The organism is Acinetobacter suaedae, from assembly GCF_008630915.1.
Classification (GTDB): Bacteria; Pseudomonadota; Gammaproteobacteria; order Pseudomonadales; family Moraxellaceae; genus Acinetobacter; species Acinetobacter suaedae.
The window spans coordinates 3,286,094-3,343,764 of sequence record NZ_CP043909.1 but is presented as its reverse complement, the minus strand read 5'-3'; the positions used below and the strand labels follow the sequence as shown (position 1 = coordinate 3,343,764).

Genomic DNA, 57,671 nt, shown 5'->3' with positions numbered 1-57,671 from the left:
AAACGAATTGTACCGCTATGTTGTTCAGGGGCGGCTAAACCTTCTAAAAGCTGTTGCTGTTGCAAAATATTTTCACAATAGACCAATGCTTTTTCGCCCGCTGGTGTAAGTGAAACTTTACGTGTATTACGTTGAAACAGTCGCGTTGAAAATGTGGCTTCAAGGTGCTCTAAATAGCGAGAGACCATGGCTTTTGAGTAGTTCAAATGTTCTGCTGCTTTACTCAGATTACCTTGATGAGCAATACACACAAAGACTTGGATGGCTTTTAATGTATCCATGTTTATTATCATTGTTGCAAGATATGCAACATTTTATCTTAATTTAGGGTGTTTATTTGGCAATAATTGCAACTTAAAGTGCTTCTTATCAGATAGGAGACATATAAATGAATTTTAAACCTTATGTATTAACACTGACAGCGTTGGCTGTAACCTCAACGAGCTTTGCGCAAGATTTAAAAATCCAAAATTTCTTAGCAAAACCTGAACACTTTGGCGTAACTTCAACCTTGATTGAAGGTGATAAAGAAATGTTATTGGTCAATGCGCAATTTTCTAAATCAGAAGCTTTACGAATTGCTGCAGATATTCTGGATAGTGGTAAAACCTTAAAAACGATTTTTGTGAGTTATGGTGATCCAGATTTTTACTTTGGTTTAGATGTCTTTAAGCAATATTTCCCAAATGTTCAGATTATTGCAACACCTGAAACCGTTAAGCATATCCAAGATACGCAAGCACTAAAAGTAGCGTATTGGGGACCAAAGATGGGAGCCAATGCGCCGAGCAAAATTATTGTTCCGCAGCCTTATACGGCTAAAACTTTAAAAATCGAAAACGAGAACATCGAAATTAAGGGTAAAAAAGAGCTGACCTATTTATGGATTCCAAGTGCTAAAGCTGTTGTTGGTGGGATTCCTGTATCTTCTGGTATTCATTTATGGATGGCAGATACACCAACTACAAAAGATCGTAATGAAGTCGTACAAGTTTTGGAAAATATTAAAGCGTTAAATCCTCAAGTGGTTGTGCCTGCACATATGAAGGCAGGTGCAGCTGAAGGTTTAGATGCGGTTAATTTTTCAATCGATTATCTAAAACAATATGAGAAGGCGGTTAAGGTGACGAAGAACTCGGCTGAGTTAATCCAAATGATGCAAAAACAGTATCCGCTCTTAGGTGAGTCAAGTAGTCTTGAGTTGGGTGCTAAAGTGGTTAAAAGTGAAATGCAGTGGCCATAATCCAGCAGCAAATATAAGTAAAAACCGTGGCTTCCCACGGTTTTTTATTTGTTCTACATTTATTTTTAATCAAAATTACGCAATTGTAATCTTATAAGATGATTGTGCAGTGTTTATATGAATTATAAAAATATAAGTTGATGAGATTATTAGTCTTTAAAAAATGAAGAGGATTACATTAAGTTGTTAAATTAATAGTTATTTGTCTCTTTAGTTTGAGTCGAGAGGAGCGTGAATTATAAAGTGAATTGATTTAATAAAAATTGCAAAAATCTCCTGTATAAATAACAAACTGCAACTAATCCTCATCACGTCCAAGGAAAAAATTGTGAATCATAGGCAACGCAAAGACAACTTTGCTTTTTGTCATAATGAAAGGAAATACGCAATGAAAAAGTTAGCATTGATCTCTATGGTTGTATCAGGTGTTGCATTAACAGCAGTAGGTTGTTCAACTCAAGGTGGTTTAGAAGCATCAGGTTCAGCACAAACAAGTGCAAGTCCAGCTGGTGTTCAAGGCGGCGTTGATATTCAAGCGAATACATCTATGGGTGTTGATCATAGCGGTGCATCAGCAGATGTATCTGGCGCAGTAGATGCTGAAGCTTCAGCTCAGTAATTTATAGGCTACACCTTAACACAATCGATTATCATATTGATGCCAATAGATTTATTGAACCATATACTGCTATATATGAAGTGTTAAGTGAGCTGAATGAATTGAAAAAACTAGAATCATTGGATTGATTCTAGTTTTTTTATTTTTGATCTAGATTTTTTGTTGCGATAAGAAATTTGCCAAACTGACATTAAAAAAAATCAATCCTGCCTATACATTCATTCTTAAAATCGTAATGATGATATGACACAAATAAAAGTGTATATCGAAATTTTGAAGGAAAATGTATGAAGCAATTTGTTCTGATCTCAGTACTAGGTCTTACTATCAGCACAATGGTCGGGTGTGTTTCAGTAGAAGCAACGGGCTCTACAAATGTTGGTGTTGGTTCTCATGGTGTTCAAACCGGTGGCGGGGTCAAGGCACAGGTTCAACCTGGACAAGTTGGTGTCAATATTTCGGGTTCAGCTGCAGCAGGCCGTAAATAAATTTGTGTCTATAAAACTCAAAAGTAATTATCCAATACTTTTGAGTTTTTGTTATATACAGAGAAAAGTGGTCAATTGACCTAAATAATGATCATCGGTAAGCATAATGGTTAATGACTTTTAAAAACCAAGGCTATAGCGTACAAAATATTTTTAAATTCTTGATCTGTCGCTTTGGATAAGCATATAGTCGAGAGGAAAAGAACGATGGATAGCGTAAAAGGGGACTCAAAGTGACGGCATTACCTCAAAAAATACAAACCATTTTAGATCATGGGCAAGGTCCTGCTGCACGAGCACTTGATAAATTACCTACATTTGTACAAGAGTCTTTAGCTAAGATTCTAGGTTACCCACATCAATATCCAGATTTAGATGCATTTACTAAATGTTTGATGGCGGTCCAAATTAAACAAGGACGCATTGGTTTTCTGGGTGATGATCCAATTGAATCTCGACGCCAATTTGATGCGCAGATGCTTGCCATACTCAATAAGTCAACATTTATTGAGTCTGTTGAGGATATTCGTTTGCCTTTACAAAGCGGTACAGTATTCGCAAGACATTATCATCCGGCACCTAATAAGAAACTGCCAATGATCGTGTTCTATCATGGTGGTGGTTTTGTAGTTGGTGGTTTAGATACACATGATGAAGCATGTCGCCTCATTGCCAAGTATGCAAAGGTTCAAGTCATGAGTATTGATTATCCTCTTGCACCTGAGGCCTCACCTAAACTACTTATTCAATCATGTGAAGATGCTTTGGCATGGGTGTATCAAAATCGTCGTCAGTTAAAAATCTATAAAAATCGTATCGCAGTTGCGGGGGATAGTGCCGGCGGAAATATCAGTACCGTTGTTTCACAGCATTCAGTAGGTAAGGCCTATGCGCCTCAAGCACAGTTACTTATTTATCCAACGGTCGATTTTAAAAGTAGACATCCATCATTTTATGCTTATGGTGAAGGTTTGGTACTGACCAGTAAAGATGTGGACTATGTGACAGCGTATTATGCCACCCAACATAATATTGCTTTAGATAACCCATTAATTTCTCCAACCTATGGTGGTCTAAGAAAGCTTGCACCTGCTTATGTGATTACCGCAGGACATGATTTACTCCATGATGAAGGTGAAATTTATAGCCATAAGCTTAGACAAAATGGCGTTAAAGTGAAGTACATTGATTATCCAGACCAAACACATGGCTTTATCAACTTAACGCCTATTTCATCGAAAGCAAGACGTAATACCATCGAAATTGCACGGAACTTTAGAAAGTTCTGGGATAAGCACAGTTAAGTTACCACTTAAAATAGTGCTATGTTTCACGTGGAACATGGCACTTAACAAATAAAAATAGTAAAGATCAGTGTGCAAAACTAAAATTACGCTTCACGGTTAAATCTATTCTTAGACTGAGAATGTAGAGATGAAAAAGTTATTTATTACGGCAAGTTTATTACTCGCAAGCAGCCATCTATTTGCAAATACCATGGTTGAAATGAAAACGAGCATGGGGAATATCGAAATTGAACTTTTTGATGATAAGGCACCTGTTTCGGCAAAAAACTTTGAAAGTTATGTGAAAAGCAACTTTTACACAGGTACGATCTTTCATCGCGTGATTCCTGGCTTTATGGTTCAGGGCGGTGGGTTAGATGCCAATATGGTAGAAAAGACAACCAAAGCACCAATTGTAAATGAAGCAAGCAATGGTCTGAAAAATACACGTGGTACTTTAGCTATGGCACGTACGCGAGATCCTAATTCTGCAACGAGTCAATTTTTTATTAATGTTGCAGATAATAATTTTCTAAACCGATCAGCAATGGATGCTGGTTATGCAGTTTTTGGCAAGGTGACTAAAGGCATGGAGGTCGTTGATAAAATCGTAAATGTGCCTACAGGCAATCAAGGATTACATCAAAATGTACCTAAACAACCTGTTAAAATTATCAGTGTTCAAATAAAGAGCAAAAAGTAAAAAGCCAAAGTAGAAATGTAAATATAATTTTTCTAATTATATTTCATGTATTTATACTTATTTTTGTGCGATAGCCAATGTTTTTTCGCACAAAAAAAGAACACTTGGTGGGGTTGGGTTTTAAAAAAGCTTGCACGCCTTAAAAAAACTCCTATAATGCACCACATCCTGACGCGATACACGAAAATATCTTAGCTTACAGGGTTAAGATGATAGGTAGTGTTTTGCGTTAATTTCTTGCTGACGAAGTAAGAAGTTAATCATTAAGAGAATAGAAGAACAACTTGTGTGGATTTTTACTGGTTGATCGATCGAATATATTTTCATTGATTAATTGGTTTAAATTTCTCGAAGTTTATTTGAGCGAATATTAAGTCAGTAATTGATGAGCCAGAATTGGCACCTTGTCTTAACTAAGGTGCAAATGATTTTAACTGAAGAGTTTGATCATGGCTCAGATTGAACGCTGGCGGCAGGCTTAACACATGCAAGTCGAGCGGGGGAAGGTGCTTCGGTACTGGACCTAGCGGCGGACGGGTGAGTAATGCTTAGGAATCTGCCTATTAGTGGGGGACAACATTCCGAAAGGAATGCTAATACCGCATACGTCCTACGGGAGAAAGCAGGGGATCTTCGGACCTTGCGCTAATAGATGAGCCTAAGTCGGATTAGCTAGTTGGTGGGGTAAAGGCCTACCAAGGCGACGATCTGTAGCGGGTCTGAGAGGATGATCCGCCACACTGGGACTGAGACACGGCCCAGACTCCTACGGGAGGCAGCAGTGGGGAATATTGGACAATGGGGGGAACCCTGATCCAGCCATGCCGCGTGTGTGAAGAAGGCCTTATGGTTGTAAAGCACTTTAAGCGAGGAGGAGGCTTACCAAGCTAATATCTTGGATAAGTGGACGTTACTCGCAGAATAAGCACCGGCTAACTCTGTGCCAGCAGCCGCGGTAATACAGAGGGTGCGAGCGTTAATCGGATTTACTGGGCGTAAAGCGTGCGTAGGCGGCCATTTAAGTCAAATGTGAAATCCCCGAGCTTAACTTGGGAATTGCATTCGATACTGGATGGCTAGAGTATGGGAGAGGATGGTAGAATTCCAGGTGTAGCGGTGAAATGCGTAGAGATCTGGAGGAATACCGATGGCGAAGGCAGCCATCTGGCCTAATACTGACGCTGAGGTACGAAAGCATGGGGAGCAAACAGGATTAGATACCCTGGTAGTCCATGCCGTAAACGATGTCTACTAGCCGTTGGGGCCTTTGAGGCTTTAGTGGCGCAGCTAACGCGATAAGTAGACCGCCTGGGGAGTACGGTCGCAAGACTAAAACTCAAATGAATTGACGGGGGCCCGCACAAGCGGTGGAGCATGTGGTTTAATTCGATGCAACGCGAAGAACCTTACCTGGCCTTGACATACTAGAAACTTTCCAGAGATGGATTGGTGCCTTCGGGAATCTAGATACAGGTGCTGCATGGCTGTCGTCAGCTCGTGTCGTGAGATGTTGGGTTAAGTCCCGCAACGAGCGCAACCCTTTTCCTTACTTGCCAGCATTTCGGATGGGAACTTTAAGGATACTGCCAGTGACAAACTGGAGGAAGGCGGGGACGACGTCAAGTCATCATGGCCCTTACGGCCAGGGCTACACACGTGCTACAATGGTCGGTACAAAGGGTTGCTACCTAGCGATAGGATGCTAATCTCAAAAAGCCGATCGTAGTCCGGATTGGAGTCTGCAACTCGACTCCATGAAGTCGGAATCGCTAGTAATCGCGGATCAGAATGCCGCGGTGAATACGTTCCCGGGCCTTGTACACACCGCCCGTCACACCATGGGAGTTTGTTGCACCAGAAGTAGCTAGCCTAACTGCAAAGAGGGCGGTTACCACGGTGTGGCCGATGACTGGGGTGAAGTCGTAACAAGGTAGCCGTAGGGGAACCTGCGGCTGGATCACCTCCTTAACGAAAGATTGGTGACTGGTAAGAATCCACAACAAGTTGTTCTTCGAAGATGTATCTGAGGGTCTGTAGCTCAGTTGGTTAGAGCACACGCTTGATAAGCGTGGGGTCACAAGTTCAAGTCTTGTCAGACCCACCACTACTGACGAAGTGATGAATAATCACAAGCTGCTAGATAAAAAGATATATCGTTCATGATGATTGTAAGCTGGGGACTTAGCTTAGTTGGTAGAGCGCCTGCTTTGCACGCAGGAGGTCAGGAGTTCGACTCTCCTAGTCTCCACCACGTACTTTACGAAGTACGAGCTAAAGATTACAGAACTTAGTAAGTTAAACGCTTATTAACTTCTGTGATTTATCACAGTTTACTGCAAGCTGACGAGGCTGTAGTTAATCATTAACAGATTAGTAGAATTGAGTCTGAAATAAATTGTTCACTCAATTCATTCGAAAGAATGAAATTGAGAACTAGCAAAAACACTGAATCAAGCGTTTTGGTATATGAATTTAGATTGAAGCTGTATGGTGATTAAGTTCACAGACAACAAACCAGTAGCAATTAAGTTTGCAACGATAACACTCACTTGTATGTGTTAACGACTGTTTGGGGTTGTATAGTCAAGTAATTAAGTGCATGTGGTGGATGCCTTGGCAGTCAGAGGCGATGAAAGACGTGATAGCCTGCGAAAAGCTCCGGGGAGGCGGCAAATATCCTTTGATCCGGAGATATCTGAATGGGGGAACCCACCCGCTAAAAGGCGGGTATCAATAACTGAATACATAGGTTATTGAAGCGAACGAGGGGAAGTGAAACATCTCAGTACCCTTAGGAAAAGAAATCAATTGAGATTCCCTTAGTAGCGGCGAGCGAACGGGGATCAGCCCATTAAGTTGTGTGTGTTCTAGTGGAACGCTCTGGGAAGTGCGAACGTAGAGGGTGATATTCCCGTACACGAAAGGGCACACACAATGATGACGAGTAGGGCGAGGCACGTGAAACCTTGTCTGAATATGGGGGGACCATCCTCCAAGGCTAAATACTCCTGACTGACCGATAGTGAACCAGTACCGTGAGGGAAAGGCGAAAAGAACCCCTGTGAGGGGAGTGAAATAGATCCTGAAACCGCATGCATACAAGCAGTGGGAGCACCTTCGTGGTGTGACTGCGTACCTTTTGTATAATGGGTCAGCGACTTATATTCAGTAGCGAGGTTAACCGCATAGGGGAGCCGTAGAGAAATCGAGTCTTAATAGGGCGTATAGTTGCTGGGTATAGACCCGAAACCAGGCGATCTATCCATGAGCAGGTTGAAGGTTGGGTAACACTAACTGGAGGACCGAACCCACTGTCGTTGAAAAGCCAGGGGATGACTTGTGGATAGGGGTGAAAGGCTAATCAAGCCTGGTGATAGCTGGTTCTCCCCGAAAGCTATTTAGGTAGCGCCTCGGACGAATACCATTGGGGGTAGAGCACTGTTTCGGCTAGGGGGTCATCCCGACTTACCAAACCGATGCAAACTCCGAATACCGATGAGTACTATCCGGGAGACAGACTGCGGGTGCTAACGTCCGTAGTCAAGAGGAAAACAATCCAGACCGCCAGCTAAGGCCCCAAAATCATAGTTAAGTGGGAAACGATGTGGGAAGGCATAGACAGCTAGGAGGTTGGCTTAGAAGCAGCCACCCTTTAAAGAAAGCGTAATAGCTCACTAGTCGAGTCGGCCTGCGCGGAAGATGTAACGGGGCTAAAACTATGTGCCGAAGCTGCGGATTTGACTTTTAGTCAAGTGGTAGGGGAGCGTTCTGTAAGCCGATGAAGGTGTATTGAGAAGTATGCTGGAGGTATCAGAAGTGCGAATGCTGACGTGAGTAACGACAAAACGGGTGAAAAACCCGTTCGCTGAAAGACCAAGGGTTCCAGTCCAACGTTAATCGGGGCTGGGTGAGTCGACCCCTAAGGCGAGGCCGAGAGGCGTAGTCGATGGGAAATTGGTTAATATTCCAATACTTCTGTGTAATGCGATGAGAGGACGGAGAAGGTTAAGTCAGCCTGGCGTTGGTTGTCCAGGTGGAAGGTTGTAGGCATGTATCTTAGGCAAATCCGGGGTACTCTATGCTGAGAACTGATAGCAAGCTGTACTTGTACAGTGAAGTGGCTGATACCATGCTTCCAGGAAAAGTCTCTAAGCTTCAGTTACACAGGAATCGTACCCGAAACCGACACAGGTGGTCAGGTCGAGTAGACCAAAGCGCTTGAGAGAACTCTGCTGAAGGAACTAGGCAAAATGGTACCGTAACTTCGGGAGAAGGTACGCTGCTGACGGTGATGGGACTTGCTCCCTGAGCTATTGGCAGCCACAGAAACCAGGCCGCTGCAACTGTTTATTAAAAACATAGCACTCTGCAAACACGAAAGTGGACGTATAGGGTGTGATGCCTGCCCGGTGCTGGAAGGTTAATTGATGGGGTTAGCGTAAGCGAAGCTCTTGATCGAAGCCCCAGTAAACGGCGGCCGTAACTATAACGGTCCTAAGGTAGCGAAATTCCTTGTCGGGTAAGTTCCGACCTGCACGAATGGCATAATGATGGCGGCGCTGTCTCCAGCAGAGGCTCAGTGAAATCGAAATCGCTGTGAAGATGCAGTGTACCCGCGGCTAGACGGAAAGACCCCGTGAACCTTTACTGCAGCTTGACATTGAACTTTGACCTTACTTGTGTAGGATAGGTGGGAGGCTTTGAAGTTGGAACGCTAGTTCCAATGGAGCCGTCCTTGAAATACCACCCTGGTAATGTTGAGGTTCTAACTCTGTCCCGTAATCCGGGACGAGGACCATGTCTGGTGGGTAGTTTGACTGGGGCGGTCTCCTCCTAAAGAGTAACGGAGGAGTACGAAGGTGCGCTCAGCGTGGTCGGAAATCACGCGTAGAGTATAAAGGCAAAAGCGCGCTTAACTGCGAGACCCACAAGTCGAGCAGGTACGAAAGTAGGTCTTAGTGATCCGGTGGTTCTGTATGGAAGGGCCATCGCTCAACGGATAAAAGGTACTCTGGGGATAACAGGCTGATACCGCCCAAGAGTTCATATCGACGGCGGTGTTTGGCACCTCGATGTCGGCTCATCTCATCCTGGGGCTGAAGCAGGTCCCAAGGGTATGGCTGTTCGCCATTTAAAGAGGTACGCGAGCTGGGTTTAGAACGTCGTGAGACAGTTCGGTCCCTATCTACCGTGGGCGCTGGAAATTTGAGAGGATCTGCTCCTAGTACGAGAGGACCAGAGTGGACGAACCTCTGGTGTACCGGTTGTGACGCCAGTCGCATCGCCGGGTAGCTATGTTCGGAAGGGATAACCGCTGAAAGCATCTAAGCGGGAAGCCTACCTCAAGATAAGATTTCCCTAGGAATTTATTCCTCTAAAGAGCCGTTCGAGACTAGGACGTTGATAGGTTGGGTGTGGAAGCACGGTGACGTGTGAAGCTGACCAATACTAATTGCTCGTGAGGCTTGACTATACAACACCCAAACAGTTGTTGTATTCAAGATAAATTCAATACATAACTTGATTTAGTGTTAAAACTAGTTACAATACAGACTCATGAGCGAGGATAAGCAAAGATTAATAATCTTTGCCCGAGCGCAAGACATAAAGCTATGCTTTATGTTCTACTAATCCGTTAATAACTCTTTCGGTACTAAGTGGCATGAACTTAATAATAAGTTTAAAAGTAAGACCACCCAAAGCCAAAACAGTTTGCTGGCGACAATAGCAAGAGTGAACCACCTGATCCCTTCCCGAACTCAGAAGTGAAACCTCTTCGCGCTGATGGTAGTGTGGCACTTGCCATGTGAGAGTAAGTCATCGCCAGCTTTTAAATCTAAACACCCCCAACCTAATGGCTGGGGGTGTTTTTTATTTTGATTAAAAAATAACTAAAAGATAATAGAAATTGAAAAGGCTTATGTGGCATCTTGTTTAAATAATTTGAAGCGTATAGAGATTTTGCATGTCTAATGAATATAATGGAAAAAAACTGTATACATACATGAGTGCTAGTCAGGCCATTTATGAAGTACGAGGCAATAAAATTTATAAATGCATAAATTTATTTCAGCCAGTTTATGAAATAAAGGGTAATGAAATCTATCCATATATGGATTTAGTACAGGCAGAGTTTGAAATAAGAGGCAATAAAATTCATCAATATAAGGATATGTATCAACCAATTTATGAGATTCGATAAATTGAGATTCGATACATATTATTGATATCACGTACTATTTGTAATTAACTTTTCTCTATTCCTAGAAGGTAATGATAAGGAAGGTCTGATTTAATAGTAAATATTGATGATTTTAAAGCTTTAATGTCGCTATATAAAAAGAAGCCCCATCATCCTGACGGGGCTTCTTCGTATTTAGTTTATTGTCGTTTATTTCCTATAAACAACCACTTCCTGTGGGTCTTGTTATTTTCAATGAGACTTCCTGTCTCTGTATGATTTATATATTAAGGTGAATCAGAGGCGTTGTATATTCGTCAATCTCCCCGATTAATGTAGGTTTAGGCTTACATGATTATTTGAGGTGGTATTTCTGCAGTTTTTCAATGAGTGGTTGAAGTGCTTTTATTTCAAACTCATTAGCCTCAAATTTTTCATCTTTATTGCGTTTAAAGATATCTCGGATTTCCATAACTGCATTTGGGTCAACTACTCCTAGGCCGGAAGCAACCTGACGAATTTGGCTGATTGAACGTGAGCCATTAGTTGCGCCATAACCAATATAAGCAGCAGGTTTACCTTGCCATTCTTTGCCAAGATAGTCTAAGGCATTCTTCAGTGCAGGGCTGTAGCCATGATTATATTCTGGGCTGATGAAGATGAATGCATCAGCAGTTGCAATTTTATCCGCCCACGCTTGTTGCTTTGGTTGATCATAGATACCAGAAGCTGGCGGATGAGCGCCCGCAAAAATAGGCAGATCCCATTCTTTTAAGTCTACGATTTCTGTTTGAATATTATTTAACGCGAGTTCAGAAGTTGCTTGCTGTACCCAGTTTGCGACTTTAATTGCAGTTCGTCCTTCACGTACACTACCGACAATAATATAAATGAGCATTTTTAATCCTATATTGTTTGAATTGAATGATTGAAGTTTTGAAAATGGGTTGTTGAATATGATCTTATACTTTTCTTTAGGGATAAAAAAAGCTCTCATTTGAGAGCTTTTATGTTACATCAGTTTAATGCCTTGCTGACCCGCAGGGGTAACTTTGAAAATTTCCACTTCAAAGGTAATATTTTTACCAGCAAGTGGATGATTGAAATCGATCTCGGTAATGTCATCATTGACTGATTTTACGATGCCAAACAAGGTTGCTTTAGCTTTATCTTCAAATTCAATCATATGCCCGATGATAGGACGTTGTTCAAACTTCACGGTATCAAAAGTTTGAATATTTTCAGGATTCCATGGACCAAAAGCATCTTCTGGTGGCAAATGTACGGTACGGCGATCACCTGCACGTAAACCAAATAAAGCCTTTTCAAAGCCTGGAAGTAAATTGCCATCACCAATCACTAAAGAGACAGGTTCTTCACGACCGCGGGTGTTATCGATTTCAACACCATTTTCGATCGATACTGAAAAATGCAAATCAACTTTTGAGCCGTCTTCAATCCGGATTTCTTCGTTTGGTTGGATAATGTCAGTCATTATACATCCGCCTTTTGGTTACGTTTCTTCTCTAAGAAGAAGGTGTCAATGAGAAGCAAAATCGTACCTAGGGTAATGGCACTGTCTGCGAGGTTGAAGGCAGGGAAATGGCTGTTTTGATAATAGACATGGATAAAATCCACGACATAGCCAAGACTGACGCGATCAATCAAATTACCAACTGCACCGCCTAAAATCAAAGCAATTGACATAGGTAAAATAATCATTTTCTTAGGCATACGCATGAGCCAAAATACAAAAATGATTGAAACAATTGCCGCAAGTGAGGTGAAGAAGTAGCGTTGCCATCCGCCTGCATCAGATAAAAAGCTAAATGCTGCACCGTAATTATGCAGCAATGTCCAATTGAGAAAAGGCAATACGGGTACAGGATCCGCATAGTTTAAATGCGAGCTTGCGATCCATTTTGTCCATTGATCCAACACAATGGCAAGGACTGAAAGTCCAAGCCACAGCAAGTTATGAGGATAGAATTGGAACAAGCCTTGTTTTGCTTGTGAATTAGGCATACTTTCTCACTTCGCCACTGCCAGTGACGTTGACAATACAACGCGCGCATAAACCCGTATGACCTTCATGTGTATTTACATCTGGCAATACATGCCAGCAACGTACACATTTTTCACCATCCGCAGCTGAGACTTTCACACGTAAACCTTCAAGGTCAGTGCTTTCGCCTTGTTCTGCATAAGGGTGGACGATGACTTGAGAGGTAATCAAGACAAAACGTAATTCGTCAGCCAGTTGGTTTAGCAGTTTTTGTAACGCTTCATCCGCCCAAAGTTCAACTTTGGCAGATAAGTTACTGCCGATCAGTTTAGCGTTACGTGCTGCTTCGATCTGTTTATTTACTGCTGATTTTACGCTAATCAATGTTTGCCAATCTGCTTCAGAAAGCAAGTTTGCTGTTGATGCAGTTGGGATATCGTACCATTCAGCCGTAAATACATATTTATCTGTTTGTTCAGGAATCAATGGCCAAGCTTCTTGAGCGGTAAAGCTTAGAATTGGTGCCATCCAACGAACGAACGCTTGTACCAAATGATACAGCGCAGTTTGTGCTGAACGACGCGCTTGTGAGTCCGCTTTTGTTGTGTATTGACGATCTTTGATGATGTCGAGATAGAAACCACCTAAGTCATTGATACAGAAATTGGTCAATGCGTTAGTGACAATGTGGAAGTTCATCTCTTCATAGGCTTGCTGAATGGTTTTTTGTACTTCAGCCGCACGTTGTAAAATGTACTGATCCAATGCAATCAGTTCATCTACAGGTAATGCATCGGTTGATGGTTTAAAACCATTTAAATTCGCCAATAAGAAACGTAGGGTATTACGGATACGACGATAACCATCAGATGCACGGCTAAAGATCTCTTTACCTGCGGTCATTTCATAGCGATAGTCAGCCGAAGCGATCCAGAAGCGTAAGCCATCTGCACCCATATCTTTGATGATATCTTGTGGCGTGATGATGTTGCCTAATGATTTAGACATTTTACGACCTTTCTCATCTACGACGAAGCCGTGTGTGAGTAAGCCTTTATAAGGTGCACGTTCATTGATTGCAATTGAAGTTAACAAAGACGATTGGAACCAGCCACGGTGTTGGTCTGAACCCTCAAGGTATAGATCAGCAGGGTCTTGCAACTCTTCACGTTCACGCAATACTGCGTAGTGTGTGGTTCCTGAGTCGAACCAAACGTCTAAGGTATCGCGAACAGCATTGTATTGTTCGGCATCAGCACCAATGAAGTCGCTGGCATCACGGTTATACCAAGCATCAATCCCTTCTTGCTCAATCAGTTGGGCAACTTCTTCGATCAATTCAGGTGTACGTGGGTGTAACGCATTGGTATCTTTGTGTACAAAGAACGGAATTGGCACGCCCCAAGTACGTTGACGAGAAATACACCAATCTGGACGGCCTTCAATCATCGATTGGATACGGTTTTTACCCCAATCTGGGACAAATTCGATGTCATTTTCAATCGCATTTAATGCAGTTTGACGCAAGCCTTTGGCATCCATGCTGATAAACCATTGCGGTGTCGCACGGAAGATGATTGGCGTTTTATGACGCCAGCAATGTGGGTAGCTGTGTTTGATCGGTTGATGCGCCCACAAACGACCTGTTGCTCCCAATGCTTCTATAATTTTTGGATTGGCTTTATAGATGTGCTCGCCAGCAAAAATCGGTGCTGTTGGTAAATATACACCATTGCCACCGACTGGATTATCCACTTTTAGGTTGTACTGTAGGCCAACCTTATAGTCGTCCACACCATGGCCCGGTGCGGTATGTACGGCACCTGTACCACTGGTTGCGATGACATGTTCACCGACGATCACAGGGACTTGGCGATCTGTAATCAACGGATGTTGTAATAATAGGTTTTCGATGACAGCGCCTTTAAAATCAGCCAGTACGACTGGATTTTCAAGCTTGTAACGTTCGATGGCAGATTCCACTAGATCTTTAGCAAGAATGAAGTTTTGCGTACCACGATCGTTCTGAATTTGAACAAGTTGATAGTCGATGTCGGCATGTACCGCAACTGCTTGGTTGGCAGGTAGTGTCCATGGCGTGGTCGTCCAGATCACGATATCCGTTACATCTTGTACATCAACACTTAGGCGTGCGCTTAAATCTTTGAGATCAACAACGGTGAAGCCAACGTCAATAGCATCTGATTTTTTATCTTCGTATTCAACTTCGGCTTCAGCCAGTGCAGAACCACAGTCCAAACACCAGTTCACAGGTTTTAAGCCCGGTTCAATATGACCAGCTTTAGCAATCGCACCAAGCGAGCGAACGATGTCCGCCTCTTGTTTAAAGTTCATAGTCAGATACGGATTGTCCCAGTCACCAAACACACCCATACGCACGAAGTCTTTCTTTTGTAATTCAACTTGTGTGTAAGCGTATTCACGGCAGGCTTTACGGAACGTTGATGCGTCTACTTTCACGCCAACTTTACCGACTTTTTCTTCCACTTTAAGTTCGATTGGCAGACCATGACAGTCCCAACCTGGTACATAAGGCGCATCGAAGCCATCCAATACACGGCTTTTAATAATAATGTCCTTGAGGACTTTATTGACCGCATGACCTAAATGGATTTGTCCATTGGCATATGGAGGACCGTCATGTAGCACGTATTTCTTCTTGCCAATACGCGATGCGCGAATCTGCTGATAAATGTTGTCGGCATACCACTCTTCTAACCATTTGGCTTCACGCACAGCCAAATTTGCTTTCATCGCAAATTCAGTATGAGGTAAATTGAGTGTGGCTTTATAATCCACTGCATTTTCAGGAGTTTGCTTATCGCTCATGCAAGTTTTCTTCCAGTTTGATCAGTGTATAAACTGACATGTATTACAAATGAAAATTAAATTTAAAAAGGAAATTCTGAAGTACGATTACGATAGTCTCGTAGTTTTTGCACATCATCATCTATTCCAGCTTTGAGTGCTTCAAGCGAAGGGTAATTCAGTTCACCATGTAAATAGTGAAGAAAGGTTACCCGCATTAATAAGCCATACAGATTAGCAGAAACATCAGGGAAATGTACTTCTAATCGCCACTCAGGCTGAACTTGTTCGATCGCAGGACGAGTCCCCACATGGCCAGCACCGAATAAGCTATCACTTTGATACCCTGCAATGCCGTTCAGGGCAGGGTTTGTATGTTTTACTTTTGCTGTCAGTGAGGCATTTTCACACACCACATCGACTGCATAGATGCCACTTAGACAAGGCTTATGACGATTTAGACGAACATTAATTGTTGGAAAATCCAGTGTACGTCCGATTTGATCGCCATATTGCACACGACCCGTGATGCTGTAAGGACGACCCAGCAGTTTAGCTGCTAATGCCAGATCACCTTCTTGTAGAACCTGACGAATACGGGTTGAACTGACACGTTCATCATTCAGTGCAATCGTATCTAAATTGGTGACATTAAAACCATAATCTCTTAAGAATTCACTGTTTCCTTGGCGGTCTTTGCCAAAATGAAAGTCATCTCCCAAAACAAGGGTTTGGGCATTGAGCTTAAATTTGAGTAAATCCGCAAATTCAGTCGCATTCAGGCTTCTAAAGTATTGATCAAACTTTGCTACCGCAATGTAATCCACACCTAGTTCAGTTAAATATTCTACTTTTTCTCGTAAGGAGCTAATGCGGGGTGGGGCATCATAACCTTTAAAAAATTCAAGCGGTTGTGGCTCAAAAATCATCACTAAAGTTTTTAAGCCTTGAGCAGATGCTAACGATTTAAGCTGGGCAATCATCGCTTGATGACCAAGATGGACACCATCAAAATTGCCAATCGTTACCGCAGTCGGAGGTAACTGAAAATTTGGCGATAATGCGTTGAGACGAAGCAACTTCATGGGCGTTAAATACAGTGATTTTTACAAAGGCTATATATTGCCATATTCTCAGCGTTTCGTCTTGTTGTTGTGTTTTTACACAGAGAAATTTCAATATTTAAGCATTTTTATATAAATAAATCTGATGAATTAAATAAAAATAAATCAATTTTTCTTATTTTAAAGCTGAACTAAAATCAATCCATGTTGCTGAATATTGAGATAGAGATGAAAAAGCCATTTTATCAGCTAGAACAAAGTCGAGATGTCATTCGCCATTTTACCCCAAACTGGTTTACAGCCACTATGGGAACTGGTGTTGTGGCAATGATTTTAGCACAGTTACCTTTTGCTTCTGCTCTATTATTCAAGTTGGCGACACAATTATGGCAATTGAATATTTTGCTCTTCATGAGTTTTAGTGTGCTTTATATGTTGCGCTGGATTTTATTTCCAACGGAAGCAAAACAGATTTTTAGTCATCCAAATATGAGCCTGTTTTTAGGGGCTATTCCGATGGGGCTGGCGACGATCATCAATGGTTTTCTCAGCTTTGGAACGCATTTATATGGTGATATTGCGGTACAAATTGCCGAGTATCTTTGGTATTTCGATGTATTTCTCGCTGTAGTGATCGCATGGATCGTGCCATTTTGTATGTTTAGCTGCCAAGATCATTTATTACAACGGATGACCGCAGTATGGTTGTTACCGATTGTGGCTTGTGAAGTGGCTGCGAGCTCAGCGGGAGTATTATTACAACATTTAACTGCCGATCAGCACGCATTCAATATTTTAGTCACAGGCTATGTGCTATGGGGGATTTCTGTATTGCCGGCTTTTGCAATTCTGACCATCTTAATGCTACGTTTGGCTTTACATCAACTGCCTGAGAAAGAGGTGGCAATTTCTAGCTGGCTTTGTTTAGGACCAATTGGCACAGGGGCTTTGGCGTTATTATTATTGGGGGAACAAGCACCACGTATCATGCAGGCGATGGGCTTTGAAAATTTAGCAAACTTACTGCCTACATTAGGCATTGTGGCGAGTTTGGTATTATTGGGCTTTGGATTATGGTGGTTTGGAATCGCGATCTTGACCACATTGCGTCATATTCGTACTGGGATTCCATTTAATTTGGGTTGGTGGGGACTGACTTTCCCATTCGGTGTATTTATTTTGGCGATCTTTAACTTAGCGCATCAACTGCAAGTTGCTTTTTTACAATCTATCGCTGTGGTTCTAAGTTTATTGCTAATAGGGCTGTGGGCTTTGGTAATGAAAAAAACTGTAGCTGGAGCGTATAGCGGTCAACTCTTTTTCTCGCCTTGTCTGGCTGCGTTGCAACAGAAGATGCGGTAATATCCAGGTGTGCTTTAGCACACCTTTTTTGTGTCTCTATTTTTATTTGAACGAGTCTTTTATGAATGCTGATATTGCCCTGATTATGGCGTTGCCGAATGAATCTAAAGGTTTGTTTGAGCAAGCTGGTATTGACGTTCATTACAGTGGAATCGGCAAAGTAAATGCGGCATTCAAAGCCTTTGAAGTGATTCAGAAAACAGGCTGCAAGACGCTGATTAATTTAGGTAGTGCGGGTAGTTCGCATTTTGATGCGCATAGCTTGGTAGAAGTGACGACATTTGTGCAACGTGATATGGATGTATCGCCTTTGGGTTTTGCTGTAGGTGTAACTCCAATGGATGATGACATCCCCGCAGAGATTTATACTCAACCACACTTTGAACACTTACCCAAAGGCATTTGTGGTACAGGTGATTCTTTTGAAACAGGTTTACCAAAGGTCAGCTGTAATTTGGTGGATATGGAGGCGTATGCTTTAGCCAAAGTTTGTCAAAAACTTGGTGTGCGGTTGATCTCAGTTAAATATATAACGGATGGCGCCAATGATACTGCGCATCTTGATTGGGAAGAGAACTTACTCTTGGGCGCTCAAAAATTATTGGCGTTGTATCAAGATCATTTTTAAATGCAAAGGTTTAGCCTTGTAGTTTGTATGAGTGGACTTTTGCGTATCGGTAGATTGTTGAAATTAAAAATTACTTTAGCTTGCAAGCTGGTTATGCATAAGAGATTTTATGTTAAATATTAAGTTTGTATGATAAAAACAATCATTATTACTTTTTTAATTTTATTAAATCATTATGTCAAAGATCCCTTTAAATCTTATAGCTATTCTTTCAGAAGTGCTTCCAGAACATGAAAGCCATGCAACCTTAGATAATTTATTCTTGTATGCTGAAATTAATTCTGAAATTCCTGATGTAAGTAAGCCTGCAAAAGTTCAACAAGTACTGATGAATGTGAATAAATCTGATCCTGACCCACTAAAAGTTCTAGGAAAAGTTCTAGAAAAATATTTAGATGGAGGAATTCTTTACCCTAGAGATCAAGATAGGTTTGATCAACAAATAGAAAGTATAAAGAAAATTTTATCTGATAATTCTTTGCTTTATATAAGAGGGGGAATTATTAGCGGTTCACTGACAACTCCTACCAAAAGCTTAGAGAGCGTTATAAAAGGACTAGAAATACCTGCATTAGATCAGGAATTCATGAGAGCTCTTACACATGTAGATGCTAGTCCAAGAGAAGCAGTGTCAGCAGCAAGTAATATTCTAGAATCGATTTGCAAGGTTTATATAGCAGAAAATAACTTAACGATGCCTAATAAAAAAGATTTAAAAAACCTATTTGATGTTGTCAGAAAATCTTTAAATATTCAAAGAGATTCAGTCGAAGATGAAGATCTTTTGAGAATTATTTCTGGAATTATTTCTGTTGTAGATGGCATAGCCTCTTTAAGAACACATGCTAGTTCGGCACATGGTGCTGGAGTAAAACAGTATAACTTAAAACCAAGACATGCCCGACTTGCTATTCACGCTGCTCATACAATAGGGTTATATGTCTTAGAAAGCTGGAAAGAATCCAAAAAATAAAGCTTTCTTTCTAGAAAACAGGAGCCATGAGATCCTGTTTTCTAGATAAGAGATTTTATATTAAATAACACAATAGTTAATGAAGTTTAGTTATTTGTGGGACTGTTCTAAATTTTAAGTATTTTACTTGTTTGATCTCTAAATTTTTGCCCAAATAATCTAAAATTATTAGCTTCGAATCTAATTCTACCGGCAACGATACAAGGTGAAATTCGTAAATGGCTTGCCATCTCAGAAACGCCTTTATCAGTGTGTGGATAGCTATAAAATATGTTATTTGGAATCAAAACTTCTCTAGCTAAAGCATTGGCTTCATCTTCTCTTGGATCATCACAGGTTTGCTCTAAATCATCTAGAAACCATTCTTCATTTTGATCAAAGTGAAGAGATATATGGGCTAACTCATGCATGAGAGTAAACCAAAAATTATCTATAGTATCTCGTCGTAATGTCAAAGCTATTATAGGTTTACCATTATGGAAACATACAGCACCATCTAAATAGGTTTTTGGTAAATGTTTTTCGAGAACAACTGTTATTCCAAATTTTTTTAAATGCTCTATTGCTAGTTGAGGACCTGATTGATACCAAGAAAGTTTTGCAACTTCTTGCATCCATTCTTTTGTTACTGTTCCAACGGCATATTCATCACTTATATTCAAACCGTTAGCTTTATGTATAATTTGTGCTTGCCATATTAATCTTGCATAAGCATCACATTCTTTCGAATTTCCGCTTAAATTAGCACTGCTTCGAGCTAACATAGGTTGGAAACTAGAATTAAAACCTGCTTTCTTTAAAAAATCACTTATATGCTCAGAAGCATATTCTTTTAGATCATTTAGGTTTCCTGCGAAGCTAGTTAAATAACCTCTATTAAAAATTTCAACTAAAGGAAACTGTCTATAATCCAAATGGTCATGGTAAGTTTCAAGTTTATCGCAGTCTTGAATTAATATATCTACAGGGATACCCAAACCTTCATTTAATTTTCTAATCATAGATAAACTAAGTGAACGTTTATTGTTTAGAACTTCTGAAACTTTCGGGGCTGAACCAATGTAAGGCACAAGGTCTTTAGCTTTTAAACCTTGTTGATCCATACGAAATTTAATTGCTTCAATAGGTGTTGGTTTATCAATAGGAAATTTTTCCATTTCATATTGCTCAATTAGCAGAGCTAAAACATCTAGTTCATTACTTTCTTTAGATCCTTCAATAGGATCTAAATCAAATAATTCATCTAATCTTTTAAGAGCATCTGCATGATCATTAGCATTTTTTATAATTTTTAGATTCATAGCCAATTCCTAAAACTTCTTTTTACTATATTCAGCATGAGTACCTAACCACTCAATTTTAACGATACCGTTTTGATATCTAACTTGAACTACAAGGCGGTAGTCATTTCCCTTGATGTTAAAAATTACTCTGTTATCAGATAAAAAATCTGCAGAGCTATATCTTTGCTTAATATCATGAGTCGTCTTCCAATCAGCTTGTTTAGCTTCGGCATACCAAGCATCTAATTGCGATTTTGAATTAGCATGCTTTTTAGAGAAATCAGTTAATAAATCTAAACCTAATACTTTCATGACTTCCCTAGAGATAATTTTATACTAAAGGTTACCTTTTTGGTATCTTTTTTACATATTCCCTTAATTGGGAATTTTTAGCGGTGATGCTATTATAACGAATTTTTAAATCGTAGATTTTGAATTTTCATGTTTTTATAAGGAAAATTAAAGTGATGAAGGTATTTAGTCTTACACTTGAAAATACATTTTTCACCTTCATTCTATTAAATGAATATTAAAAAGGATCAAAAAATGTCAGTTGAAAATATTGGAAACCCTTTAGCATTAAATCGTCTATCAGCTTTAGAACAATCAACTCAAATGAAAAAATAGTGAAACATATAGAACACTTATTAAAGCCATAGGTAGGGTTGATCGTATTTCTTGATTTAATAATTTCTAGTATAAAAAGCTCGGTATGTAAGAGTTTTTTGTCGTTGATAAATTTTAAGATTTCCTAAAATTAACATAATACGCCTTATGCGTAATTTTTTAACTTTTCCTTTTATCTCAACGTAAGCCGTTCCAAGTTTAAGCACACTTGAACGGCTTTTTCGTGACTATTCATGTTCCACGTATGTTTCTTAATCAACGTTCCACATTTTTTGATTAGTTCAGTTGAATAATCGCCTTAACCATTTGGCAAGAAAAAGCGACTATCGAAGTCACTTTTTTCGTGTATTTTAATCACTAAAATAAGGCTTGTGAAGAAAACTTAACGAGGAATTACGCCATACAGCATCAAATGCACAGTGTGTTCAATAGTGCGTTGGTACATACTGCGGTTGCGTAGTGTTTTACCCGTCACCATCTCCATTTGCGTTGCAAAATCAGCATAGTTCTGAGTAATTGCCCAAATATTGATAATCAATAATTCTGGATCAATATCCTGAGACAATTTGCCTTGTTCTTGCCACGTTTGAATCACTTTGGTTTTACGCTTGAAGAGCTTTTTCAAAGGGCCTTTTAAGATGGGCAAAATATGTGGCGCACCTTGAATGATTTCCAAGGCAAATAAACGAGAAGCTTTAGGCTGGTCACGCGAGCTTTCAAGCTTTTGAATCAGATAGTGGGTCAGTGCTTCTGTTGGTTCAAGCTCTGACTCTAAAGTTTGTAAGGGAGCAAGCCACTTTTGTAATACGGTGGTCAAGACTTCCACATAGAGGGATTCTTTATTTTCATAATAATAGAAAATATTCGACTTATGCATATTCGCAAGCTGAGCAATCTCATCGAGACTAGCACCACTGAACCCATAGACAGAGAAAACATCGAGGGCAGCATTCAGCAGTTGATTGCGCTTTTGTGTACTTTTTTTCTGTTCCATCTGCGAGCTTGATTCAAAAAATGTCTTTGACATTGTAAGATAAATTGTCGGATTTGTGCACAACAACACAGTTTTTTTATTTAAAAAGTTGTGATTCTACGATCAGTGGTAAGGATCTATTTGATAATTATTAGAATCTAAACTCTAAAATACATATTTTGTTAATAATTCGATCATGATCGCGGCAGCATCTGCATGATGCTTGAGATATTTTAGTGCAATTTTGAAGAGGTACACGGTTTTAGCTAGCTAAAACCGCATCAAGGACTTGTTGTTCGAGTTGCGCAAAAGCAATGCTCTTTTTACGAGGGCGGGGGAGATTAACTTTGAAATCCTGTGCAATATGACCCTGATCAAGCAGGATAATTCGATCAGCCAATTGCACGGCCTCACTGACATCATGGGTAACTAAAACTGCGGTAAAGCCTTGCTCTTTCCACAGTTGTTCAATCAGATTTTGCATTTCCAAACGCGTTAATGCATCCAGCGCTCCAAGTGGTTCATCTAGCAGCAAAATGCGTGGAGAATGGGACAATGCTCGTGCTAAAGCAACACGTTGACGTTGTCCACCCGAAAGTTGTGCAGGCCATTGTGAGGCTTTGTCTTTTAAGCCAACTTTTTCTAGTAGCGTACTTGCCAGCGCATGCTGATGTTTGGATAAGCCAAGTTGCACATTTGCTAAAACACTTTTCCATGGCAATAATCTTGGGTCTTGGAACATGACTCGAATATCCGCACTGCTGATGCCTTCACGAAAATTTCGAGCAGATTGAAATTTGATTTCACCATAGCTGGGTTTTTCTAATTGAGCGATGAGACGCAATAAGGTGCTTTTCCCACACCCACTCCGACCAACGATTGCAACAAATTCACCGGCTTTGATCTGGAGGTCTAAATCTTCAAGCACCTTGACCTCTGCATAGAATTTATACAGCTGCTCGATCAGAATCTCTGCCCCATTGGCAGCTGAGGGTGCTGTTTTTACTTCAGTAAGTGTTTTAATTTCATGATTATCATGAAAATTTAGGTTTAAATTACTCATTTTAGTCCCCCTTTTTATTTTTGATAACCTGCATGCCAGCGTAATAAATAACGTTCCAATGCTTGTGCCAGTACATCTGCTAATTTACCGAGTAAGGCGTACAGTAAAATACCGACCAAGACGATATCTGTTTGCAAAAACTCACGTGCATTCATGGTCATATAGCCGATACCTGCTTGTGCTGAAATCGTCTCTGCAACAATGAGTAAGACCCATACCAAGCCTAGGGAGAAACGTAGTCCCACCAGAATCGAAGGCATGGCACCGGGGAGAATAATCTCTTTATAGAGTTGCCAGCGATTGAGTCCGTAACTTTTACCCATTTCAATCAGTTGAGGATCAACGGAACGAATACCGTGATAGGTGTTGATATACATCGGGAAAAACACCCCAACAGCCACCAAAAACAGTTTGGCGGTTTCATCAATGCCGAACCATAAAATCACCAATGGAATCAGAGCAAGTGCAGGGATATTGCGGATCATTTGTAAGGTGGTATCAAGTAAGGTTGATGCGATGCGAGATGAACCATTTAATAAGCCTAAAATGAGGCCTAAACCACCTCCAATCAATAAACCGAGTAAGGCACGACCAGCACTGACTTGGACGTGCTGCCAAAGTTCACCACTGACCAATAGTTGCCAAAATGCACTCACCACTGCGCTTGGAGCGGGTAAAACACGATTTTGTAAAATGCCTGAGCTTGACGCAATTTGCCAAATGGTCAAAAGTAGAATTGGAAATAGCCAAGGGAGCAAACCTTTAGTGATATGTTTTGTTCCACGTGAAACATTGCTCAAATAAAGTTGTTTGGTCATGCGCTTTCCTTGCTTGGAAGTCTGGATTGCTTTTCTTCAGGTACATAGTTGTTGGCAATGATTTCTCCAAAAGGACCAGTCAAATGCGGTTGTGCCAGTTTTTGTCGTGTCTGTAAGGGAAGTAAAGGAAAGACTAACTCGGCAAATCGAATGGATTCCTCTAGATGCGGATATCCAGAGAAGATAAAGGTATCAATGCCTAAATCCGCATATTCTTGAATGCGTGCAGCCACAGTTTCTGGGTCACCAACTAAAGCTGTACCAGCACCACCACGGACCAAACCAATACCTGCCCATAAATTTGGCGAGACTTCGAGTTGGTCTTTACGTCCGCCGTGCAAAGCGGCCATTCGTTGTTGACCAACAGAGTCCATTTGTGCAAATTTTTTCTGTGCAGCTGCAATCGTGTCATCATCTAAATATTGGATCAGTTCATCAGCGGCTGCCCATGCCTGTTCATTGGTTTCGCGAACAATCACATGTAAGCGAATGCCATAAGTGAGTGTGCGACCTTTAGCTGCAGCTTTGGCGCGGAGATATTCAATTTTCTCTTTTACTGCAGCAGGAGGCTCACCCCAAGTTAAATAGGTATCGACCTGTTCCGCCGCTAACTCAGTAGCAGCTTCTGATGAACCGCCAAACCATAACGGTGGATAAGGACGTTGTACGGGCGGGTAGAGCAGTTTGGCATCATCGACACTTAACCGCTCACCATGAAAAGTGAAGGATTCACCTGTATGTGAGCGGGTCAAGATTTCACGCCAGATTTTGACATATTCGGATGCGGTTTGATAACGCGTGTTATGGTCTTCATACAGGCCATCACCTTTAAGCTCTTGTTCATCACCACCTGTCACTAGGTTCAATAAAATACGACCATTAGACAGGCGATCAAAGGTTGCTGCCATTCGTGCGGCCAATGCGGGTGTGGTAATGCCTGGGCGCAGTGCCACCAAAAATTTAAGTTGTTTGGTGGCATCAATTAAGCTGGCGGCTGTGATCCAAGGGTCTTCACAAGAACGTCCCGTTGGAATTAATACACCTGCATAGCCGAGATTATCCACCGCTACAGCAATCTGTTTCATATAAGCATGATCAACTTGACGTGCACCCTTGCTGGTACCTAAATAACGACTGTCACCGTGAGTGGGGATAAACCAGAAAATATTCATGTTGATATTCCTTATAAAATCAATCTTTATTGAGTTGTCCAAACACTGTGCTGGATATCAATGTGCACAGGAATCAATTGCTCTTGTTTAAATAAATCGGCAATTTGTTGCTGATGCTGAATTACTTCAGTGGTCAGTGGTTGAACAGGAGAGGGTTTCGGTCTTTTATCGAGTACACGTTGTGCTACAGGAGTGCTTAACCCAGTACTATTTACATAGATCTGTAAGGCTTGGTCTTGGTGTTGCACAATCCACTGATCTGCAAGATTGATGGTCTTTATTAACTTGAGGGCAGACTCTGGATGCTTTTGAATGAAGCTTGGATTGCCAATATAAAAAGAATAAGTGGTAGGAAAAGCTGAGCCATCGATCAAGGTTTTGGTATGACCTTGTAGCTCGGCAGTACCTAGGTAGGGTTCCCAAATCGCCCATGCATCTACGGCTTGTTTATCAAATGCTGCACGGGCATCGGCAGGCGGTAACCAAATTGGTTGAATGTCATGCCATGATAAGCCTGCTTTTTGCAATGTTTTTGCAAGTAGCTCATGAGCACTTGACCCTTTTTGTACAGCGATACGCTTGCCTTTCAAATCTTGAAGGGTATCAATTTGATCCTCAGCATGAACCAATACCGCTTGACCAGTGGCTGGAACGACTTCATAGGCAATGTAACGTAACGGTTTTGCTGCGGCTTGTGCAAAAATGGGAGGTGTATTCCCGACATAGCCAAAGTCAACCGCACCAACGGCAAGCGCTTCTAACATTTGTGGCCCTGCTGGAAATTCACGCCATTCAATTTTGGTCTTGGGAAATTCTTGTTCAAAGAGTTTTTGTTGTTTTGCAACCAATAAAGCGAGTGATGATTTCTGGAAGCCAATTGTCAGTGTTTTGATCGCCGTGTGTTGATTGCTTGAAGCCGCTTTATCCGTATTTTGAGATTCGGTCTTTTGGCAGCCACTGATTGAAAATGCAGAGATCAGTAAGCCGAGAATAGAAACTTTCGCTAATAACGTCATGATGATCCCCTATTATCGAATGTTGTTCTTTAATACGGCATCTTGAATCACAAGTTGCTTTGGAATCAGTTGTTGCGCGAAGAACGCGTTAGCAACATCTTGTTGTTCTGTCACAACCTTTTCTGAAATAGGTTGAACGCCAAAACCCATACGAGATATCGAGGTCTTTAACACATCAAACCCAAGACCAGTCGGCTTTTCGAGTAGTTTTGCTGCATCTTCAGGATGTGCTTTGACCCAGTCTGTGGTTTGATTCAGTGTGGTAATCACTGTTTGTAAGACTGCTGGATTGTTCTCCGCATATTGGCGATCTGCCAAATAAAATTGGTGGTTGTTCACCAGATTTTCGCCGTTGGCAATCACTCGGGCTTGGATTTGATGCTCGGCTGCAGCAAGGAACGGATCCCAAATAACCCAAGCGTCAACCACGCCTTTTTCAAAGGCCGCACGTGCATCTGAAGGCGGTAAATAAACAGGTTGAATATCACTGAGCTTGAGATTGTGAGCTTCAAGTAGTTTAAGGAGGAGGTAATGCACATTCGAGCCTTTATTGAGTGCGATGCGTTTACCTTTTAGGTCTTGGATCGATTGTATAGGTGAGTCTTTTTGAACGATTAATGCCTCAGCTGTTGGAGCAGGTGGTTGGTTGGCGACATAAATCAAATTGGGATTCGCTGCTTGTGCGAATATCGGTGGCGCTTCGCCTGCTTCACCAAAAACCACACTTCCTACATTCAAACCTTCCAGAAGCTGGGGACCCGCTGGGAACTCAATCCATTTCACCTTGATTCCCTGAGCAGCAAGACGTTTTTCTAATTCACCTTTTGTTTTAACGATCGGCAAGATGCCATACTTTTGAAAGCCGATATTGAATGTTGTGGTTTCTTGTTGTGTTGTTGCTTGCTGCTCAGGTTTCTTTGTACAACCTGTGATTCCCATCAAACTGGCAAGGCTCGCTGCAATGATGAGATATGACCATGAGTGATTGCTTGAAATGATCATGTTGGTTGTGCTCCCCAAAAAATCAAAGATTGAATTAAGATGAGCAACCACGCTAAAACTTTTTCTATGATAGAAAAAATAACGAATTAGGCTTTATTTATAAGTAAAAGTGCAAAACACAAGATTGCATAAGCTTAGCCATGCTTTGTATATACGAGATCATCAGAAAAGTTTATAAGGTATTGTTTTTAGTTTAATTAATTTTGGTATTTTAAGAAAACGACTATTTTTTATTTTAGATCAATCAGTAATATTGATGTGTTGTAGATATCTTTATGAGAAATAAAAATATCTACAACCTAAATGAACTCAAACTAAAACTTTTTTAAAGACTAAGGAGTTACGTTGATAGTTATAGAGCGCTTGGCGAGCATTGGGTAAATCATCGATGCTAGCTGCGATAAAGCCTTGTTCCAAGAACCAGTGGGCCGTGCGAGTGGTCAGCACGAACAGTTGTTGAATGCCTTGTTGCTTGGCTTTAGTTTCTAGAAATTGCAAGATCTGGCTGCCACGATTGGATTTTCGATAGTTTGAATCCACAGCAACGCAGGCAATTTCTGCTGAACGGATTTCATTTTCTCCTGTAGGGATGGGGTAGAGTGCCGCACAGGCTAGAATCATGCCGTCACGTTCAATCACAGCAAATTGCTCAATTTCGCTTTCAAGAAGTTCGCGTGAGCGATAGACCAGAATCCCTTCTTGTTCGAGTGGGCGAAGTAGGTTAATCAAACCACCGACATCTTGAATATTGGCGATTCGTACCTCCTCATAGTGAGCATCTGTGATTAGTGTACCGACCCCATCACGTGTAAATAGTTCTTCAATTAATGCACCATCATACGCATAAGAAATTAGATGCACACGATGTACACCAGACAATGATGCCTGTTGAGCTTGTTTGAGGTGTAAGGCAAACTCAGGATATTGTGATTGGAATTGTTGAATATAGGGTTCAAGTTGACGCGGACTTAACTCGCGTAGCAGTTGTTGTTGATCATTGATTAGCCCTTGTTTTTCACCTAAGAAAATCAGTTTATCGGCGTTTAATGCAGTTGCCGTTTTGGTTGCGACTTCTTCAGCGAGTAAATTAAAGACTTCACCCGTGGTCGAATAGCCTGTTGGCCCTAATAAAACAATATTATGATTATCTAAATGACGTTGAATTGCATCGGTATCAATCGAACGTACATCGCCTGTGAGTTGGAAGTCGATTCCTTCACGAATACCATAAGGTTTTGCAGTCACGAAATTGCCTGAAACAACATCAATGCGTGCGCCGTACATCGGCGAATTGGCTAAACCCATGGATAATAGAGCTTCAATTTCTAGGCGAATTGAACCGACGGCATTCATTACACCACGTAGAGATTCGCGTGTGGTAATGCGACGATTTTGATGAAACGGTGTTTCGATCTGTTGTTGATGTAGATTTTGATTAATCTGAGGACGTGCGCCATGTACAAGAATTAAGCGAATGCCTAAAGAATGCAGCAGGGCAATATCGTGAATAATATGCTGAAAATTTTCATGTTGAACGGCTTCACCACCGAACATCAGAACAAACGTTTTATCTCGGTGTGCATTAATATAAGGTGCAGAATGGCGAAACCAATGTACATAATGTTGGGTGTTGTTATGCAATTTTTCTACAGGCTTACTAGGCATACCGATCTCAAATCAACAGATATGAGATGATTCTAAACAAAAAAACTCAAACTCACATGATTTAGTTTAATAAAAAGCACTCAAATGAGGTTTGAGTGCAATCTAGTTCGACATGAATCAAGTGTAAATCAATGCGGCACGTTTAGAATGCCCGTATACTGACAATACTATTATCATCCGAGTTAACTAAGATATAGTCGTTATTAATTTTATACCATTGTTGATTACGCCCCGGCTTTGGTAGATTATTTTCTTTATAATCAATCTTGTAGCCATTACCGCGATAGTGTTGAGGCATGACATATCCCGCTTGCCAGCGATGTTGTTTCAAGCGCTCTACACCACGTTCCTCGCGCATACGACGTTCACGCATCCGGTTGTCATTATCTGAACGTTCAAAATTGCGACCATGTTTGCCACGCGCATCTTCATTGCGGTCAAATGGAGGACTTGCAAAACTTGTCACACTTCCCAACAAGGCAGTTGAACCTAACATCAAAATAATGAAAATTTTTTTCATGATACACCTAATATCGGATGTCTCTCATGTGAAAACTGTACCTTAAAAATGCAGAGAAACTGTGAAGATCAATTCGTTGTTCCTTTAAAAAGATGAAGATAATCTCAGCAGCTCTCTGCATCAGGTCAGTCTTTAATACTGTTTGGAATTATTGTCATAAAGTCTAAATGGCAACAGATCTTAATCTTGAGCATCAATACTTTGCCCGTTCATGTCTAAGCTATCATCACCCATCAGATAAAGATAGGCAGGCATGATGCTGTCCGGTGTAGGTAACACTTTTGGATCTTCATCTGGGTAAGCTTTAGCACGCATGGCAGTACGTGTACCGCCTGGATTAATACAATTATAGCGAATGTTTGGGAAGCTGTTTTCTAAAGCAAATATTTTGCTCATGGCTTCCGTCGCAATTTTGGAAACAGAATAAGCACCCCACAATGCACGTGCTTCACGCCCAACACCTGAACTGGTAAAAATCACAGAAGCATGTTCTGATTTTTCGAGTAAAGGTAATAACGCTTGAGTTAAAGCAAAAGGTGCGCGTAAATTTACCGCCATGACATCATCCCAAACATCCACAGGATAATCGGCGAGGGCTACACGATCACCTAACATGCCAGCATTGTGCAAAATACCATCTAAACGACCAAACTGCTGTTCTAAGGTATCGACTAAAAGCTCATAATCGTGACTCGATGCCGTTGAGAGTTGTAATGGGAGAATAGCGGGTTGCGGAGCACCTAAAGCTTCAATTTCATCATAAATGACTTCAAGTTTATTTAAGGTACGACCGTGTAATACCACCGTTGCACCATGAAGGGCATAACTCATCGCAGCAGCTCGTCCGATCCCATCACCAGCACCTGTGATTAAGATAATGCGATCTTTAAGCAGATCTGGGCGAGGTTGATATTCTGAATATTTCATTGTTATGCCTCCTGTTATTCTCTGAGTTGTTTAACTCATCATACCCTGATTTTCTGCTAAAACTGTGATTTTCTGTTGGAGCAATTGTTGAAGCTCAGCAACAGTGTGAATAATGGCATCTGCTTGCCATGCGTTAAGATCATCACGAGATTCTATAGGTAAGTAACCATATGCAGCTAGAATAGTGTACATCTCTGCGTGACGACCAGCATCAATATCACGGGGATGATCTCCCACATAAATAATCTCTTGAGGATCAATCTGCAACTGTTTTGCTGCTAAATACATGGGTTCCGGATCTGGTTTGGTTTTACTCACATCTTCAGGACAAACCAGAACTGCGCAACGTTCAGTCAGTTTTAGTTCAGCCAATAAGGATTCACTCAAACCACGCGGTTTATTGGTCACGATTCCCCAAGGAATTTGATTTGCCTCAAGTTCTTCAAGTAATGGATACATACCCTCAAATAGATCGGTATCAACGACGATGTTGTCACCATACACATCTAAAAAGCGTTGGCGGTGTGCTAAGAAAATAGGATCAGTGAGTTCTAATTCGGGATAAACCAATTTCACCATGGCACGTGCACCCTCAGATACTTGGGTGCGAATGAGTTCTGCATCAATGACTGGACGTTGTTCATCTCGACACATTTGCTGAATGATTCGAATAAAGTCAGCTGCAGTATCAATTAAGGTGCCATCTAGATCAAATAAAACCGCTTTCATCATGCACCTGTATTGATCGTATGTACCATATAATTCACATCAACATTGGGTGCTAGCCAGTAATGCTTGGTAATCGGGTTGTAATGTAATCCTGTCATTTCCTTCAGGCTCAGACCTGCATTGCGAATATCATGTGCCATTTCTGAAGGGCGAATGAACTTATGATAATCATGTGTGCCTTTTGGCAGTAAACGAAGCACGTATTCGGCACCAATAATCGCAAATAAATACGATTTCGGATTGCGGTTAATGGTTGAAAAGAATACATGACCACCTGGTTTCACTAAGTTTTGGCAGGCCTGAACAATTGATGCAGGATCAGGCACGTGCTCCATCATTTCCATGCAGGTCACCACATCATATTGACCCGCTTGCTCTAGTGCCAGCTGTTCAACAGGAATTTGGCGATACTCGATATTTTGTACATTTTCTTGCTGGGCATGCAGGCGTGCAACGGCAAGTGGTGCTTCGCCCATATCAATGCCGAGGACATCGGCACCACGACGTGCCATGCTTTCTGCCAGAATTCCGCCACCACAGCCAACATCGAGGACTTTTTTGCCCGCTAAACCACCAGCTCGTTCATCGATCCAGTTTAGGCGTAATGGGTTGATTTGATGGAGTGGGCGAAATTCCGAATGTTGATCCCACCATTTGGCAGCCAATGCTTCAAATTTTGCGATTTCTTGCGGGTCAACATTCAATTGCGACATGGTGTCACCTCTATATTAGGATGATTATTTCAGTTTAATCTTTTGGTAGTGTAGCGATTCTGGCAAAAAAAGCGATAAATCCAATAAAAAACTTCACATAAGAAAAACGAATTAATCGAGTTTGCTTTATATTTAGCATATAAACTTACGAAAAATGCTTAGAGGAAAAGCACAGGCAATGAAAAAGTTAGTACTCGGTGGTTTAAGTGCAGTTGCGTTGACGTTTTCAATGAATGCAATGGCTGCGAATTTTGTTGAAGGTAAAGACTATACGGTGGTGGCCAATCCTGGAAAAACGGTCGCGCCAGCAGGACAATACGAAGTCCGTGAATTTTTCTGGTATGGCTGTGGTCACTGCTATAACCTTGAGCCGCATATGCAAACTTGGTTAAAGAAAATTCCAAAAGATGTGTATTTCCTTCGTACACCAGCAGCCATGAATAAGGTGTGGGAGCAAGGTGCGCGTGGTTACTATGTGTCAGAAGCGCTTGGTGTTCGGAAGAGAACCCATATTCCATTGTTCCATGCGATTCATGAGGGTGGTCAGCAGATCTTTGACCAAGCCTCTCAAGCGAAGTTCTTTGCGCGTTACGGTGTGCCAGAACAGAAATTTAATAGTATGTTTAACTCTTTCCCAATTACTGCAAAAATTGCGGAATCAAATCAGTTGGCACAACAGTACCAATTGACAGGCGTACCTGCAGTCGTAGTAAACGGGAAATATGTGGTACAGGGTGAAGATGAAAAAGTCACCCAAGTGGTTGACTTCTTGCTAGAAAAAGAGCGTAAAGGCAAATAAAAATTGCTCTTTAACCCAAATGTAAAGGACTGGGCAATAGCTGCAGTCCTTTTTTAATGTGGTTAGGTAAGAGGATGAGGGGACGATCAGAGATGTATAGCTGGAAAATTAAGAGTTTCTACTCATTATCAAGCGCTTGGATATCGATCTGAACTTTCTGTGTAGGCAACGATAGAGCCTGATTGACATAAAGGTTAATTAATTTTTCCCGTGAGCCGATTGAGCGTTGGTAATAGCTTGAATTTAATAATAAGGCTGCGCCATAGGTCAGTGACCAAATATAAGATAAATAATCACGAATCGACATGTCATAATTTTGCGACTTTAAATATTTTTCGGTCATTTCTTTCAAAGAAACAATACGTTGCTGACGAATTTCATAGAGCTCATCAAAGAGATGTTTTAACTTTGATTCAGTCATGGTGAGATGTTCTTCTAATTGATGCAATAGAATCGTACGACTTGGTGCTTTTAGATGATAGAGCATATAGCGAGGCGCATATTCTTTGACATCAGTATTATATTTATCTGAAATTTTTAAAATTTCTTTTTCATTTTGAATAATAAGTTCCAGTAGCAGTTCGTTTTTGCTGCGGAAATGTTTGTATAGTGTACCTTTGGCAATGTCCAGTTCGGCAACCAGTTCATCTAGGGTCATTTCTTGGTTGTTTTCTAGTAATAGTTTTTCAGCAACCTGCAAAATTTTTTCTTTGCGAATTAAGAACTGTGTATGACGATCAGGATTCATGATGCTTATAAGCTCCTCATAGTGTTCTAAACGGCATTGCATTATTGTCTAATGCATAATAACGCGAAGCAATGCTTTTATATATCAAACTTTGATTTTGATGTGGTCAAGCGTTTTGTGGTTCCCAATTTGAGATCCCGTTAAATAACAAACGTACCTGAGTGGTTGCGTTGTCTATAAAAAGGTTTTGTTGTTCTAGTAAATCGTCAATTTCAAACTGTTTAGGTAGGTTGATCCATGTCATTGCCCAAGTAAATGACATATTGATTAAAATGGTGGATAAGACTTGTAAGTGTTTGGCGTCTTTAATGTGCTTGAAGGTTTCAAGCTTGCAGAGATCAATGGCGAGATCTTCAATCAAAAACTCAATTTCACGTGCAATTGCGATTCTTACCGTTTCAGATCCGCCCCAACGTTCGGCAATCATAAACTGCCATTGTTGCGGGCTATGATTGACCGCTTGTACGAACAACTCAATACTGGTGCGGGTTTTAGCGGCCCCACTATGTTTTAGATAGCTTTGACCGAGTTGATGAATCAGACTTTTGAGATGTAAAGAGACTTGATCAACGAGCTCTTGCCCCAGTGCTTCCATATCTTGGAAATGACGATAAAACGCTGTTGGTACTAAACCAACCTCGCGAGCAACTTCTCGCAAACTAATACTACTAAATGAGCGCCCAGAGGTACTGAGGTGAAGTGCTGCATCCAGTAGAGCTTGCCGACTCTGTTGTTTTCGTTCATCTCTAATCGACATGAATAAGATCCATTAAAACCATACGATAGAGTCTAGCAAAAAAAATAGCTTTTTTTTAGCTTTAATCCATTGCTCAATCAGACACTTTTTAGCTTTTGGCAAATTCAGTCACATTTTCAGCAGGTTTAGTATCTCCTCAAGGCGTTGTTTTTTTCAAGAGAATTTAAGCATTTATAAAAAAGAGTAAAAAACACTCAGAAAATTAGTGAACAAGTGTTGACTCAGTGAACACAAGTGAATATAGTGTACACATGTTCACTACATGAACATTTGTTCACTCAATATAAATAGCCAGATACAAAACGAGGAACGTATGAACGCAAAGTTAGGGTATCAGCCACACTGGGTTAGAGAAGATTTTGTTGATTTTGTTTTGCAAAAAATAAAACCAACTTTTGCTTGGAAACGTATTCTTGCTGAAGTGACAGCAGTACGCTCATTAAGTACAGATATGGTTTTATTGACTTTAAAGCCAAATCATAACTTTGATCTTTCGCAAGTAAGTGCAGGACAAAGTATTTTGATTACCTTGATGATTCAGGGGATTTATCATCAGCGTAGTTATTCAATTATTGATATTACGCCGCAAGGAGAGATCCGTCTGGGAATCAAAGTGCAAGGTCTAGTCTCTAGTGCAGCTCAGCTTTTACACGTGGGTGATTGTGTTGAAATCTCGCAAGCACAAGGTGATTTTGTTTTGCACCAAGGGCAGCAACCCGCACTATTAATTGCATCAGGTTCTGGTATCACTGCCATCTATTCTTTATTGAAACAAGCGATTGCACAGAACTTAAAAGAAATTCATGTGTTGTACTTCAACCGTGCTGAAGTGTTCCATCAAGAGATCGTGGATTTGGCGAAACAATATCCACAGCTAAAATACCATTTCTTTAATACCTCTGTAGCCAAACAGCATTTAGATACAGCTTTGTTAGAGCAATTGGTACCGAATTTTAAAGAAATTCAAGCCTATGCATGTGGTCACCACAGCATGATGCGTCAAGCACAAGAGATCTATATGCAACATGGCGCAGCAGAAAATTTCCATCAGGAATTCTTCCAACCTGTGCAGTTGGAACAGTCCAATGAAGCTCAACAGATTACCTTCCGCCGTGCACAACAGAACTTTATTGCAACGACGAATCTCCTAAGTAGTGCAGAACAAGCAGGTTTACGCCCACAACATGGTTGCCGTATGGGTGTATGTAACCGCTGTAGCTGTACCAAAGTCAGCGGCGTGACACAAAATGTGATCACGGGTGAAATTGATGATCAACCGAACCGCGCAATCAAATTATGTGTGAGTCAGGCGCTTAGCCCAGTCACGATTGACCTATAAAAAGAAATATTGAGGATTATCACAATGAATATGGCATTAGAGTTTAAAACAGCATCCAAATCGGCCCATTTAACACCTGAGCAAGTTGCAGAGTTTGGTCGTCGTGTAGAAGCAATTCGTCTTGAGGTGATGCAAAACCTTGGTGAACAAGATTCGAAATATATCTACAAAGTACGTAATTTTGTGCGTTATACCGAGATTGCTTCACGTAGCATGTTGATGTTTGGAGGCTGGATTCCACCTGTATGGTTAGTCGGAACAGCAATGCTGGGCGTTTCTAAAATCGTAGAAAACATGGAGCTTGGACACAATGTTATGCATGGCCAGTTTGACTGGCTGAATGATCCAAGTTTACGTGGTGAAGACTATGATTGGGACAATACCTGTTCAGGCAATGACTGGCGTTATACGCATAACTATATGCACCATACTTACACCAATATCGTTGGTAAAGACCACGATGTCGGCTATGGTATTTTACGCGTAAGTGAAGATCAGAAATGGGAAGTCCGTCACTTGGCGAATATTCCATTGGCATTGCAATTGATGTTCTTTTTCCAGTGGTATGTGGGCGTACAAAATTTACATTTGGAAGATGCTTTAGTCTATAAAACCAAAACCTGGAAACAGGTATGGGCAGACGCTGCTGAGTTCCGTAAAAAAGCCAAACGCCAAGTTCTAAAAGATTACGTATTTTTCCCTGCGATTGCGACCATTAACTTTATTCCTGTGTTAGCTGGAAATGCAGTGGCGAACATTATCCGTAATCTTTGGTCATCGGCAGTGATTTTTAATGGTCACTTCACCGAAGATGCTGAAACTTTTGAAGCCGACAATACGGAAAATGAAACCAAGGCTGAATGGTACTTACGCCAAATTCGTGGTTCAAGTAACTTCACCGGTGGGAAATGGATGCACTTTATGAGTGGTAATTTAAGCCATCAGATTGAACACCATTTATTCCCAGATATGCCAGCCAATCGTTATGAAGAAGTTGCACCTAAAATCAGAGCGTTATGTGCTGAATATGGTATCAACTATAACGAAGCGAACTTTATGAAGCAGTTTTGGACGGTTTGGGTTCGTTTAGCCAAATGTTCATTGCCAAATGATGTCGGTAGCCACCTTGCCCAAGCAATAAGCAAACTGAAAGCAAAATTGAAGTTTGCTTAAATGAGTGAATTGTAACGAATAAGTAAAACGGAATAGGTAGGCAAATGAGCTATACTATGGCGCAATTACTTTTGTGCCATAGTTTTAAGGAATCATTATGCGTATTGACCAGAGAGCATTAGACCAATTACGAGAGGTAAAAATTACCCGTAACTATACCCGTTACGCTGAAGGTTCAGTTTTGGTTGAGTTTGGTCATACCAAAGTGCTGTGTACAGCAAGCATTGACAACTCTGTTCCACGATTTTTAAAAGGACAAGGGCAAGGTTGGGTGACTGCTGAATATGGCATGTTACCGCGTTCAACACATACCCGTAGTGATCGTGAAGCAGCACGCGGTAAACAAAGTGGTCGTACTCAAGAGATTCAACGTTTGATTGGTCGTAGTTTGCGTGCCATGGTGGATTTGAAGAAGTTAGGTGAAAACACTATTACGATTGACTGTGATGTGATCCAAGCGGATGGCGGAACGCGTACTGCAGCAATTACAGGTGCAGCAGTGGCTTTGGTTGATGCAATGAATGTATTGCTCAGCAACAAAAAAATTAAACAAGACCCTTTAAAAGGTCTGATCGCTGCAATCTCGGTGGGAATGTATCAAGACGAAGTTCTCCTCGATTTATGCTACGAAGAAGATTCAAATTGCCAAACAGATTTAAATGTGGTGATGACACAAGCGGGTGAATTTATTGAAATTCAAGGAACGGCAGAAGATAAACCGTTTACTCGTCAACAGTGTAATGCCATGTTAGAGCTTGCAGAAAAAGGAATCGCAGAATTGATTCAAAAGCAACAGCAAGCACTCGGTTGGTAAGTTCCAGTTGATAGTGCGGGCGGTCTGGTTTTTTTAGACCGCCTTTTTTTTATCGATGAAGATGTCATCGAATTGCTATAAATCCATCATTGAACTGTCATTTACATTGTATTGACTATCTGCACGAATATTTTAACGGATAGTAAAATGCGATATTTCTTATTTGCCCTGTTAAGCAGTAGCTTTCTCTTATTAAGTGCATGCGACGAAAATAATAATGGCGATACCAATAACACAACGCCAAATCCAAAGCCACCAACATCAAACTGCAAAATTCATTGCGCCCCATAAGAATAATAATTAAGGACATATAACCTATGAATCGTCGTGATTTTTTATTGAATTCAACCAAAGCTTTGTTTGGAACGGCTGCACTTACGAGCTTCCCACTCAGTATCCAAAAAGCCCTCGCTATCGATGCTAAAGTAGAGACAGGAACGATCAAAGATGTCAAACATGTGGTGATCTTGACCCAAGAAAACCGTTCTTTTGACAATTATTTTGGCACATTGAAAGGAGTACGAGGTTTTGGTGATCGCTTCACTATTCCACTTAGCCAAGAGCGAAAGGTTTGGGAGCAATATGACGCAAATAAAAACAAAGTTTATCCATATCATTTGGACAGCACTCAGGGCAATGCTCAACGTGTGAGTGGAACACCACATTCATGGACAGATGGTCAGTTCGCTTGGGATCATGGCCGTATGGGAGATTGGGTTAAATACAAGCAACCCCAGTCGATGGGCTATTACAAACAACAAGAAGTTGAGTTCCAATTTGCCTTAGCGAATGCTTTTACGCTATGTGATGCATATCACTGTGCAATGCATACAGGAACAAATTCAAATCGTATGTTTATTTGGACTGGAACCAATGGCCCAACTGCTGCAAATGTTGCCAGTGTTGTCAATGACTTAGATACAATTGGACCATCTATCTTTGGATATGATTGGACGACCTACCCAGAGCGCTTACAACAAGCGGGTGTGACATGGAAAGTTTATCAAAATATGCCTGATAACTTTACTGATAATCCTTTAGCTGGTTTTAAAAAGTACCGCCGTGCCAATGAATTATCAGGTAAACCTGTCAATCAACTTACAGTTTGCCCTGCCTATGACCCTAGGATTGATACACGACAACCATTATATAAAGGGATAGCCAATACCATGCCAGATGGTGGTTTTTTGGCATCATTTAAAGATGATATTGCTCAAGGGCAATTGCCACAAGTGAGTTGGGTAATTGCACCAGCAACTTATAGTGAGCATCCTGGCCCATCTAGTCCTGTACAAGGTGCTTGGTATATCCAAGAGCTATTAAATGCGCTCACAGACAATCCTGAACTCTGGAGCCAGACGGTATTCTTAATTAACTTTGATGAAAATGATGGTTTCTTTGATCATGTACCATCTCCTAGCGCACCATCGAAGGATCCTTCAGGAGAAGTACACGGTAAGTCGACTTTAAATGAAGAGCAGATGTCCTATGAATATGCCACGCATGGCAAAGCCTCTTTAGGTCAACCCAATTTCACTGATCCAAAAGTGAGTAATGGGATCGGCGTCTATGGGCCTGGTGTCCGGGTACCGATGTATATTCTTTCACCTTGGAGCCGTGGAGGTTGGGTAAACTCACAAGTATTTGATCACTCCTCTGTGATTCGCTTCTTGGAGCAATGTTTTGGCGTTGAAGAACCTAATATTAGCCCATATCGTCGTGCTGTTTGTGGTGATTTGACTTCTGCTTTTGATTTTAAAACACCAAATCTTTTACCTTTGCCAAATCTTGCAGGTCAGAAAAGTAAAGCTGAGGCTGATGCGATTCGTAAAGCACAAGAGCGCTTGGCACAAGTCAGCCGACCTTCAAATCAAAGCTTTCCAGTACAGGAGATGGGGATTCGGCCATCACGAGCGTTACCTTATGTTTTGCATACCAGTGCAAAAGTTGATGTATCGAGTAAAACCGTGCAACTGATGTTTTCAAATACAGGAACACATGCCGCAGTATTTCATGTATATAACAAATTAAATTTAGAGGCGACTCCACGTCGATATATGGTTGAAGCGGGTCAGCAATTAGATGATGTATGGCAGACTCAAGATGAACAGTATGATTTATGGGTATTGGGACCCAATGGTTTTCATCGCCATTTCACTGGAAACTTAATACAGTCAGTACAAACCCAAGCACAGCCAGAGATTCGCGTGTGTATGGAGGAGTGCGACCCTAAACTAATCTTGAAAGTACGGAATGATGGGATGCAGACTGCCAAGCTGATTGTAAAGGCGAATGCCTATTTACCTAATCAAACATGGCAAATCGAAACGACTGCGACTGAGAGCGAATTAAGCTGGGACATGTCTGACTTTGGTGGTTGGTATGATTTTACCGTGAGCATTGAAAATGAGCCAAGTTATAGTCGACGTTTTGCAGGTCGTATTGAAATCAATCAAGACTCTATTTCAGATCCATATATGGGGTTTGTTGAATCCTAGAGTTTTGATTTAAACGGACAGTAAGTAGGCTAAACAAGGTGTTAGCCTACTTATTGCTAAAATACTAATGAATAAAGAGCCAGTAAACACAGCATAAAATAATAAACAGCCAAGCAAGAAAGCCGACAATACATACTTCATCGCTATCAAAATTTACACGTTGATGTTGGCGATAAAAATGGACAAGAAAATATCCTGTGGTGCGAAATAATCCTTCCACAATAATTTGTACAATGATCCTCAAAATAATGTCGATAAAAATGAATCTGAAAATTTTAAAAATGATATGAAATACGCTTTCAAATATGCTATCCATTTTGTCTAATTCATTTTTATTTTAAATTGAGTTGCTTAGCATTATATGGGTGTATGCAATCAAACGAAAGTAGCGCGAACTCCTCTGGTAAACATAAGCTCACTCAGCTTTTGCATAAAGTAACAGAGCACTCTGATTTACCCCATTTTATTTTGATAGATTGAGCAAAAATTGAAATGAAGAATGATAGGGGAAATGATGCTACAGATATTTCTGGTATTTCTAACTGCAGTTACGTTTGTATTAATGGCGGTTGATCCGCGACCAAATGATGTGGCGGAGTCAAAATCAGCGTGGACTGAACAGACCAAAGCATCTGATAATTCAAAACCAGATGCTTCGTTTACTGAGCAATTAACGATGAATAAAAATGACTCCGAGCAGGTTTAAGCATTAAAACGCATCGATAAATCAACAGCTCTTACATCTTTGGTGAGCACACCCATTGAAATGTAATCCACACCTGTCGTCGCAACTTCGCGTAAATTCTCAATGGTGATATTGCCAGAAGCTTCTAATTTACAGCGACCTGCAACATGTTTTACAGCATCAATCATTTGTTGCTGACTAAAGTTATCTAACATGACAATATCCGCACCTGCCTCAAGTGCCTGATTGAGTTCGTCCCAAGTTTCAACTTCAACTTCGACTGGTTTACCCGGCGCGATTTCATGGGCCTTAGTAATAGCTTGTGCAATACCACCCGCTGCCATGATGTGATTTTCTTTAATCAGGAAGGCATCAAATAAACCTAAACGATGGTTTTGACCACCACCTACAGCCACTGCATATTTTTGTGCGATGCGTAAACCCGGTAAGGTTTTTCGTGTATCGAGTAGTTTGGTATGTAAGCCATCAAGTTGTTTTACATAACTGGCTGTTTTTGTTGCAACTGCTGAAAGTGTTTGGATAAAGTTTAAAGCTGGACGTTCCACTGTCAATAAACTACGGGCTGAACCTGCAAGCTTTAAAAAAGCTTCATTGGCAGCCACAACATCACCTTCTTGTTTTAACCAAGTGATTTGAACCGTGTTGTCATAAGCTTGAATCAGTGCATTGACCCAAGGTTGACCCGCCAAGACCATTTCTTCACGGCTAATAATGGTTGCAGTTGCTTGTTCATCTGCTGGTGTGAGCATGGCGGTGATATCACCGTCCCCAATATCTTCTTGTAATGCTTGTTGAATATTGATTTGAATAGATTGTTCAAGCAAAGATTGAGGAATACTCATACCATTTCCAGTAGATTTTGACTAAAAAACTTGGGGCTTATATTAGCACCCTCGGCTTAAAAAATAAGTATTTCATCTCGATTATTCTGGATAAAGCATGTCAAAATGGAAACATAAATATTAAATTGCTGATTCGAGTCACAATGTCACAATCTAGATTTACGCAAGTGCAAGATGGAATATTATTGGGTGCAACACAGATTGCATCACCAAATTTTAATGTACGCCCCCCTGATACCGATATTCAATTGATTGTGATCCATAACATCAGCTTACCGCCGTCGCAGTTTGGTGGTGGTTATATTCAGCAGTTTTTTCAGAATCAATTGGACTGGTCCGTGCATCCTTATTTTCAGACCATTGAAGGTATGCAGGTATCGGCTCATTTGTTGATTTTGCGGACAGGTGAAGTCATTCAATTTGTGAATTTTCAGGACCGTTCATGGCATGCAGGCCGTTCGAGTTATCTTGCCCAAAAAGAATGCAATGATTATTCGATTGGTATTGAACTCGAGGGGAGTGATGATCTGCCATTTGAGCCTGAACAATATCAAGCTTTAGTTGAGGTGGTGCACACACTGCGTCAAGCATATCCTAAGATTCAACGCCATATTGCTGGACATTCGGATATTGCACCTCAGCGTAAAACTGATCCTGGCCCATATTTTGATTGGCAATTATTTCGTAATATGCTCGCGAAATACAAATGATATGAAAAAACAGCATCAGATTTATGATTCTACAACGAAATTTGTTTGAACTTTTATTACAATAACGCTTTTGAAAAATAAGCCGTAGGTGAGTGCGATGGCATTGTGGCGATCGACTGTTATTGTCAGTGCAATGACGATGTTATCTCGAGTACTTGGATTGGTACGAGACATTGTACTGCTCAATGTTTTTGGTGCAGGTAAGGACTTCGATACCTTTGTCGTGGCGTTTCGTATTCCCAACTTTTTTCGACGGTTGTTTGCGGAAGGGGCATTTTCACAAGCTTTTATTCCTGTTTTGACGGAATATAAAACCAGTCGTACCCATGCCGAAGTACAAATTCTCATTAGTCGTGTTTTTGGTTGTTTATTAACAGCGATGTCATTGCTGACGCTGATTGCAATGATTGCCGCGCCTGTGATCATTTATATCTATGCACCTGGCTTCCATAAGGATCCAGAGAAGTTTGCACTTGCAGTAGATATGTTCCGCCTGACTATTCCTTATTTGATGTTTATGTCACTGACGGCTTTCGCCAGCAGTATTTTAAATAGTTATGGCTCTTTTGCCTCACCTGCATTTGCCCCCGTACTACTGAACATTGCAATGATCGCAGGTGCATGGTGGCTGACACCTTTTATGGCAGAACCGATCATGGCGCTAGGGTGGGCAGTGGTGGTAGCAGGTGTACTTCAACTGGCGATCCAGATCCCTGAATTATGGAAAAAGAAATTACTGATTCCACCAAAAGTTGATTTTAAACACGAAGGTGTGGATCGTATCTTAAAGTTAATGCTGCCCGCGTTATTTGGTGTTTCTGTCACTCAAATCAATTTATTACTGAACACGATTTGGGCATCGTTTATGCAAGATGGCTCAGTATCATGGTTGTATAGTGCTGAACGTATGACTGAGCTGCCATTAGGTTTGATTGGGGTCGCGATTGGTACCGTGATTTTACCGTCGTTGTCGGCTCGACATGCGGAACAGGATCAAACGAAGTTTAGAGGAATGTTGGATTGGGCAGCAAAGATCATCATGTTGGTGGGCATTCCAGCCAGCATCGCTTTATTTATGTTGTCTACACCGATTATTCAGGCCTTATTCCAACGAGGTGAGTTTACCTTAGAAGATACTCAAATGACCGCTTTGGCCTTGCAATGTATGAGCGCGGGTGTCATTTCATTTATGTTGATTAAAGTTTTTGCTCCTGGTTTTTATGCACAACAAGATACCAAAACACCTGTGCGTGTGGGTTTAATTGCTGTTGCTGCGAATGCAATTTTAAATGTTCTCTTCATCGGTTTATTTAAATTGAATGGTTGGGAGGCGGAGCACATGGCATTGGCGATGGCGTCTTCAGGTTCGGCTTTAGTGAATGCAGGCCTACTCTATTACTATTTGCACAAGCGCAATATTTATCGCTTTGGGGCACACTGGAAGAAACTCGCTTTCCAATTTAGTGTTGCCAATATCGTGATGATTGCTGCATTGTGGTATGGCCTAACATGGTATCAAGGTGATATTTCACAGTGGTTACGTGTTGCAGAGGTCATGGGTCTGTGCGTACTTGGTGTGGTTGCTTATGTTATTGGATTATTCGTAACAGGGTTTAGACCAAGACATTTGAAACATTAAATAATGTGTATTAGAACGTAAATATTCTATCAGGACATAAAAGTGATTATACGAATAATTTTGTTGTACATAATATTGATATTTAGTAAGCAAGCTTTCGCGCAAGAAATAATTACGTCAGGAGCAGAAGTATACCTTTCTCTGGATACTTGGAGTTCTAATGACAGATATAATGCTTCTCATGCACTAATGGTTCCATTACACTATGCTTATAAATATGATGATCGGCAACTAAAAAAAGACTTTGAAGCAAATATAGAGCGATTCTTAAAAGCAGGAAAAAATGAATTAAATATACAGGCTGAAGGTGAGAGGTTAAGTGGGCTACAATATCTATATTTCCTAAGTGAATACGCTCTATTAAACAAAGATAAAGATTTGGCTAACTACTTACTGAAACAGATTAAGGCTGTCTGGTATGATATTCCAGCATGGCAATGGGGGAGAAAGCCATTTAATAATTTAAAAGAAAGAGTTGTGTGGAAGCTAAGTGTAGATAAAGATGTTGGATATAAAAGAATTATTATTGATGAAGAATTCTTTAGTTTTGGTATAGCTGCTAATCTAACAAAAATTTATCCTAAAGATCCTACCTTAAAAGAAATAAATCGTTACGCCTTAGAGGTATTTAAACAGAGAAGTTGGTTTGATGAGGATGGTCGTTGGTTATTTGATAGAGGTAATTATGATGATTATAAAGATCATGCATATGCAGGATATCAAACTAAACTTGTGAAAGAAAAACGGCCATTAACAGACATGGTGGCAGATTCCTCACATTTTTTTAGAGTTCCTAAGATTCTTTTGTCTTTACAAAATTCTTATCCTGTAAATAGTTATGAATTTAATTTATATAAAAATTTTAGAAAAGGTTTAGCGAAGCAATTCTTAGAGAGAGTTGTAAAGATAAGGAATAATAAAATATATTTAACAAATTATATGGATGGTCGAAATGGGATTTATAGATGGGAATATCCAAGCTTAGGAAAGAATAATGGGCATGGTCCATATGAGTTGACGAGTTCATTTGGTATAGGATGGTGGGGGTTTTTAGAAAATCAAAAGGTTAACATCCTTTACTATAAATATTATCAAGAACTCAGATCTAGAAATGAAAAGAAATTATGTCAAAATATTTTAGAAAAAACAAAACAAAAAAGGCATATTGTTGATTTTAGAAAATTTCATAATTGTATACGTATGTATAACTCTTATATGGCTTCTAAACTATAAAACTTGATTGGAGTTAATTTTTCAAAGTATTTTTATATATTAATTTACATCTAATTTAAAAGATACTTTGAAAAATTGGGATACTCTTATTATTTTGATAAGACTTCCAGTAACTCAATTTCAAAAATGAGAGTGCTGTTTGGGCCAATCGCATCACCCGCACCGACTTCACCATAAGCAAGGTTTGATGGAATAAAGAAACGACTTTTGCCACCTTCTTTCATGGTTTGTAGTCCTTCAGTCCAGCCAGGGATCACTTGATTGAGTTTGAACTCGACTGGTTGATTGCGGGCAATTGAGCTATCAAACACTGTACCATCCAGTAAACGTCCTTCATAGTTAACCTTTACCGTTGCACTAGCTTTAGGTGACTTTCCTTTGCCTGCTTGAAGTACTTGATATTGTAAACCTGATCTTGTGGTTACTATATTGGCTTTTTTACGATTTTCTGCCAAGAATGCTTTGCCGATTTTGTCATTCTCTTGGGCAATTTCTTGAAACTCAATCAGTTGCTTGGCTTCTATGCGCTTTTTATACTGATTTAATACGTTTGCCATTTCTTCATCGCTTAAGGATGCAGGCTTGCCCTGTGTTGCTTCTTTTAGTCCTTGTATAAAAGCATCAATATTCAAATCTTTGAGGGTATTGGCATTGCCTTTACCCATTAAATAACCGTAGCTATAACCCAGTTGCTCTTGTTGTGGGCTTTTCAAAGTGATTGGTGCTGCATAAGTGTTACCCATCAGCATACTCATTAAAATTAAGCTTAATTTTTTCATTATTTCTTCCAAAATAAAGGAGAGCACATGCTCTCCTTACTCTCTTATTTGACTGAGATTAATTCGACATCAAAAATCAAAGTACTATTCGGTGGAATGGAACCAGGAACACCTTGAGCACCATATCCTAAGTTTGCAGGAATATAGAAAGTTACCTTACCGCCTTCTTTCATCAGTTGTAAGCCTTCAGTCCAGCCAGGAATCACTTGATTGAGTGGGAACTCGACTGGCTCACCACGATCATAAGAACTGTCAAATACTTTACCATCGGTCAGTCGACCTTTGTAATGTACTTTAACTACAGAAGTCTCGGTTGGCTGTTTACCTGTGCCTTCTTTCGTAACTTTATATTGCAAACCAGAAGTTGTGGTTTTAACACCTTCTTTCTTGGCATTTTCTGTTAAGAAGGTATTGCTGGTTGCTTCGGCTTTTTGAGACTCTTCGATTTGCTTTTGTTGCATTTTTTGTTGGAACTCTACATAAGCCGCTTGTAACTCTTCCTCAGTATAAGCAGCAGGTTTATCTGCATGCCCGTCACGAAAACCTGTGATAAATGCGCTTGTCTCTAGCTCTGGAGGAGTCTGTTTTGCAACTTCATAACCTAAGGCATAGCTAATTTTAGCAACTGGGGCTGCATTTTTATCAGCTTTACTTCCAAGCTCAGTCGTAGGATGTTGAGTGGCATAATAAATTGGAACAAGGGCTGCACCGCCTAAAATGGCTGCGACAATAACAGGTAACGCTTTACTCATGAGATGTCCAAAATTGAGATTTTGATAAAAAATATGGCATTGATCTTAGCATGTCTCTGCTTTCGCATTGAATAACTGATCAGAAAAATGCGTGTATTTTTTATAGGCTTTATGTTTTTTAAAAGATGTCATTGTTTTCTTTTGAAATAAGGCCAGATCATAGATCTGGCCTTATCATCATGTAAACAAAGTGAGTTTAGTCATCTTTGTTATTTGCTTTATAGGCATAAGCATAATTATAACCATAGCCATAACCACCGCTGGCCCGTTGAATATCATTCAAGATGAATCCATTTACTTTTACACCAGCTTGATCAAAACGATTTAAACTGAGTTCAAGTTCTTTCATTTGTGATTTCGCATAACGAGCCACTAATAAAGTAACGCCAACGTATTGTGAAATGATAATACCATCTGTTACTGCCAAAATCGGTGGTGTATCAATGATGATATGGTCATATTGAGGGCTGAGAGTTTCAAGCAATGTTTCAAATTGTTCAGAGCTTAGAATTTCAGATGGGTTGGCTGGATTTTTGCCACGAGTCATAATACTCAAGCCAGAAACTTCCGTCTCATGAATTACTTGGCTTAGTTCAGCTTGACCAGTCAGTAATTCAGCAAGCCCTGGTTTCACATCTTTACTAAAGTATTTATGCAAATACCCTCGACGTAGGTCGGCATCAATCAACAATACCTTCTTATTGCTTTGAGCAAAGATCGTTGCAAGATTAGTTGAGATAAATGATTTACCGACCTCTGGTGCAGGACCAGCGATCATCACAATATTGTTTTTAGCATTGCTCAGTGCAAAGTGAATGGCGGTACGAATACTCCGTAAGCTTTCAACAGCGATATCATCATTGTTTTTAACAGCAAGAATAGGAATGCTCTTTTTCTTCTTCAAAATACTCATACGAGTTTCTTGAACTGGGGAGCGTGGTACTGTGGCATAGACAGGTAGATCAAGCTCTTGTTCAATCTGAGATGAGTCTTTAATCCCTGTACGTAACATATTACGTAATAAAGCAATCAAAGTCCCAAGGAAACCACCAAGGAGCACAGCTAGTATGACAATTAAAAGTTTTCTAGGTTTTATTGGTTCTACTGGGGATACAGCAGTATCTACAATACGAACATTACCAATTTCACCTGCTTTGGCAATACGAAGCTGTTGGTAAGAGTTTAATAGTGCTGTGTATAATTGGGTGTTGACTTCAACTTCACGATAAAGTTGCAAATATTGTCTTTGCAGATCAGGCAATTGTTTCAGGGTGCTATTGAGATCTGCGATCTGTTTATTTAGTGCGGTAATTTGTGCATTAATCTCGCGCATTGCAGGATGTTCTGCGGTATATTTGGCTGCAATATCAGCACGCTTCTGTTCAAGTTCAATTTTTTTCGTTTCTAATGTAATGCTTTGAGTGAGATATAACTCCGATTCTTTGGTAACATCTACTGTATTATATTGTTGACGGAACTTATTGAACTCACGTTCTGCCTTATCGAGTTGTTGTTTTAACTCTGGTAATTGCTCATCCAAAAACTTGAGCGTTTGAGCCGTTTCAGCGGATTTGCGTGCGACATTTTGCGCGCTATAAGCAGACAAGATTGCATTCAGGACTTTGGTGATGTGCTGTTTGTTTTCACCTTGATAGTTTAGTCCTAGGATCCCAGTCAATTTACCCTTTTCTGCCACAGAATAATTTGCAGTAATTGCCCGAACGGCAGCAGGCAAAGAGCGCTTACGAATTAGGTAGTCAGCTTCTAATTGATGTTTTGAGAAAATACTAAGCTTCCATTCCCCATAACGGTTTGAAATTTGGTTGGTTTGATTTAAAGGTGCAGACAAAAGTATTTCATCTGTTTGGATATCAACTAATTGGAATTGATCCGCTTTGATATTTAGGTTGAGAGTTTTATCTAAAAATTCTTGAGGTACTTCGAACTGGCGAATTTCAAATGATTTCTGATCATCTCGAAAGATGACTGCCTTAGAACCATATTCAGTAGAATAATTGGATTTCCCGAGCAAGCGTTGAGTAAAAGTATTATTTGGGGTGGATATACTCACATCAAGATTTAATGCTTGAACCACTGAACCAAGAACTAAACGTGATTTTAAAATTTCGATTTCAGCTTGTGCAGGGGATTTTTGGTCGATGACTCGTGATAAATCTCCTAGCAAAGCAGCAGATGCACCTTTATTACTTTCAACTTGTACAAGTGCATCTACGGAATATGTGTTGGGTGTGGTACGAAGATAAAGTAATGCACACACAAGACTCAGCATGATGCATAATGCGATGAGCTTCCATTGTGCCAGTAGCGCAAAGAAAAGTTCCTTTAAGTCGATTGTATCTTCGGTATTGGTATTTTGGCTCATAATCTTAAATCTAAAAGTTAAATATATTTTTTCCAATCAGCTACACATTGCTGAATCAGCTGGCATGTACTATCAAAAAAAGCTTGATCATGTTGATAGGGATCGGTCACATTTTTATTTTGCCAGTGTCCTAGGCGAAAGACTTTGCCTTTAGCAAATGGCCATGTTTGTTCAATATGTTTTTGTTGATTTTGACTCATCACCAAAACCAAGTCTGCATTTTTTAGATGCTCCGCTTTTAGCTTTTTTGCAATATGCGCACTCATATCGATATCAAGTGCTTGCATACAATGCAAGGCTTTTTCATCTGCTGGCTGGCCGGTTAAGCCTGAAATACCAGCTGATTCTATATGGAGTTGGGGGTAGGCTTGTTTTAAGAAATATTCTGCCATTGGACTGCGGCAGATATTTCCTACACAGATCACCAAGATATTTTTAATCTGCATCAATTCCCCAAACGGTCAATATTATACAAAGCACTTGAGAACGGAATAATTTGGTTGACCACACGCTGCCAACGCGTTAAACCAGTAGCATCGACATAGATGATATCATTACTACGCAGTTTAAATTGATTAGCGAGCCCAAAGTCACCTAAACTCATCAAATTCATATGGTACAGCGCAGTGCTGCGATCATTTGGATTGGTTCTCAGTACATAAATACGACTAGCACTACCTGACAGTGGGTTGATTCCTAAGCTTTCCCCTAAAGCATCACTTAATGTCATGCCTTGATCACGCATTGGTAAGGCTTGGTTCTTACCAGACTCACCCATGACATAAATCTTTTGGTTTTCTCTCGTGCTCACATAAATCGTATCATTCGGTTGTACTAAAAGTTTATGTAGTGAGTAGCCTGACTTTTCAAGCTCAATTGTATTCAGATCGTAAGTTTGACCATTGCGGATCAGTTGAATATAAGTATTTGCGCCTTTGTCATTAATACCGCCTGCCATACCGAGCGCAGTATAAATACTGGTTGGTTGGTCATTTAAATAGAATTGACCACCTCGAAGCACGCTGCCTTGTACTGAATAACGTTGGCCCTGATAAGATAAGACACGCACGATAACATCAGGATTCTTTAAATAACGGGCGAATTGGCTACGTAATTCATTATTCAGTTGTGCCAAACTTTTTCCAGCAGCCTTATAACGACCAACCAAAGGAAGCTGAATATAACCACTTGCATCAATCGGGTAACCTGAAGCCTGAACAGCTTGTTGATTGTTAATGGTAGTCGTTGGCGGGGTAATTTCTGGATAGGCCCAAAGCTGAATTGAAAGAATATCTCCTGCACTTAAACGATAGTTGACTTGTTGTTTTTGAAATAAAGCATTGTAATGATGTTGGTAATCTACTTGTGCAGGTTGTACAGCAGCTAAGTTTTCCTGATCTATCTTAATGACATTGACGGTTGTTCCAAGATCGGTAGTATACACCCCTTCAGTTGGGATGTCATAAGTTTGTAAGCCTGGGGTAACAGCACAACTAGTTGCAGCGACACTCACTGCGAGAATAGAAAAAAGCTGATAATACTTCACACACGACCCTTGATTATTAATATCTAATGAATCTCAACCACCTAAAACGTACTGTTTTGAGGTCCAGAATTTGTCCAATTCTAGCTGAAAAATTGCAAAAAAGCATTGAGAAATATAGGGGCTTTGTATGTTTAGTATTACTACAAAAATATTTTCTTATAGACAAATGTATTCCCATCGTATTGGTGTTGTTGAGGAAAACAAAGCCTTGTGGTTGTAATTGTATCATTCATTTAATGAAATTATTTTGAGCCATTTTAGTTAACGTCATGTGTAGTATGCTGATTTTATATAAATGTAATAAGAGTTGATCTGAACATGGAAAAAAGAATTTTACTGATATTTGGTACACGACCAGAAGCAATTAAAATGGCACCTTTAGTATTAAAATTAAAAGCCTTTAATCAGGATTTTGAAACCAAAGTGTGTGTAACTGGTCAACATCGTCAGATGTTAGATCAAGTTTTAGAGCTATTTAATTTGAAGCCTGATTTTGATCTTAATTTAATGAAGCCAAGGCAAACCTTATCTGATGTGACCTCTGGCGTTTTGAAAGGCCTCGAACAGGTTTTTGCAGAGTGGACGCCTGATCTGATTCTTGTTCATGGTGATACCGCAACAACATTTGCAGCCTCACTAGCGGGTTATTATCATAAAATTAAAATTGGTCATGTAGAAGCAGGCTTACGAACAGGGGATCTTTACTCACCTTGGCCAGAAGAGGCAAATCGTCAGCTTACAGGCGTTCTCGCAAATTATCACTTTGCGCCGACGCAATCTTCTTATCAGAATTTGATTAAAGAAAATGTTGATCCAACATCTGTAGTGGTTACAGGGAATACAGTAATAGATGCTTTACTACAAGTTAGAATCAAAGTGGAGCAAGAACAGAACCTTATTCAGAAGTTTGAGCAAGAGTTTAGTTTTTTAGATAAAAGTAAAAAATTAATTTTAGTCACGGGGCATCGTCGTGAGAACTTTGGGCAAGGTTTTCTCAATATTTGTACAGCTTTGGCAAACCTTGCAAAAAAATATCCAGATATTCAGATCGTTTACCCTGTTCATCTAAATCCAAATGTACAGCAACCTGTAAATGAGCTGCTAGCCAATATTGATAATGTTTTTCTGATCGCACCTCAGGATTATCTGCCATTTGTTTATTTGATGAATCGTAGCTATTTAATCTTAACTGATTCAGGTGGTATACAAGAAGAAGCTCCTTCTTTAGGCAAACCTGTTTTGGTAATGCGAGATACCACAGAACGACCTGAAGCTGTTGATGCGGGAACAGTACGTCTCGTGGGGACGGATGTGAATGCGATTGAAGGTGCCGTAAGTGAATTATTGGAGAGTACAACAGTCTACGCCAGCATGGCGGAAGCGCATAATCCTTATGGGGATGGAACGGCTTGTCAGACAATCGTTGACTTTATGAGAAGTAAATTGGTTTGAACACTATAAAATATATCATTTAATTTATAATATTGTGATGAGGTTCACGATATGATGGATAGTAGTGTATGGGTTCTGAAACCATGTAAACACATTCATACAATTGAAATGTAGAGGCTATAAAAAAACTCCTATATAGTACGCCCAATTATTTCATTGCTGTTCTATGCAGTATCTACAGATAAAAATTGTAAGGGATAAGGCTTTATTTATGCTAACACTTGCCGAGTTAAAAATAGCAATTATTGGTTTAGGGTATGTCGGTTTACCGCTAGCGGTTGAATTTGGTAAGAAGGTCTCGGTTGTTGGATTTGACATTCATCAAAAACGTGTAGATGAGCTTAAAAGTGGACAAGACCATACATTAGAGGTTTCGTCAGAAGAATTAAAGAAAGCCTCTCATTTGAGCTATACAGCAAATTTAGATGATTTAAAAGAATGCAATTTTTTCATTGTCACTGTTCCTACGCCTGTTGATGAGGTAAACCGCCCAGACTTAACACCTTTAAGAAAAGCGAGTGAAACACTCGGTAAAGTAATTAAAAAAGGTGATATTGTTGTTTATGAGTCGACAGTATACCCAGGCGCAACGGAAGAAGTTTGTATTCCAGTACTCGAGCAAGTATCTGGTCTGAAATTTAATCAGGATTTCTTTGCAGGTTATAGTCCAGAACGGATTAATCCCGGCGATAAAGTGAACACGCTAACCAAGATTAAGAAAATTACCAGTGGTAGTACACCTGAAGTTGCAGATTTTGTTGATCAGGTTTATGCAAGTATTATCACTGCCGGGACCCATAAAGCGTCAAGTATTAAAGTTGCAGAAGCAGCCAAGGTCATCGAAAACACACAACGTGACTTAAACATTGCCTTGGTAAATGAACTTTCGGTAATTTTTGATCGTTTGGGTATTGATACTATAGATGTACTTGAAGCCGCTGGCAGTAAGTGGAACTTCTTGCCATTCCGTCCAGGTCTGGTGGGAGGGCATTGTATTGGTGTCGATCCATACTATTTAACCCATAAAGCTGAAGAAGTGGGCTACCATCCACAGGTTATTCTGGCGGGTCGTCGTATTAATGACAATATGGCACGCTACGTAGCGCGTAATACCATTAAGCGTATGCTACAAAATGGCATTGATGTACCTCGCGCAAAGGTGGGGGTACTTGGTGTTACTTTTAAGGAAAACTGTCCAGATATCCGTAACAGTAAAGTTGCAGATTTAATTAAAGAATTCGAAGCCTGGGGCGCTCAAGTGGTTGTTGCAGATCCGTGGGCAGATATTGACGAAGTGAAGCATGAATATGGAATACAATTAGGTCAGGTCAATGCAGAGCATAAAGTCGATGCATTGGTTGTTGCGGTGGGACATAACGAGTTCCGTAATTTGTCAGCAGCTGAGCTAAAAAGTTATGTGCGCAGTAATCAACCTGTTCTTGCTGATGTCAAAGGGTTATTTGACCGTATAAGCATGACTGAACAAGGTTTTACAGTCTTCCGTTTATAATTTAAAAATTGAAAAGAAGTGAAACGATGAAAAAATTTGCTCTTATCGGTGCGGCTGGATATATCGCACCCCGCCATCTGAAAGCGATCAAAGAAACAGGTAATACTTTAGCTGTAGCCATGGATGTAAATGATTCTGTCGGGATTATGGACAGTCACTTCCCTGAAGCAGAATTCTTTACCGAATTTGAAGAGTTCGAAGCTTACGTAGAAGACCAAAAATTAAAAGGTGAAAAGCTGGACTATGTTGCCATCTGTTCACCTAACTACCTACATGCCCCTCACATGAAATATGCGTTGAAAAACGGTATTGAAGTAATTTGTGAAAAACCATTGGTACTGAATTCAGAAGATTTGAACATGCTCTCTGAATATGAAAAACAATATGGTGCCAAGGTAAACTCAATTTTACAGTTACGTTTACATCCGTCTATTATTGCCTTGCGCGATAAAGTACAGGCTGCACCTGCTGATAAAGTATTTGATGTTGACCTTACTTATCTCACTTCACGTGGTAAATGGTATTTGAAATCTTGGAAAGGGGTGGATAATAAATCTGGGGGGGTGGCGACAAATATTGGTGTACATTTCTATGATATGTTGCATTTTATTTTTGGCAATATTGTAAAAAATGAAGTGCATTATCGCGATGAAAAAACAGCTTCTGGTTATTTAGAGTATGAACGCGCACGTGTGCGCTGGTTCTTGTCAATCGATGCTAACAATCTTCCAGAAAATGCTGTGCAAGGTGAAAAATTAACATATCGTAGTATTACCATTGAAAACGAAGAATTAGAGTTTTCAGGTGGCTTTACCGATTTACATACACAAAGTTATCAACGTGTATTAGAAGGTAAAGGTTACGGTGTTGAAGAAAACCGAGCGGCAATTGAAACAGTGGAAGTAATTCGTGTTTCTCCAGTTGTAGAAAATCCTGCAAATCCGCATCCATTATTGGCGAAGGTGAAAAAAGCATGAGCTTTTATCAACACGAAACTGCCATAGTCGATAATGGTGCACAAATTGGTGAAGATTCGCGTGTTTGGCATTTTGTTCACGTCTGTGGCGGAGCAAAAATTGGTAAAGGCGTTTCTTTAGGCCAAAACGTATTTGTTGGCAACCGAGTAGTAATTGGTGACCATTGTAAAGTCCAAAATAATGTATCGGTTTACGATAACGTTACTTTGGAAGAAGGGGTTTTTTGTGGCCCAAGCATGGTATTTACAAATGTTTATAACCCACGTTCCCTCATTGAGCGTAAAGATCAATATCGTGACACGCTGGTGAAAAAGGGTGCCACATTAGGGGCAAACTGTACCATTGTCTGTGGCGTGACGATCGGCGCATATGCTTTTGTTGGGGCGGGTGCGGTAGTGAACAAAGATGTCCCGGCTTATGCACTGATGGTGGGTGTACCTGCGAAACAAATCGGCTGGATGAGTGAGTTTGGTGAACAGCTTGATTTACCTTTGCAGGGACAAGCTCAGGCTATCTGTTCTCATACAGGCGTAGTTTATCAACTCGATGGAACGACACTAACAAAGCAAGGTTAATATGATTGACTTTATTGATTTAAAAGCACAGCAACATCGAATTAAAGATAAAATTGATGCAGGTATTCAAAAGGTATTGACGCATGGTCAATACATTCTAGGTCCAGAAGTGACTGAACTGGAAGAAAAGTTAGCTGCATATGTTGGTACAAAGTACTGTATTACCTGCGCCAATGGAACCGATGCCTTACAAATTGCACAAATGGCATTTAGTATAGGCTCAGGTGATGAGGTGATCACACCAGGCTTCACTTATATTGCGACAGCGGAAACAGTGGCTTTATTAGGTGCGAAGCCAGTCTACGTGGATGTCAACCCTAAAACCTATAATCTGGATGCGGAAAAACTAGAAGCAGCTATTACTCCTCGCACAAAAGCCATTATTCCGGTGAGCTTATATGGCCAGTGTGCTGACTTTGATGCAATCAACGCGATTGCTGCAAAGTATGGTATTCCGGTAATCGAAGATGCGGCACAAAGCTTTGGCGCCACTTACAAAGGTCGTAAAAGCTGTAATTTAAGTACGGTTGCTTGTACCAGCTTTTTTCCAAGTAAGCCACTGGGCTGCTATGGTGATGGTGGGGCTATTTTTACCAGCGATGATGAGTTGGCTAAAGTGATTCGCCAGATTGCACGTCATGGACAGGATAAGCGTTACCACCATATCCGTGTGGGTGTGAATAGTCGCTTAGATACCATTCAGGCTGCTATTTTGTTACCAAAACTAGAAATTTTGTATGATGAAATGCAGGCACGTCAAAAAGTAGCTGAAGTTTATAACCAGTTATTTAATCAGGCGGGTATCCAGACAACGCCATATCTTGAGCCAGATAATACCAGTGCATGGGCACAGTATACGATTCAGGTCGACAATCGTGCAGATGTTCAGGAAAAACTAAAAGCTCAAGGGATTCCAACGGCTGTACATTATCCGATTCCTTTGAATAAGCAACCTGCAGTAGCAGATGCAAGTGTGGTGTTACCTGTGGGTGATGCAATTGCGGAAAGAGTTATGAGCTTGCCTATGCATCCGTATTTGTCTTTTGAAGATCAATTAAAGATCGTTGCTGCTTTTGGACATTAATCGTGAACAGCCTTCTTGAAAAAGTGAATCGAAAACTAAATGCTCAAGGAGGCTTGTTAAAGTCGGTTGGATTGCTGGTTGGTGGAACGGCTGGGGCGCAATTATTACTAATTGCTGCAACGCCATTTCTTACTCGACTATATAGCCCTAGTGATTTTGGCATATTGGCAGCTTTTGTTGCTTTACTTGCTTTTTTTACTGTGGTGGCAAATGGGCGCTATGAGTTGGCGATTCATTTACCTGAGAAGATAGAAGATACAGTTGCTATAACAGTTTTAGCTTTTTTATGCTTATTATTTACAACGTTCATTGCAAGTGTTTCTACTATTTTGTTGTCGAAGCCTATTGCAAGTTTACTAAATGCTCCACAACTTGCTTCTTATCTATGGTTATTACCATTCTCTATTTTTTTTATTGGATTGTATCAGATTTGTAATGCATGGTGTGTAAGGCAAAAGCAATATAAAGCGATTGCCAGTACGAGAGTAATACAGTCGATAGTGACATTGCTGATTCAATTAAGTACTTTTAAGTTATCAGCTCTGGGTTTGTTGCTTGGGCAGGCTGTTGGTCAAGGTGCTGGTAGTTTAAAGCTATCTCTACAAGCCATTAGGAATACCAAAGAGTTTCGCAAGGTTCAGTTTGTTCAGATCAAAGCTGTTGCAAAACGCTATAAAAGTTTTCCAATTTACTCTACGTGGACTGGATTATTTAATACCGCAAGTTTACAGCTCGCACCTTTGGTTTTTTTAAGTTTATTTGGTGCAACTGTTGCAGGCTTGTATGCATTAACATTGAAGTTAGTTTCTTTGCCTATAAGTTTGATTGGTCAGGCAATAGGAAGTGTGTTCTTATCAGAAGCACCAAAAGCAAATCGCGAAGGGCGTTTAAATACACTTGTTTTACAGTTTAATAAAAAACTAGTCCAACTGGGGTGCCTACCCACGGCTATTCTTATTGTTTTTGGGCCTGAACTTTTTGCATTTGTGCTTGGAGAGCAATGGTATAAGGCTGGTGAGTATGCTCAATGGTTAGCACCTTGGATTTTTTTACAGTTTCAATGGACTCCACTTTCAAATTTAACTGTGGTTTTAGAGCTTCAAAAAGAGGCTTTGATTTCGCAACTGCTCACTTTTTTTGCAAGATTTGGCGCTTTATTTGTTGCAATTGGTTTGGAAGTAGGAGCAGATAGTGCGATTCAGCTTTTTGCTGTTGTAAGCGCAATAGTTTATTTCTTAATGATATCTTATTATTTTATTCGTGCTAAAGTCTCTCTTATTAATATAATGAGAACAAATATATTATATCTTGTTCCTGTTTTAGGAGTAGTATTTTTTATTAAATGGAGCTTAGATGCGGTCATATAGTTTTATTGAGAAATACATTCTGAAAAAAAGATATATTTTCTATTATGATTTAAACAATATTTCAAAGAATAATTCTTTGACAAATGTTATAGATTTATC

The 57,671-nt window shown here is 40.3% G+C and carries 51 protein-coding genes, 2 tRNA genes, 3 rRNA genes and 1 pseudogene (2 of these 57 running past the window's edge); 30 read left to right on the top strand and 27 right to left on the bottom strand.

Annotation, left to right across the window (positions count from 1 at the left end; genetic code table 11):
* Window positions 1-281 (bottom strand): annotated as a pseudogene (locus F2A31_RS15600) (LysR family transcriptional regulator) (it extends 627 nt beyond the left edge of the window).
* Between the two features lie 107 nt (window positions 282-388).
* On the opposite strand from F2A31_RS15600, the gene F2A31_RS15595 reads away from it, so the two are divergent.
* The 11 genes from F2A31_RS15595 (at window position 389) to F2A31_RS15545 (ending at window position 10,541) form a co-directional block, all read left to right on the top strand.
* Window positions 389-1,243, top strand: a complete 855-nt coding sequence (locus F2A31_RS15595; RefSeq protein WP_150027520.1) for an MBL fold metallo-hydrolase — start codon at window positions 389-391, stop codon at window positions 1,241-1,243.
* A 388-nt stretch (window positions 1,244-1,631) separates the two neighbouring features.
* Window positions 1,632-1,862, top strand: a complete 231-nt coding sequence (locus tag F2A31_RS15590) for a hypothetical protein (protein WP_150027518.1) — start codon at window positions 1,632-1,634, stop codon at window positions 1,860-1,862.
* Between the two features lie 287 nt (window positions 1,863-2,149).
* Complete coding sequence (locus F2A31_RS15585) at window positions 2,150-2,350, top strand: hypothetical protein (protein ID WP_150027516.1); 201 nt, start codon at window positions 2,150-2,152, stop codon at window positions 2,348-2,350.
* A 233-nt stretch (window positions 2,351-2,583) separates the two neighbouring features.
* Entirely contained in the window at window positions 2,584-3,654 is a 1,071-nt protein-coding gene (locus tag F2A31_RS15580) for an alpha/beta hydrolase (RefSeq protein ID WP_150027514.1), read from the top strand.
* Between the two features lie 130 nt (window positions 3,655-3,784).
* Window positions 3,785-4,339, top strand: coding sequence for a peptidylprolyl isomerase (locus F2A31_RS15575; protein WP_150027512.1), 555 nt, complete (start codon window positions 3,785-3,787; stop codon window positions 4,337-4,339).
* A 431-nt stretch (window positions 4,340-4,770) separates the two neighbouring features.
* A 16S ribosomal RNA gene (locus F2A31_RS15570) occupies window positions 4,771-6,307 on the top strand.
* Window positions 6,308-6,366: 59 nt separating this feature from the next.
* Window positions 6,367-6,443: transfer RNA gene (locus tag F2A31_RS15565), tRNA-Ile, on the top strand.
* 71 nt (window positions 6,444-6,514) lie between these two features.
* Window positions 6,515-6,590, top strand: a tRNA-Ala gene (locus F2A31_RS15560).
* 330 nt (window positions 6,591-6,920) lie between these two features.
* A 23S ribosomal RNA gene (locus tag F2A31_RS15555) occupies window positions 6,921-9,812 on the top strand.
* A 241-nt stretch (window positions 9,813-10,053) separates the two neighbouring features.
* Window positions 10,054-10,168 (top strand): 5S ribosomal RNA (gene rrf, locus F2A31_RS15550).
* Together the 16S, 23S and 5S rRNA genes with 2 tRNA genes alongside form the textbook arrangement of a ribosomal RNA operon.
* A 136-nt stretch (window positions 10,169-10,304) precedes the next feature.
* Window positions 10,305-10,541 (top strand): hypothetical protein, encoded by a 237-nt coding sequence (locus F2A31_RS15545; RefSeq protein ID WP_150027511.1) that lies wholly within the window; start codon window positions 10,305-10,307, stop codon window positions 10,539-10,541.
* A gap of 334 nt (window positions 10,542-10,875) precedes the next feature.
* Here F2A31_RS15545 and F2A31_RS15540 read toward each other — a convergent pair whose 3' ends face one another.
* The 5 genes from F2A31_RS15540 to ribF all read right to left on the bottom strand — a co-directional run bounded on the left by F2A31_RS15540 (window position 10,876) and on the right by ribF (window position 16,439).
* Window positions 10,876-11,418, bottom strand: a complete 543-nt coding sequence (locus F2A31_RS15540; RefSeq protein ID WP_150027509.1) for an NADPH-dependent FMN reductase — start codon at window positions 11,416-11,418, stop codon at window positions 10,876-10,878.
* A gap of 114 nt (window positions 11,419-11,532) precedes the next feature.
* Complete coding sequence (locus F2A31_RS15535; RefSeq protein ID WP_150027507.1) at window positions 11,533-12,015, bottom strand: FKBP-type peptidyl-prolyl cis-trans isomerase; 483 nt, start codon at window positions 12,013-12,015, stop codon at window positions 11,533-11,535.
* Window positions 12,015-12,545: a signal peptidase II gene (gene lspA, locus F2A31_RS15530; RefSeq protein ID WP_150027505.1), complete on the bottom strand. Its 531-nt coding sequence runs from the start codon at window positions 12,543-12,545 to the stop codon at window positions 12,015-12,017. Before lspA ends, F2A31_RS15535 begins: the two co-directional genes overlap by 1 nt.
* Window positions 12,538-15,375 (bottom strand): isoleucine--tRNA ligase, encoded by a 2,838-nt coding sequence (ileS, locus tag F2A31_RS15525; protein WP_150027503.1) that lies wholly within the window; start codon window positions 15,373-15,375, stop codon window positions 12,538-12,540. Before ileS ends, lspA begins: the two co-directional genes overlap by 8 nt.
* A gap of 62 nt (window positions 15,376-15,437) precedes the next feature.
* Complete coding sequence (ribF, locus tag F2A31_RS15520; protein WP_004637365.1) at window positions 15,438-16,439, bottom strand: bifunctional riboflavin kinase/FAD synthetase; 1,002 nt, start codon at window positions 16,437-16,439, stop codon at window positions 15,438-15,440.
* A gap of 207 nt (window positions 16,440-16,646) precedes the next feature.
* On the opposite strand from ribF, the gene F2A31_RS15515 reads away from it, so the two are divergent.
* The 3 genes from F2A31_RS15515 to F2A31_RS15505 all read left to right on the top strand — a co-directional run bounded on the left by F2A31_RS15515 (window position 16,647) and on the right by F2A31_RS15505 (window position 19,381).
* Window positions 16,647-17,780, top strand: coding sequence for a TDT family transporter (locus F2A31_RS15515; protein ID WP_150027501.1), 1,134 nt, complete (start codon window positions 16,647-16,649; stop codon window positions 17,778-17,780).
* A gap of 61 nt (window positions 17,781-17,841) precedes the next feature.
* Entirely contained in the window at window positions 17,842-18,408 is a 567-nt protein-coding gene (locus F2A31_RS15510; protein ID WP_113997927.1) for a 5'-methylthioadenosine/S-adenosylhomocysteine nucleosidase family protein, read from the top strand.
* A gap of 175 nt (window positions 18,409-18,583) precedes the next feature.
* Window positions 18,584-19,381: an abortive infection family protein gene (locus tag F2A31_RS15505; protein ID WP_150027499.1), complete on the top strand. Its 798-nt coding sequence runs from the start codon at window positions 18,584-18,586 to the stop codon at window positions 19,379-19,381.
* Between the two features lie 107 nt (window positions 19,382-19,488).
* Here F2A31_RS15505 and F2A31_RS15500 read toward each other — a convergent pair whose 3' ends face one another.
* The 13 genes from F2A31_RS15500 to ubiG all read right to left on the bottom strand — a co-directional run bounded on the left by F2A31_RS15500 (window position 19,489) and on the right by ubiG (window position 31,889).
* Window positions 19,489-20,682: an ImmA/IrrE family metallo-endopeptidase gene (locus F2A31_RS15500; protein WP_150027497.1), complete on the bottom strand. Its 1,194-nt coding sequence runs from the start codon at window positions 20,680-20,682 to the stop codon at window positions 19,489-19,491.
* Between the two features lie 9 nt (window positions 20,683-20,691).
* Window positions 20,692-20,976 (bottom strand): type II toxin-antitoxin system HigB family toxin, encoded by a 285-nt coding sequence (locus F2A31_RS15495; RefSeq protein WP_150027495.1) that lies wholly within the window; start codon window positions 20,974-20,976, stop codon window positions 20,692-20,694.
* 697 nt (window positions 20,977-21,673) lie between these two features.
* Window positions 21,674-22,285, bottom strand: a complete 612-nt coding sequence (locus F2A31_RS15490; RefSeq protein WP_005085882.1) for a TetR/AcrR family transcriptional regulator — start codon at window positions 22,283-22,285, stop codon at window positions 21,674-21,676.
* Between the two features lie 241 nt (window positions 22,286-22,526).
* The gene (locus F2A31_RS15485; protein ID WP_150027493.1) at window positions 22,527-23,327 is read right to left on the bottom strand and encodes an ATP-binding cassette domain-containing protein; all 801 of its coding nucleotides are present in this window, start codon (window positions 23,325-23,327) and stop codon (window positions 22,527-22,529) included.
* A gap of 14 nt (window positions 23,328-23,341) precedes the next feature.
* A complete protein-coding gene (gene ssuC / locus F2A31_RS15480; RefSeq protein ID WP_004637372.1) occupies window positions 23,342-24,145 on the bottom strand; it encodes an aliphatic sulfonate ABC transporter permease SsuC in 804 nt (267 codons plus the stop codon).
* Window positions 24,142-25,317: an FMNH2-dependent alkanesulfonate monooxygenase gene (gene ssuD, locus F2A31_RS15475; protein ID WP_150027491.1), complete on the bottom strand. Its 1,176-nt coding sequence runs from the start codon at window positions 25,315-25,317 to the stop codon at window positions 24,142-24,144. Before ssuD ends, ssuC begins: the two co-directional genes overlap by 4 nt.
* A 26-nt stretch (window positions 25,318-25,343) precedes the next feature.
* Window positions 25,344-26,333 (bottom strand): aliphatic sulfonate ABC transporter substrate-binding protein, encoded by a 990-nt coding sequence (locus tag F2A31_RS15470; protein ID WP_150027489.1) that lies wholly within the window; start codon window positions 26,331-26,333, stop codon window positions 25,344-25,346.
* A gap of 12 nt (window positions 26,334-26,345) precedes the next feature.
* Entirely contained in the window at window positions 26,346-27,335 is a 990-nt protein-coding gene (locus tag F2A31_RS15465; RefSeq protein WP_150027487.1) for a sulfonate ABC transporter substrate-binding protein, read from the bottom strand.
* A gap of 309 nt (window positions 27,336-27,644) precedes the next feature.
* Window positions 27,645-29,000: an amino-acid N-acetyltransferase gene (argA, locus tag F2A31_RS15460; protein WP_150027485.1), complete on the bottom strand. Its 1,356-nt coding sequence runs from the start codon at window positions 28,998-29,000 to the stop codon at window positions 27,645-27,647.
* Window positions 29,001-29,142: 142 nt separating this feature from the next.
* Window positions 29,143-29,520 (bottom strand): RcnB family protein, encoded by a 378-nt coding sequence (locus F2A31_RS15455; protein ID WP_150027482.1) that lies wholly within the window; start codon window positions 29,518-29,520, stop codon window positions 29,143-29,145.
* 180 nt (window positions 29,521-29,700) lie between these two features.
* A complete protein-coding gene (locus tag F2A31_RS15450) occupies window positions 29,701-30,447 on the bottom strand; it encodes a YciK family oxidoreductase (RefSeq protein ID WP_150027480.1) in 747 nt (248 codons plus the stop codon).
* A 30-nt stretch (window positions 30,448-30,477) separates the two neighbouring features.
* The gene (locus tag F2A31_RS15445) at window positions 30,478-31,179 is read right to left on the bottom strand and encodes an HAD family hydrolase (RefSeq protein ID WP_171490612.1); all 702 of its coding nucleotides are present in this window, start codon (window positions 31,177-31,179) and stop codon (window positions 30,478-30,480) included.
* Window positions 31,176-31,889, bottom strand: coding sequence for a bifunctional 2-polyprenyl-6-hydroxyphenol methylase/3-demethylubiquinol 3-O-methyltransferase UbiG (ubiG, locus tag F2A31_RS15440; RefSeq protein ID WP_150027478.1), 714 nt, complete (start codon window positions 31,887-31,889; stop codon window positions 31,176-31,178). The genes F2A31_RS15445 and ubiG overlap by 4 nt, the downstream gene beginning before the upstream one ends.
* A 178-nt stretch (window positions 31,890-32,067) precedes the next feature.
* On the opposite strand from ubiG, the gene F2A31_RS15435 reads away from it, so the two are divergent.
* Window positions 32,068-32,688 carry a thiol:disulfide interchange protein DsbA/DsbL gene (locus tag F2A31_RS15435; protein WP_150027476.1) on the top strand — a complete coding sequence of 207 codons (621 nt, stop codon included), beginning with the start codon at window positions 32,068-32,070 and terminating at the stop codon, window positions 32,686-32,688.
* Between the two features lie 118 nt (window positions 32,689-32,806).
* Here F2A31_RS15435 and F2A31_RS15430 read toward each other — a convergent pair whose 3' ends face one another.
* Together F2A31_RS15430 and F2A31_RS15425 are read right to left on the bottom strand one after the other, a co-directional pair.
* Window positions 32,807-33,436, bottom strand: coding sequence for a TetR/AcrR family transcriptional regulator (locus F2A31_RS15430; protein ID WP_150027474.1), 630 nt, complete (start codon window positions 33,434-33,436; stop codon window positions 32,807-32,809).
* A 106-nt stretch (window positions 33,437-33,542) separates the two neighbouring features.
* The gene (locus F2A31_RS15425; RefSeq protein WP_150027472.1) at window positions 33,543-34,193 is read right to left on the bottom strand and encodes a TetR family transcriptional regulator; all 651 of its coding nucleotides are present in this window, start codon (window positions 34,191-34,193) and stop codon (window positions 33,543-33,545) included.
* Window positions 34,194-34,506: 313 nt separating this feature from the next.
* On the opposite strand from F2A31_RS15425, the gene F2A31_RS15420 reads away from it, so the two are divergent.
* From F2A31_RS15420 to F2A31_RS15395, 5 genes are all read left to right on the top strand, one after another.
* A complete protein-coding gene (locus F2A31_RS15420) occupies window positions 34,507-35,532 on the top strand; it encodes a ferredoxin reductase (RefSeq protein WP_150027470.1) in 1,026 nt (341 codons plus the stop codon).
* A gap of 30 nt (window positions 35,533-35,562) precedes the next feature.
* Window positions 35,563-36,705 (top strand): fatty acid desaturase family protein, encoded by a 1,143-nt coding sequence (locus F2A31_RS15415; protein WP_171055756.1) that lies wholly within the window; start codon window positions 35,563-35,565, stop codon window positions 36,703-36,705.
* A 97-nt stretch (window positions 36,706-36,802) separates the two neighbouring features.
* Window positions 36,803-37,519 carry a ribonuclease PH gene (gene rph / locus F2A31_RS15410; RefSeq protein WP_004637386.1) on the top strand — a complete coding sequence of 239 codons (717 nt, stop codon included), beginning with the start codon at window positions 36,803-36,805 and terminating at the stop codon, window positions 37,517-37,519.
* A 317-nt stretch (window positions 37,520-37,836) separates the two neighbouring features.
* Window positions 37,837-40,017, top strand: a complete 2,181-nt coding sequence (locus F2A31_RS15405) for a phosphocholine-specific phospholipase C (RefSeq protein WP_150027467.1) — start codon at window positions 37,837-37,839, stop codon at window positions 40,015-40,017.
* A gap of 514 nt (window positions 40,018-40,531) precedes the next feature.
* Entirely contained in the window at window positions 40,532-40,723 is a 192-nt protein-coding gene (locus tag F2A31_RS15395; protein WP_113998007.1) for an ABZJ_00068 family colistin stress protein, read from the top strand.
* Here the strand turns inward: F2A31_RS15395 and nadC are convergent.
* Entirely contained in the window at window positions 40,720-41,565 is an 846-nt protein-coding gene (nadC, locus tag F2A31_RS15390; RefSeq protein ID WP_150027463.1) for a carboxylating nicotinate-nucleotide diphosphorylase, read from the bottom strand. The genes F2A31_RS15395 and nadC overlap by 4 nt on opposite strands.
* 143 nt (window positions 41,566-41,708) lie before the next feature.
* Here nadC and ampD point away from each other — a divergent pair, with 143 nt between their 5' ends.
* From ampD to F2A31_RS15375, 3 genes are all read left to right on the top strand, one after another.
* Complete coding sequence (gene ampD, locus F2A31_RS15385) at window positions 41,709-42,275, top strand: 1,6-anhydro-N-acetylmuramyl-L-alanine amidase AmpD (protein WP_150027461.1); 567 nt, start codon at window positions 41,709-41,711, stop codon at window positions 42,273-42,275.
* 88 nt (window positions 42,276-42,363) lie between these two features.
* Window positions 42,364-43,914 (top strand): murein biosynthesis integral membrane protein MurJ, encoded by a 1,551-nt coding sequence (murJ, locus tag F2A31_RS15380; RefSeq protein WP_171490611.1) that lies wholly within the window; start codon window positions 42,364-42,366, stop codon window positions 43,912-43,914.
* Window positions 43,915-43,956: 42 nt separating this feature from the next.
* Window positions 43,957-45,147 carry a hypothetical protein gene (locus tag F2A31_RS15375; RefSeq protein WP_150027457.1) on the top strand — a complete coding sequence of 397 codons (1,191 nt, stop codon included), beginning with the start codon at window positions 43,957-43,959 and terminating at the stop codon, window positions 45,145-45,147.
* Between the two features lie 89 nt (window positions 45,148-45,236).
* Here the strand turns inward: F2A31_RS15375 and F2A31_RS15370 are convergent, their stop codons facing one another.
* From F2A31_RS15370 to F2A31_RS15350, 5 genes are all read right to left on the bottom strand, one after another.
* On the bottom strand, window positions 45,237-45,926 hold the full coding sequence (locus F2A31_RS15370) for an FKBP-type peptidyl-prolyl cis-trans isomerase (RefSeq protein ID WP_150027455.1): 690 nt from the start codon (window positions 45,924-45,926) through the stop codon (window positions 45,237-45,239).
* Between the two features lie 44 nt (window positions 45,927-45,970).
* Window positions 45,971-46,678: an FKBP-type peptidyl-prolyl cis-trans isomerase gene (locus tag F2A31_RS15365; RefSeq protein ID WP_150027453.1), complete on the bottom strand. Its 708-nt coding sequence runs from the start codon at window positions 46,676-46,678 to the stop codon at window positions 45,971-45,973.
* 196 nt (window positions 46,679-46,874) lie between these two features.
* On the bottom strand, window positions 46,875-49,061 hold the full coding sequence (locus F2A31_RS15360) for a polysaccharide biosynthesis tyrosine autokinase (protein ID WP_150027450.1): 2,187 nt from the start codon (window positions 49,059-49,061) through the stop codon (window positions 46,875-46,877).
* A gap of 17 nt (window positions 49,062-49,078) precedes the next feature.
* Window positions 49,079-49,507 (bottom strand): low molecular weight protein-tyrosine-phosphatase, encoded by a 429-nt coding sequence (locus F2A31_RS15355; protein ID WP_150027449.1) that lies wholly within the window; start codon window positions 49,505-49,507, stop codon window positions 49,079-49,081.
* Complete coding sequence (locus F2A31_RS15350; RefSeq protein ID WP_150027447.1) at window positions 49,507-50,607, bottom strand: polysaccharide biosynthesis/export family protein; 1,101 nt, start codon at window positions 50,605-50,607, stop codon at window positions 49,507-49,509. Before F2A31_RS15350 ends, F2A31_RS15355 begins: the two co-directional genes overlap by 1 nt.
* A gap of 318 nt (window positions 50,608-50,925) precedes the next feature.
* Between F2A31_RS15350 and wecB the strand changes: the two genes are divergently transcribed.
* The 7 genes from wecB to F2A31_RS15315 all read left to right on the top strand — a co-directional run.
* A complete protein-coding gene (wecB, locus tag F2A31_RS15345; protein WP_150027445.1) occupies window positions 50,926-52,059 on the top strand; it encodes a non-hydrolyzing UDP-N-acetylglucosamine 2-epimerase in 1,134 nt (377 codons plus the stop codon).
* Between the two features lie 211 nt (window positions 52,060-52,270).
* Complete coding sequence (tviB, locus tag F2A31_RS15340; protein WP_150027443.1) at window positions 52,271-53,569, top strand: Vi polysaccharide biosynthesis UDP-N-acetylglucosamine C-6 dehydrogenase TviB; 1,299 nt, start codon at window positions 52,271-52,273, stop codon at window positions 53,567-53,569.
* A 26-nt stretch (window positions 53,570-53,595) separates the two neighbouring features.
* Window positions 53,596-54,546, top strand: a complete 951-nt coding sequence (locus F2A31_RS15335; protein WP_150027441.1) for a Gfo/Idh/MocA family protein — start codon at window positions 53,596-53,598, stop codon at window positions 54,544-54,546.
* Window positions 54,543-55,121 carry a UDP-2-acetamido-3-amino-2,3-dideoxy-D-glucuronate N-acetyltransferase gene (wbpD, locus tag F2A31_RS15330; RefSeq protein ID WP_150027439.1) on the top strand — a complete coding sequence of 193 codons (579 nt, stop codon included), beginning with the start codon at window positions 54,543-54,545 and terminating at the stop codon, window positions 55,119-55,121. The genes F2A31_RS15335 and wbpD overlap by 4 nt, the downstream gene beginning before the upstream one ends.
* Window position 55,122: 1 nt before the next feature.
* Complete coding sequence (locus tag F2A31_RS15325; RefSeq protein ID WP_150027437.1) at window positions 55,123-56,205, top strand: DegT/DnrJ/EryC1/StrS family aminotransferase; 1,083 nt, start codon at window positions 55,123-55,125, stop codon at window positions 56,203-56,205.
* Window positions 56,206-56,207: 2 nt separating this feature from the next.
* Entirely contained in the window at window positions 56,208-57,572 is a 1,365-nt protein-coding gene (locus F2A31_RS15320; RefSeq protein ID WP_323842152.1) for a lipopolysaccharide biosynthesis protein, read from the top strand.
* On the top strand, window positions 57,559-57,671 hold the 5' end (the start) of the coding sequence (locus F2A31_RS15315; RefSeq protein ID WP_150027433.1) for a GNAT family N-acetyltransferase. It continues 475 nt past the right edge of the window; the window shows 113 of its 588 coding nt (coding positions 1-113); it begins with the start codon at window positions 57,559-57,561; its stop codon lies off the right edge, out of view. The genes F2A31_RS15320 and F2A31_RS15315 overlap by 14 nt, the downstream gene beginning before the upstream one ends.

What these genes read in the sequence shown, in the direction of transcription:
- F2A31_RS15595 (WP_150027520.1), top strand. Translation starts at nt 389, where the DNA reads ATGAATTTTAAACCTTATGTATTAACACTGACAGCGTTGGCTGTAACC.
- F2A31_RS15590 (WP_150027518.1), top strand. Translation starts at nt 1,632, where the DNA reads ATGAAAAAGTTAGCATTGATCTCTATGGTTGTATCAGGTGTTGCATTA.
- F2A31_RS15585 (WP_150027516.1), top strand. Translation starts at nt 2,150, where the DNA reads ATGAAGCAATTTGTTCTGATCTCAGTACTAGGTCTTACTATCAGCACA.
- F2A31_RS15575 (WP_150027512.1), top strand. Translation starts at nt 3,785, where the DNA reads ATGAAAAAGTTATTTATTACGGCAAGTTTATTACTCGCAAGCAGCCAT.
- F2A31_RS15545 (WP_150027511.1), top strand. Translation starts at nt 10,305, where the DNA reads ATGTCTAATGAATATAATGGAAAAAAACTGTATACATACATGAGTGCT.
- F2A31_RS15540 (WP_150027509.1), bottom strand. Translation starts at nt 11,418, where the DNA reads ATGCTCATTTATATTATTGTCGGTAGTGTACGTGAAGGACGAACTGCA.
- F2A31_RS15535 (WP_150027507.1), bottom strand. Translation starts at nt 12,015, where the DNA reads ATGACTGACATTATCCAACCAAACGAAGAAATCCGGATTGAAGACGGC.
- lspA (WP_150027505.1), bottom strand. Translation starts at nt 12,545, where the DNA reads ATGCCTAATTCACAAGCAAAACAAGGCTTGTTCCAATTCTATCCTCAT.
- ileS (WP_150027503.1), bottom strand. Translation starts at nt 15,375, where the DNA reads ATGAGCGATAAGCAAACTCCTGAAAATGCAGTGGATTATAAAGCCACA.
- ribF (WP_004637365.1), bottom strand. Translation starts at nt 16,439, where the DNA reads ATGAAGTTGCTTCGTCTCAACGCATTATCGCCAAATTTTCAGTTACCT.
- F2A31_RS15515 (WP_150027501.1), top strand. Translation starts at nt 16,647, where the DNA reads ATGAAAAAGCCATTTTATCAGCTAGAACAAAGTCGAGATGTCATTCGC.
- F2A31_RS15510 (WP_113997927.1), top strand. Translation starts at nt 17,842, where the DNA reads ATGAATGCTGATATTGCCCTGATTATGGCGTTGCCGAATGAATCTAAA.
- F2A31_RS15505 (WP_150027499.1), top strand. Translation starts at nt 18,584, where the DNA reads ATGTCAAAGATCCCTTTAAATCTTATAGCTATTCTTTCAGAAGTGCTT.
- F2A31_RS15500 (WP_150027497.1), bottom strand. Translation starts at nt 20,682, where the DNA reads ATGAATCTAAAAATTATAAAAAATGCTAATGATCATGCAGATGCTCTT.
- F2A31_RS15495 (WP_150027495.1), bottom strand. Translation starts at nt 20,976, where the DNA reads ATGAAAGTATTAGGTTTAGATTTATTAACTGATTTCTCTAAAAAGCAT.
- F2A31_RS15490 (WP_005085882.1), bottom strand. Translation starts at nt 22,285, where the DNA reads ATGGAACAGAAAAAAAGTACACAAAAGCGCAATCAACTGCTGAATGCT.
- F2A31_RS15485 (WP_150027493.1), bottom strand. Translation starts at nt 23,327, where the DNA reads ATGAGTAATTTAAACCTAAATTTTCATGATAATCATGAAATTAAAACA.
- ssuC (WP_004637372.1), bottom strand. Translation starts at nt 24,145, where the DNA reads ATGACCAAACAACTTTATTTGAGCAATGTTTCACGTGGAACAAAACAT.
- ssuD (WP_150027491.1), bottom strand. Translation starts at nt 25,317, where the DNA reads ATGAATATTTTCTGGTTTATCCCCACTCACGGTGACAGTCGTTATTTA.
- F2A31_RS15470 (WP_150027489.1), bottom strand. Translation starts at nt 26,333, where the DNA reads ATGACGTTATTAGCGAAAGTTTCTATTCTCGGCTTACTGATCTCTGCA.
- F2A31_RS15465 (WP_150027487.1), bottom strand. Translation starts at nt 27,335, where the DNA reads ATGATCATTTCAAGCAATCACTCATGGTCATATCTCATCATTGCAGCG.
- argA (WP_150027485.1), bottom strand. Translation starts at nt 29,000, where the DNA reads ATGCCTAGTAAGCCTGTAGAAAAATTGCATAACAACACCCAACATTAT.
- F2A31_RS15455 (WP_150027482.1), bottom strand. Translation starts at nt 29,520, where the DNA reads ATGAAAAAAATTTTCATTATTTTGATGTTAGGTTCAACTGCCTTGTTG.
- F2A31_RS15450 (WP_150027480.1), bottom strand. Translation starts at nt 30,447, where the DNA reads ATGAAATATTCAGAATATCAACCTCGCCCAGATCTGCTTAAAGATCGC.
- F2A31_RS15445 (WP_171490612.1), bottom strand. Translation starts at nt 31,179, where the DNA reads ATGATGAAAGCGGTTTTATTTGATCTAGATGGCACCTTAATTGATACT.
- ubiG (WP_150027478.1), bottom strand. Translation starts at nt 31,889, where the DNA reads ATGTCGCAATTGAATGTTGACCCGCAAGAAATCGCAAAATTTGAAGCA.
- F2A31_RS15435 (WP_150027476.1), top strand. Translation starts at nt 32,068, where the DNA reads ATGAAAAAGTTAGTACTCGGTGGTTTAAGTGCAGTTGCGTTGACGTTT.
- F2A31_RS15430 (WP_150027474.1), bottom strand. Translation starts at nt 33,436, where the DNA reads ATGAATCCTGATCGTCATACACAGTTCTTAATTCGCAAAGAAAAAATT.
- F2A31_RS15425 (WP_150027472.1), bottom strand. Translation starts at nt 34,193, where the DNA reads ATGTCGATTAGAGATGAACGAAAACAACAGAGTCGGCAAGCTCTACTG.
- F2A31_RS15420 (WP_150027470.1), top strand. Translation starts at nt 34,507, where the DNA reads ATGAACGCAAAGTTAGGGTATCAGCCACACTGGGTTAGAGAAGATTTT.
- F2A31_RS15415 (WP_171055756.1), top strand. Translation starts at nt 35,563, where the DNA reads ATGGCATTAGAGTTTAAAACAGCATCCAAATCGGCCCATTTAACACCT.
- rph (WP_004637386.1), top strand. Translation starts at nt 36,803, where the DNA reads ATGCGTATTGACCAGAGAGCATTAGACCAATTACGAGAGGTAAAAATT.
- F2A31_RS15405 (WP_150027467.1), top strand. Translation starts at nt 37,837, where the DNA reads ATGAATCGTCGTGATTTTTTATTGAATTCAACCAAAGCTTTGTTTGGA.
- F2A31_RS15395 (WP_113998007.1), top strand. Translation starts at nt 40,532, where the DNA reads ATGCTACAGATATTTCTGGTATTTCTAACTGCAGTTACGTTTGTATTA.
- nadC (WP_150027463.1), bottom strand. Translation starts at nt 41,565, where the DNA reads ATGAGTATTCCTCAATCTTTGCTTGAACAATCTATTCAAATCAATATT.
- ampD (WP_150027461.1), top strand. Translation starts at nt 41,709, where the DNA reads ATGTCACAATCTAGATTTACGCAAGTGCAAGATGGAATATTATTGGGT.
- F2A31_RS15370 (WP_150027455.1), bottom strand. Translation starts at nt 45,926, where the DNA reads ATGAAAAAATTAAGCTTAATTTTAATGAGTATGCTGATGGGTAACACT.
- F2A31_RS15365 (WP_150027453.1), bottom strand. Translation starts at nt 46,678, where the DNA reads ATGAGTAAAGCGTTACCTGTTATTGTCGCAGCCATTTTAGGCGGTGCA.
- F2A31_RS15360 (WP_150027450.1), bottom strand. Translation starts at nt 49,061, where the DNA reads ATGAGCCAAAATACCAATACCGAAGATACAATCGACTTAAAGGAACTT.
- F2A31_RS15355 (WP_150027449.1), bottom strand. Translation starts at nt 49,507, where the DNA reads ATGCAGATTAAAAATATCTTGGTGATCTGTGTAGGAAATATCTGCCGC.
- wecB (WP_150027445.1), top strand. Translation starts at nt 50,926, where the DNA reads ATGGAAAAAAGAATTTTACTGATATTTGGTACACGACCAGAAGCAATT.
- tviB (WP_150027443.1), top strand. Translation starts at nt 52,271, where the DNA reads ATGCTAACACTTGCCGAGTTAAAAATAGCAATTATTGGTTTAGGGTAT.
- F2A31_RS15335 (WP_150027441.1), top strand. Translation starts at nt 53,596, where the DNA reads ATGAAAAAATTTGCTCTTATCGGTGCGGCTGGATATATCGCACCCCGC.
- wbpD (WP_150027439.1), top strand. Translation starts at nt 54,543, where the DNA reads ATGAGCTTTTATCAACACGAAACTGCCATAGTCGATAATGGTGCACAA.
- F2A31_RS15325 (WP_150027437.1), top strand. Translation starts at nt 55,123, where the DNA reads ATGATTGACTTTATTGATTTAAAAGCACAGCAACATCGAATTAAAGAT.